The organism is Pseudomonadales bacterium (assembly GCA_041395945.1).
Classification (GTDB): Bacteria; Pseudomonadota; Gammaproteobacteria; order Pseudomonadales; family Azotimanducaceae; genus SZUA-309.
Genome location: JAWKZN010000001.1, coordinates 922,515 through 978,056, shown reverse-complemented (window position 1 = coordinate 978,056; position 55,542 = coordinate 922,515). Strand labels below are relative to the sequence as shown.

At 61.9% G+C, this 55,542-nt stretch carries 62 protein-coding genes and 1 pseudogene (2 of these 63 running past the window's edge); 26 read left to right on the top strand and 37 right to left on the bottom strand.

The window, feature by feature from the left end; all coding sequences use genetic code 11:
* Together R3E82_04640 and R3E82_04635 are read left to right on the top strand one after the other, a co-directional pair.
* Positions 1-170, top strand: the end of a protein-coding gene (locus R3E82_04640) for a histidine phosphatase family protein (GenBank protein ID MEZ5550154.1). Its footprint begins 433 nt before the window's first position; the window shows 170 of its 603 coding nt (coding positions 434-603); its start codon lies off the left edge, out of view; the stop codon is at positions 168-170.
* Between the two features lie 35 nt (positions 171-205).
* Entirely contained in the window at positions 206-976 is a 771-nt protein-coding gene (locus tag R3E82_04635) for an enoyl-CoA hydratase-related protein (protein ID MEZ5550153.1), read from the top strand.
* Between the two features lie 71 nt (positions 977-1,047).
* Here R3E82_04635 and R3E82_04630 read toward each other — a convergent pair whose 3' ends face one another.
* On the bottom strand, positions 1,048-1,248 hold the full coding sequence (locus R3E82_04630; protein MEZ5550152.1) for a hypothetical protein: 201 nt from the start codon (positions 1,246-1,248) through the stop codon (positions 1,048-1,050).
* Between the two features lie 249 nt (positions 1,249-1,497).
* Here R3E82_04630 and R3E82_04625 point away from each other — a divergent pair, with 249 nt between their 5' ends.
* Positions 1,498-1,896: a rhodanese-like domain-containing protein gene (locus R3E82_04625; GenBank protein ID MEZ5550151.1), complete on the top strand. Its 399-nt coding sequence runs from the start codon at positions 1,498-1,500 to the stop codon at positions 1,894-1,896.
* 45 nt (positions 1,897-1,941) lie between these two features.
* On the opposite strand, the gene cysN is transcribed toward R3E82_04625, so the two are convergent.
* Positions 1,942-3,837: a sulfate adenylyltransferase subunit CysN gene (cysN, locus tag R3E82_04620; protein ID MEZ5550150.1), complete on the bottom strand. Its 1,896-nt coding sequence runs from the start codon at positions 3,835-3,837 to the stop codon at positions 1,942-1,944.
* Positions 3,837-4,760 (bottom strand): sulfate adenylyltransferase subunit CysD, encoded by a 924-nt coding sequence (gene cysD, locus R3E82_04615; GenBank protein ID MEZ5550149.1) that lies wholly within the window; start codon positions 4,758-4,760, stop codon positions 3,837-3,839. The genes cysN and cysD overlap by 1 nt, the downstream gene beginning before the upstream one ends.
* Positions 4,761-5,039: 279 nt before the next feature.
* On the opposite strand from cysD, the gene R3E82_04610 reads away from it, so the two are divergent.
* The gene (locus R3E82_04610; GenBank protein MEZ5550148.1) at positions 5,040-5,633 is read left to right on the top strand and encodes a fused MFS/spermidine synthase; all 594 of its coding nucleotides are present in this window, start codon (positions 5,040-5,042) and stop codon (positions 5,631-5,633) included.
* Positions 5,630-6,550, top strand: coding sequence for a fused MFS/spermidine synthase (locus R3E82_04605; GenBank protein ID MEZ5550147.1), 921 nt, complete (start codon positions 5,630-5,632; stop codon positions 6,548-6,550). Before R3E82_04610 ends, R3E82_04605 begins: the two co-directional genes overlap by 4 nt.
* A gap of 78 nt (positions 6,551-6,628) precedes the next feature.
* On the opposite strand, the gene R3E82_04600 is transcribed toward R3E82_04605, so the two are convergent.
* Both R3E82_04600 and msrB read right to left on the bottom strand, forming a co-directional pair.
* Positions 6,629-8,152 (bottom strand): AMP-binding protein, encoded by a 1,524-nt coding sequence (locus R3E82_04600; GenBank protein ID MEZ5550146.1) that lies wholly within the window; start codon positions 8,150-8,152, stop codon positions 6,629-6,631.
* A gap of 68 nt (positions 8,153-8,220) precedes the next feature.
* Positions 8,221-8,628 (bottom strand): peptide-methionine (R)-S-oxide reductase MsrB, encoded by a 408-nt coding sequence (gene msrB / locus R3E82_04595; GenBank protein ID MEZ5550145.1) that lies wholly within the window; start codon positions 8,626-8,628, stop codon positions 8,221-8,223.
* A gap of 162 nt (positions 8,629-8,790) precedes the next feature.
* Here msrB and R3E82_04590 point away from each other — a divergent pair, with 162 nt between their 5' ends.
* Both R3E82_04590 and R3E82_04585 read left to right on the top strand, forming a co-directional pair.
* Positions 8,791-10,113, top strand: coding sequence for a pyridoxal phosphate-dependent aminotransferase (locus tag R3E82_04590; GenBank protein ID MEZ5550144.1), 1,323 nt, complete (start codon positions 8,791-8,793; stop codon positions 10,111-10,113).
* 28 nt (positions 10,114-10,141) lie between these two features.
* The gene (locus R3E82_04585; GenBank protein MEZ5550143.1) at positions 10,142-10,651 is read left to right on the top strand and encodes a hypothetical protein; all 510 of its coding nucleotides are present in this window, start codon (positions 10,142-10,144) and stop codon (positions 10,649-10,651) included.
* 6 nt (positions 10,652-10,657) lie between these two features.
* On the opposite strand, the gene R3E82_04580 is transcribed toward R3E82_04585, so the two are convergent.
* The 6 genes from R3E82_04580 to tusA are packed head-to-tail and all read right to left on the bottom strand — an operon-like array spanning position 10,658 to position 15,007.
* Positions 10,658-11,575 (bottom strand): class I SAM-dependent methyltransferase, encoded by a 918-nt coding sequence (locus tag R3E82_04580; protein MEZ5550142.1) that lies wholly within the window; start codon positions 11,573-11,575, stop codon positions 10,658-10,660.
* Positions 11,568-12,695: an ATP-NAD kinase family protein gene (locus tag R3E82_04575; protein MEZ5550141.1), complete on the bottom strand. Its 1,128-nt coding sequence runs from the start codon at positions 12,693-12,695 to the stop codon at positions 11,568-11,570. Before R3E82_04575 ends, R3E82_04580 begins: the two co-directional genes overlap by 8 nt.
* Positions 12,692-13,783: an NAD(P)/FAD-dependent oxidoreductase gene (locus tag R3E82_04570; protein ID MEZ5550140.1), complete on the bottom strand. Its 1,092-nt coding sequence runs from the start codon at positions 13,781-13,783 to the stop codon at positions 12,692-12,694. Before R3E82_04570 ends, R3E82_04575 begins: the two co-directional genes overlap by 4 nt.
* The gene (locus tag R3E82_04565) at positions 13,780-14,313 is read right to left on the bottom strand and encodes an elongation factor P hydroxylase (protein MEZ5550139.1); all 534 of its coding nucleotides are present in this window, start codon (positions 14,311-14,313) and stop codon (positions 13,780-13,782) included. Before R3E82_04565 ends, R3E82_04570 begins: the two co-directional genes overlap by 4 nt.
* A complete protein-coding gene (locus tag R3E82_04560; protein MEZ5550138.1) occupies positions 14,310-14,774 on the bottom strand; it encodes a gamma-glutamylcyclotransferase family protein in 465 nt (154 codons plus the stop codon). Before R3E82_04560 ends, R3E82_04565 begins: the two co-directional genes overlap by 4 nt.
* Positions 14,775-14,776: 2 nt before the next feature.
* Positions 14,777-15,007, bottom strand: a complete 231-nt coding sequence (gene tusA / locus R3E82_04555; protein MEZ5550137.1) for a sulfurtransferase TusA — start codon at positions 15,005-15,007, stop codon at positions 14,777-14,779.
* A gap of 296 nt (positions 15,008-15,303) precedes the next feature.
* On the opposite strand from tusA, the gene R3E82_04550 reads away from it, so the two are divergent.
* Positions 15,304-16,683, top strand: a complete 1,380-nt coding sequence (locus R3E82_04550) for a hypothetical protein (GenBank protein MEZ5550136.1) — start codon at positions 15,304-15,306, stop codon at positions 16,681-16,683.
* A gap of 16 nt (positions 16,684-16,699) precedes the next feature.
* Here the strand turns inward: R3E82_04550 and R3E82_04545 are convergent, their stop codons facing one another.
* On the bottom strand, positions 16,700-17,080 hold the full coding sequence (locus R3E82_04545; GenBank protein ID MEZ5550135.1) for a hypothetical protein: 381 nt from the start codon (positions 17,078-17,080) through the stop codon (positions 16,700-16,702).
* Between the two features lie 64 nt (positions 17,081-17,144).
* Here R3E82_04545 and R3E82_04540 point away from each other — a divergent pair, with 64 nt between their 5' ends.
* The 11 genes from R3E82_04540 to R3E82_04490 all read left to right on the top strand — a co-directional run bounded on the left by R3E82_04540 (position 17,145) and on the right by R3E82_04490 (position 28,748).
* Positions 17,145-17,747 carry a hypothetical protein gene (locus R3E82_04540; protein MEZ5550134.1) on the top strand — a complete coding sequence of 201 codons (603 nt, stop codon included), beginning with the start codon at positions 17,145-17,147 and terminating at the stop codon, positions 17,745-17,747.
* A 92-nt stretch (positions 17,748-17,839) separates the two neighbouring features.
* A complete protein-coding gene (locus tag R3E82_04535; protein ID MEZ5550133.1) occupies positions 17,840-19,111 on the top strand; it encodes a hypothetical protein in 1,272 nt (423 codons plus the stop codon).
* Positions 19,112-20,641: a hypothetical protein gene (locus R3E82_04530; protein ID MEZ5550132.1), complete on the top strand. Its 1,530-nt coding sequence runs from the start codon at positions 19,112-19,114 to the stop codon at positions 20,639-20,641. It begins immediately after the preceding gene.
* A gap of 2 nt (positions 20,642-20,643) precedes the next feature.
* On the top strand, positions 20,644-22,725 hold the full coding sequence (locus R3E82_04525; GenBank protein ID MEZ5550131.1) for a PEGA domain-containing protein: 2,082 nt from the start codon (positions 20,644-20,646) through the stop codon (positions 22,723-22,725).
* 77 nt (positions 22,726-22,802) lie between these two features.
* Positions 22,803-23,072, top strand: a complete 270-nt coding sequence (locus R3E82_04520; protein MEZ5550130.1) for a hypothetical protein — start codon at positions 22,803-22,805, stop codon at positions 23,070-23,072.
* Positions 23,073-23,138: 66 nt separating this feature from the next.
* Positions 23,139-23,942 (top strand): MotA/TolQ/ExbB proton channel family protein, encoded by an 804-nt coding sequence (locus tag R3E82_04515; GenBank protein ID MEZ5550129.1) that lies wholly within the window; start codon positions 23,139-23,141, stop codon positions 23,940-23,942.
* The gene (locus tag R3E82_04510) at positions 23,939-25,204 is read left to right on the top strand and encodes a hypothetical protein (GenBank protein MEZ5550128.1); all 1,266 of its coding nucleotides are present in this window, start codon (positions 23,939-23,941) and stop codon (positions 25,202-25,204) included. Before R3E82_04515 ends, R3E82_04510 begins: the two co-directional genes overlap by 4 nt.
* 6 nt (positions 25,205-25,210) lie before the next feature.
* Positions 25,211-26,299, top strand: a complete 1,089-nt coding sequence (locus tag R3E82_04505) for a hypothetical protein (protein MEZ5550127.1) — start codon at positions 25,211-25,213, stop codon at positions 26,297-26,299.
* An 80-nt stretch (positions 26,300-26,379) separates the two neighbouring features.
* Positions 26,380-27,366, top strand: a complete 987-nt coding sequence (locus tag R3E82_04500; protein ID MEZ5550126.1) for a hypothetical protein — start codon at positions 26,380-26,382, stop codon at positions 27,364-27,366.
* 93 nt (positions 27,367-27,459) lie between these two features.
* Positions 27,460-28,065: a hypothetical protein gene (locus R3E82_04495; protein ID MEZ5550125.1), complete on the top strand. Its 606-nt coding sequence runs from the start codon at positions 27,460-27,462 to the stop codon at positions 28,063-28,065.
* On the top strand, positions 28,062-28,748 hold the full coding sequence (locus R3E82_04490; protein MEZ5550124.1) for a hypothetical protein: 687 nt from the start codon (positions 28,062-28,064) through the stop codon (positions 28,746-28,748). Before R3E82_04495 ends, R3E82_04490 begins: the two co-directional genes overlap by 4 nt.
* Before the next feature lie 405 nt (positions 28,749-29,153).
* On the opposite strand, the gene R3E82_04485 is transcribed toward R3E82_04490, so the two are convergent.
* Complete coding sequence (locus R3E82_04485; protein MEZ5550123.1) at positions 29,154-29,795, bottom strand: methyltransferase domain-containing protein; 642 nt, start codon at positions 29,793-29,795, stop codon at positions 29,154-29,156.
* 297 nt (positions 29,796-30,092) lie between these two features.
* Between R3E82_04485 and sufB the strand changes: the two genes are divergently transcribed.
* Genes sufB through R3E82_04450 form a run of 7 tightly spaced genes read left to right on the top strand, consistent with a single transcriptional unit; the run spans position 30,093 to position 36,028 of the window.
* Positions 30,093-31,559 carry a Fe-S cluster assembly protein SufB gene (gene sufB, locus R3E82_04480; GenBank protein ID MEZ5550122.1) on the top strand — a complete coding sequence of 489 codons (1,467 nt, stop codon included), beginning with the start codon at positions 30,093-30,095 and terminating at the stop codon, positions 31,557-31,559.
* On the top strand, positions 31,556-32,302 hold the full coding sequence (sufC, locus tag R3E82_04475; protein MEZ5550121.1) for a Fe-S cluster assembly ATPase SufC: 747 nt from the start codon (positions 31,556-31,558) through the stop codon (positions 32,300-32,302). Before sufB ends, sufC begins: the two co-directional genes overlap by 4 nt.
* Positions 32,287-33,438, top strand: a complete 1,152-nt coding sequence (locus R3E82_04470; GenBank protein MEZ5550120.1) for a SufD family Fe-S cluster assembly protein — start codon at positions 32,287-32,289, stop codon at positions 33,436-33,438. The genes sufC and R3E82_04470 overlap by 16 nt, the downstream gene beginning before the upstream one ends.
* Positions 33,435-34,634, top strand: a complete 1,200-nt coding sequence (locus tag R3E82_04465) for a cysteine desulfurase (protein MEZ5550119.1) — start codon at positions 33,435-33,437, stop codon at positions 34,632-34,634. Before R3E82_04470 ends, R3E82_04465 begins: the two co-directional genes overlap by 4 nt.
* A 58-nt stretch (positions 34,635-34,692) precedes the next feature.
* Positions 34,693-35,055, top strand: a complete 363-nt coding sequence (locus tag R3E82_04460; GenBank protein MEZ5550118.1) for an iron-sulfur cluster assembly accessory protein — start codon at positions 34,693-34,695, stop codon at positions 35,053-35,055.
* A gap of 8 nt (positions 35,056-35,063) precedes the next feature.
* Positions 35,064-35,591 carry a putative Fe-S cluster assembly protein SufT gene (gene sufT, locus R3E82_04455; protein MEZ5550117.1) on the top strand — a complete coding sequence of 176 codons (528 nt, stop codon included), beginning with the start codon at positions 35,064-35,066 and terminating at the stop codon, positions 35,589-35,591.
* Positions 35,591-36,028: a SufE family protein gene (locus R3E82_04450; GenBank protein MEZ5550116.1), complete on the top strand. Its 438-nt coding sequence runs from the start codon at positions 35,591-35,593 to the stop codon at positions 36,026-36,028. The genes sufT and R3E82_04450 overlap by 1 nt, the downstream gene beginning before the upstream one ends.
* 65 nt (positions 36,029-36,093) lie before the next feature.
* Here the strand turns inward: R3E82_04450 and R3E82_04445 are convergent, their stop codons facing one another.
* The 24 genes and pseudogenes from R3E82_04445 to fliG all read right to left on the bottom strand — a co-directional run.
* Positions 36,094-36,756 carry a hypothetical protein gene (locus R3E82_04445; protein ID MEZ5550115.1) on the bottom strand — a complete coding sequence of 221 codons (663 nt, stop codon included), beginning with the start codon at positions 36,754-36,756 and terminating at the stop codon, positions 36,094-36,096.
* A complete protein-coding gene (locus R3E82_04440; GenBank protein ID MEZ5550114.1) occupies positions 36,743-36,883 on the bottom strand; it encodes a hypothetical protein in 141 nt (46 codons plus the stop codon). The genes R3E82_04445 and R3E82_04440 overlap by 14 nt, the downstream gene beginning before the upstream one ends.
* Positions 36,884-37,106: 223 nt before the next feature.
* The gene (locus R3E82_04435) at positions 37,107-37,991 is read right to left on the bottom strand and encodes an OmpA family protein (protein MEZ5550113.1); all 885 of its coding nucleotides are present in this window, start codon (positions 37,989-37,991) and stop codon (positions 37,107-37,109) included.
* On the bottom strand, positions 37,988-38,734 hold the full coding sequence (locus R3E82_04430) for a flagellar motor protein (protein MEZ5550112.1): 747 nt from the start codon (positions 38,732-38,734) through the stop codon (positions 37,988-37,990). Before R3E82_04430 ends, R3E82_04435 begins: the two co-directional genes overlap by 4 nt.
* A 1-nt stretch (position 38,735) precedes the next feature.
* Positions 38,736-39,476, bottom strand: coding sequence for an RNA polymerase sigma factor FliA (locus R3E82_04425; GenBank protein MEZ5550111.1), 741 nt, complete (start codon positions 39,474-39,476; stop codon positions 38,736-38,738).
* Positions 39,476-40,306, bottom strand: coding sequence for a MinD/ParA family protein (locus R3E82_04420; GenBank protein MEZ5550110.1), 831 nt, complete (start codon positions 40,304-40,306; stop codon positions 39,476-39,478). The genes R3E82_04425 and R3E82_04420 overlap by 1 nt, the downstream gene beginning before the upstream one ends.
* Before the next feature lie 17 nt (positions 40,307-40,323).
* Positions 40,324-41,229 carry a hypothetical protein gene (locus R3E82_04415; protein ID MEZ5550109.1) on the bottom strand — a complete coding sequence of 302 codons (906 nt, stop codon included), beginning with the start codon at positions 41,227-41,229 and terminating at the stop codon, positions 40,324-40,326.
* Between the two features lie 2 nt (positions 41,230-41,231).
* A complete protein-coding gene (gene flhA / locus R3E82_04410) occupies positions 41,232-43,313 on the bottom strand; it encodes a flagellar biosynthesis protein FlhA (protein MEZ5550108.1) in 2,082 nt (693 codons plus the stop codon).
* Between the two features lie 13 nt (positions 43,314-43,326).
* Positions 43,327-44,457: a flagellar biosynthesis protein FlhB gene (flhB, locus tag R3E82_04405; GenBank protein ID MEZ5550107.1), complete on the bottom strand. Its 1,131-nt coding sequence runs from the start codon at positions 44,455-44,457 to the stop codon at positions 43,327-43,329.
* A gap of 15 nt (positions 44,458-44,472) precedes the next feature.
* Complete coding sequence (gene fliR, locus R3E82_04400; protein MEZ5550106.1) at positions 44,473-45,240, bottom strand: flagellar biosynthetic protein FliR; 768 nt, start codon at positions 45,238-45,240, stop codon at positions 44,473-44,475.
* 3 nt (positions 45,241-45,243) lie between these two features.
* A complete protein-coding gene (gene fliQ / locus R3E82_04395) occupies positions 45,244-45,513 on the bottom strand; it encodes a flagellar biosynthesis protein FliQ (GenBank protein ID MEZ5550105.1) in 270 nt (89 codons plus the stop codon).
* Positions 45,510-46,259, bottom strand: a complete 750-nt coding sequence (gene fliP, locus R3E82_04390) for a flagellar type III secretion system pore protein FliP (GenBank protein ID MEZ5550104.1) — start codon at positions 46,257-46,259, stop codon at positions 45,510-45,512. The genes fliQ and fliP overlap by 4 nt, the downstream gene beginning before the upstream one ends.
* Positions 46,259-46,558, bottom strand: coding sequence for a flagellar biosynthetic protein FliO (gene fliO, locus R3E82_04385; protein ID MEZ5550103.1), 300 nt, complete (start codon positions 46,556-46,558; stop codon positions 46,259-46,261). The genes fliP and fliO overlap by 1 nt, the downstream gene beginning before the upstream one ends.
* 73 nt (positions 46,559-46,631) lie before the next feature.
* Positions 46,632-46,886: pseudogene (fliN, locus tag R3E82_04380) on the bottom strand (flagellar motor switch protein FliN).
* A 92-nt stretch (positions 46,887-46,978) separates the two neighbouring features.
* Positions 46,979-47,947: a flagellar motor switch protein FliM gene (gene fliM, locus R3E82_04375; GenBank protein ID MEZ5550102.1), complete on the bottom strand. Its 969-nt coding sequence runs from the start codon at positions 47,945-47,947 to the stop codon at positions 46,979-46,981.
* Between the two features lie 2 nt (positions 47,948-47,949).
* Complete coding sequence (locus R3E82_04370; protein MEZ5550101.1) at positions 47,950-48,438, bottom strand: flagellar basal body-associated FliL family protein; 489 nt, start codon at positions 48,436-48,438, stop codon at positions 47,950-47,952.
* 196 nt (positions 48,439-48,634) lie between these two features.
* Positions 48,635-50,518 carry a flagellar hook-length control protein FliK gene (locus R3E82_04365; GenBank protein MEZ5550100.1) on the bottom strand — a complete coding sequence of 628 codons (1,884 nt, stop codon included), beginning with the start codon at positions 50,516-50,518 and terminating at the stop codon, positions 48,635-48,637.
* 63 nt (positions 50,519-50,581) lie between these two features.
* On the bottom strand, positions 50,582-50,926 hold the full coding sequence (locus R3E82_04360; protein MEZ5550099.1) for an Hpt domain-containing protein: 345 nt from the start codon (positions 50,924-50,926) through the stop codon (positions 50,582-50,584).
* A complete protein-coding gene (locus R3E82_04355; GenBank protein ID MEZ5550098.1) occupies positions 50,919-52,625 on the bottom strand; it encodes a fused response regulator/phosphatase in 1,707 nt (568 codons plus the stop codon). Before R3E82_04355 ends, R3E82_04360 begins: the two co-directional genes overlap by 8 nt.
* 29 nt (positions 52,626-52,654) lie before the next feature.
* Complete coding sequence (locus R3E82_04350; GenBank protein ID MEZ5550097.1) at positions 52,655-52,957, bottom strand: STAS domain-containing protein; 303 nt, start codon at positions 52,955-52,957, stop codon at positions 52,655-52,657.
* Positions 52,957-53,409 carry a flagellar export protein FliJ gene (locus R3E82_04345; GenBank protein MEZ5550096.1) on the bottom strand — a complete coding sequence of 151 codons (453 nt, stop codon included), beginning with the start codon at positions 53,407-53,409 and terminating at the stop codon, positions 52,957-52,959. The genes R3E82_04350 and R3E82_04345 overlap by 1 nt, the downstream gene beginning before the upstream one ends.
* A complete protein-coding gene (locus tag R3E82_04340) occupies positions 53,399-54,781 on the bottom strand; it encodes a FliI/YscN family ATPase (GenBank protein ID MEZ5550095.1) in 1,383 nt (460 codons plus the stop codon). The genes R3E82_04345 and R3E82_04340 overlap by 11 nt, the downstream gene beginning before the upstream one ends.
* Positions 54,750-55,289: a FliH/SctL family protein gene (locus tag R3E82_04335; GenBank protein MEZ5550094.1), complete on the bottom strand. Its 540-nt coding sequence runs from the start codon at positions 55,287-55,289 to the stop codon at positions 54,750-54,752. Before R3E82_04335 ends, R3E82_04340 begins: the two co-directional genes overlap by 32 nt.
* A protein-coding gene (fliG, locus tag R3E82_04330; protein ID MEZ5550093.1) for a flagellar motor switch protein FliG crosses the window boundary here: on the bottom strand, positions 55,289-55,542 show its 3' end. Its footprint extends 769 nt past the window's final position; the window shows 254 of its 1,023 coding nt (coding positions 770-1,023); its start codon lies beyond the right edge, outside the window; its stop codon occupies positions 55,289-55,291. Before fliG ends, R3E82_04335 begins: the two co-directional genes overlap by 1 nt.

Genomic DNA, 55,542 nt, shown 5'->3' with positions numbered 1-55,542 from the left:
AGGTGCTGGTGGTGGGTCATGGTGCTGCCCTGGCGATTGCACTGAGCAGTCTTATCGATTCGAGTCCCGCGCGCTGGATCGACTACCACTTCGCCAACTGCAGCCTCACCGAACTCGTGCTTTCTCCGTCGCCCTACGTTAACTTCTTCAATTCGACACAACATCTGTAGCCGGTTCTCTGCCGGTACCGCAACGGAGACGAGCCATGCCCGAATACTGTCTGGTCGACAAGCGCGACCACATCATGACCGTGACACTCAACCGGCCCGATCGACTGAACGCCCTGCATCCGCCCGCGAACGCCGAACTGGGTGCTGTTTTCGATGATTTCGCTGCAGACGATGACCTCTGGGTTGCCATCATCACCGGCAGCGGCCGCGCCTTCAGTGCCGGGAATGACCTGCGTTACCAGGCGGAAGGGGGAGAACGCGTGCCCACACCGCGTGGATTCGGCGGTCTGTCCTCACGCTTCGACCTGACCAAACCGGTGATCGCAGCGGTAAACGGGGCGGCCATGGGCGGCGGTTTCGAGATCGCCCTTTCCTGCGATCTGATCATCGCATCGGACAGAGCCACCTTTGCCCTGCCCGAGCCCAAAGTAGGTCTCGCTGCCCTGGCCGGCGGACTGCAGCGACTGCCCCGCCAGATCGGCTCCAAGCGTGCTCTGGGAATGATTCTGACCGGCCGCCATGTGCCCGCTGCGGAGGGATTGAGTCTGGGCTTCGTCAACGAAGTGGTACCCCACGATGAACTGATCGACGCTGCGCGTCGCTGGGCCACGGACATCTGCGCCTGTGCACCCCTGTCTATCCGTGCCAGCAAAGACGTGGTGTACAGATCGCTGAGCATCGCTTCGCTGGAAGAGTCCATGCGCGAGCCCTACGACAGCGTGAAAGCCATGGTCAGGAGCGAGGACTTCGTGGAAGGTCCCCGGGCGTTCGCTGAAAAGCGCGCGCCGAACTGGAAGGGTCGCTAAAGGCGGGATGGAATCCCGAGCGGGATGGAATCCCGAGCGGGATGGGAATCCCGACCCCGGTGCAGCGCCGGCTACTCCGCGGCTGCGAGCATCTGCGCCGTGCCGATCACATCGGCAACCATGGCCACCGCCAGGCAGACATCGTTGAGGGTTTCGTGCTCGCCGCGCACGGTCATCTCAGCGACGATTTCCGCCCGGGGGATGACCACATGGAGAAGATCGGGTGTGGTCGTGAACTGTTCCGGATAGCTCGGGGCTGTGCGGTGGTTCATGTACTGCTCATACTCATGCCAACGTCGCAGGGAACACATCAGATTTCGTGCCAACATTACAGATATGGATTCATCCCATTGTTTTATTTAGCTTTTTTTACCTGTTTTTCGCGGCTCGACCGCGTCTGCCAGATGCCCAGACAGTGTCGAAAGTGACGCCACGGGTAAGCCCTGAGCATAGAACAGCAACCAACCCCGTCCACCGGGAACGGCCCGTTTAAGAGCCGAAGCCAGACCAAGGAGATCAGGATGCCCATCACCACCGGATACCGGAAACTGCTGGAAGCCGCCGAGGCGGAAATAGCAACCGTGACGCCCGATCAGGCTGTGGCGTGGCTCGACGACGATTCCGTGCAGTTCGTCGACATACGGGATCCCCGGGAACTCGAACGGGAAGGCAAAATCCCGGGCGCATTTCATGCGCCACGCGGCATGCTGGAGTTCTGGGTCGACCCGGAGAGCCCTTACTTCAAACCCGTATTCGGGGAGCAGAAGCGCTTCGTCTTCTACTGCCAGAGCGGCTGGCGCTCGGCGCTGACTACCCAGACCCTGCAGCGGATGGGACTGGAAAACGCCTGCCACGTTGGCGGCGGCTTCCGGGCGTGGAAAGAAGCCGGTCATCCCTGCGAAGCGGTACCGGCGCGCTGAAGGGCTGACAGCGGGCACCTGCCGCCGGACGTCTGACGCTGCGCGTCAGAGGCTGAGTACGCCGCGGGCCTCCAGCAGTTCGACAAGCCGATCAACGGAAGCCTCCGGCGTCTCATCTTCGGTGTGGAGGACAAGTTCCGCGGCTTCCGGTGCCTGATATTCCGAGTCGATCCCGGTGAAATTGGCGATCTCACCCGCCCGCGCCTTACGGTAAAGGCCTTTCGGGTCTCTTCGCTCACAGACTTCGAGGGGCGTATCGACGAAGACTTCGAGAAACTCATCCTCTCCAACCAGTTCACGCACCATGCGGCGTTCGCTGCGGAAGGGTGAAATGAAAGACACGATGGTGATCAGACCTGCATCCACCATCAGCTTCGCCGTTTCACCGACCCGGCGGATATTCTCCACCCGGTCTGCTTCGGTGAAACCGAGGTCCCTGTTCAATCCGTGGCGGACGTTGTCACCATCGAGCACGTAGGTGTGACGGTGCGCTTCGTGCAGGCGGGCTTCCAGCAGATTGGCGATCGTCGACTTGCCTGACCCGGACAGACCTGTGAGCCAGATGATGCACGGCTGCTGATGTTTGATCCGGGCGCGATGCGACTTGTCCACACTCAGCGCCTGCCAGTGCACGTTTTCCGCGCGCCGCAACGAAAAATCAAGCAGCCCCGCGCCCACTGTATCGAAACTCTGGCGGTCGATGAGAATGAAACTGCCCAGGGTGCGGTTTTCCGAGTACGGATCGAATGGAATCCGATCACTCAGACTCAGGTTGCCGACACCGATCTCATTCAGTTCGAGGCGCTTAGCCGGCTGGGTCTCCAGCGTGTTGACGTTCACCTTGTGCTTGAGTTCGGTAACCACGCAGGGCACGGTCCTGGCACCGGACTTCAGATAGTACTGCCGACCCGGATACAGGGGCTGTTCCTGCATCCACAGCAGATGCACGGCGAACTGATCCGAGGTCTGACAGGGCGACTGGGCGGCGGCTATGACATCACCCCGGCTCACATCCACTTCGTCTTCAAGCACCACAGTGATCGCCTGACCCGGGATTGCCTGGGCCAGGTCGCCATCCCGGGTCACAAGCCGCGCCACGCTGGTTGCCGTGCCCGCTGGCAGTATGCGCACACTGTCACCGGGTGCCACCCGCCCCGAAGCAACCGTGCCACTGAAGCCACGAAACTCCGAGTTGGGTCGATTGACCCACTGCACCGGCAGGCGGAACGGCTGCTGCTCGATTTCCTGAAAGACATTCACGGTTTCGAGATGCTCGAGCAGCGTCGGTCCCTGATACCAGGCCATGTGCTCGCTGGCTACCGTGACGTTCTCGCCCTTCAGCGCCGAGATGGGAATCGCACAGATGTTGAGCGCGCCGAGTCCCTCGGCGAATGCCCGGTAGTCGGCGACGATCTCATCGAAGCGCGTCTGGTCGTAGTTCACAAGATCCATCTTGTTGACGGCAAGCACCACCTCACGAATACCGAACAGCGAGGCGATATAGCTGTGGCGGCGGGTCTGGGTGAGCACCCCTTTGCGGGCGTCGACCAGAATCACCGCGAGTTCGGCGGAAGAGGCGCCGGTGGCCATGTTGCGCGTGTACTGCTCGTGGCCCGGCGTGTCGGCAACCACGAATTTGCGGCGATCCGTTGCGAAGAACCGGTAGGCGACATCGATGGTGATGCCCTGCTCACGCTCCGCCGCCAGACCATCGACCAGCAGTGCAAAGTCGATTTCGCCAGCCTGGGTACCGATCCGGCGGCTGTCCGCTTCCAGCGTTGCGAGCTGGTCTTCGAATATCTGTTTCGCATCGTAAAGGAGACGACCGATCAGCGTACTCTTGCCGTCGTCGACACTGCCACAGGTGAGAAATCGCAGAGTGGATTTAGCGGCCTGCTCGGTCAGGAAGGTCTCAATGTCTGCAGAGATCCGGGCAGCCATCAGAAGTAGCCCTCCTGCTTTTTCTTCTCCATCGATGCAGCGGTGTCATGGTCAATCGCCCGCCCCTGCCGTTCGGAAGTCCGGGCTACCAGCATTTCCTCGATGATGCCGGTGAGGGTATCCGCGGTGCTTGCCACCGCGCCGGTCAGCGGATAACACCCCAGCGTACGGAAGCGGACCATCCGCATCTCCGGCTGCTCGCCCGGCTGCAGGGGCAGCCGATCATCGTCCGCCATGATCAGCATGCCGTCGCGTGCCACCACCGGTCGCGGCTTTGCGAAATACAGAGGCACGATGGGAATATTTTCCTGATGGATGTACTGCCATATGTCGAGTTCAGTCCAGTTCGACAGGGGAAACACCCGGATCGATTCGCCTTTGCGCACCCGCCCGTTGTAGAGCTGCCACAGTTCCGGCCGCTGATTCTTCGGATCCCAGCGATGCTGCGCGTTGCGGAAGGAGAAAATACGCTCCTTGGCCCGGGACTTCTCCTCGTCTCTGCGGGCACCACCGAAGGCGGCATCGAAACCGTAGCGGTCGAGCGCCTGCTTCAAAGACTGGGTCTTCATCACATCGGTATGCACCGACGCTCCGTGGGTGAAAGGGCCGACACCGGCCGCCACGCCGTCCTGATTGATGTGCACGATCAGATCGAGGCCGAGCTCGGCCGCCAGACGGTCACGGAATTCAATCATTTCCCGGAACTTCCAGGTGGTGTCCACATGCAGCAGCGGGAACGGCGGTCGGGACGGATAAAAGGCCTTCATCGCCAGATGCAGCATCACCGAGGAATCCTTGCCGATGGAGTACAGCATCACCGGATTCTCGCTCTCGGCGAGTACCTCGCGCATGATGTGGATGCTCTCGGCTTCGAGACGCTGGAGGTGGCTCAGCTGGGTGCCGGGGGAGTGATTCTGGGACATGGCTGCGGCGGGGCGCTGTGTATGTGGACCCGAGGCATTAGATCGAAGCAGCAGCGTCAGCTCAACAACCATGTTGTTAAATGCATATAGCCCTTTGTACACTCCGGCGCGCGTTTCCGCAGCGGGTCGCGGGTCGCGGATCGCGGATCGCGAAAAAAGAAAACGTACCCCGACCTGCTCGTCATCGGGTTGATCCGGCAACCTCGGCCTGAGTCCGTGGTCAGATAGTGGTAAGCAGACTCAGTGTTACGATCTAACCCATTGAATTAGTTGAACAATATGCCTCTGATAATCTACTGCCTGGCCTTCACGGGCGGGTTTGTGATCATGTCCCTTGAGCTGCTCGGCGGACGCCTGCTGGCGCCCTATTTCGGCAGCAGCATCTATGTCTGGGGCAGCATCATCACCGTATTCATGCTGTCACTGGCGCTGGGCTATCTGTTTGGCGGTCGCTGGTCGCTCAATCATCCTTCGATGCGACGCTTTTCACTCATCTTTCTCGCCGCCGCCCTGCTCCTCACGCCGCTGGTGTACTTCAGCGAGGAGGTGATGATCCTGATCTTCGAACGGATCGAGGATCCGCGTTATGGCTCATTGCTGGCAGCAAGCGCGCTCTTCATCGTCCCGACCATCATCCTCGGTATGATCTCCCCGTACTCGGTCCGTCTGCTGGTGAGCTCCACCCACACCTCCGGGCAGGTCGCCGGCTTTCTGTATTTCGTGTCCACCATGGGCAGTGCCCTGGGCACTCTGGCCACTTCGTTTTACTTTGTGCTCTGGTGGGAAATGAACACCATCCTTTTCGGACTGGCCGGCACCCTGCTGGCGATGTCGATTCTGGCGCAGATTGCCGGAACGGGGCGCCGCTCATGATCACGGCGGAAAAACCTGTTCTGCGGCGGGGACACAGTCTGCTGCTGATACTGCTTGCCCTTCTGCCTGTGCTGCCCATGCAGGCGGAAGCCCGCATCATTCATCGCGAACGGTCCCTGTACAGCACCATTCTGGTGGATCAGCAGGGTTCGCTGATCTGCCTGCAGTTCTCGGTACGGCAGGATCAGCGCAATCAGTCCTGCCTCGATCGCAGAGATCCGCGCAAACTTGTCTTCGGCTACGCGAAGATGATGCTCTCCGGACTGCTGCTCAACCCGGATCCGCAGCGTATTCTCATCATCGGACTGGGTGGCGGCACTCTCCCTGTCGCACTTGCCGAGCTTTACCCGTCAGCCAGGATCGATGTCGTGGAAATCGACCCGTCGGTTAAAACCGTGGCGGAGACCTACTTCGGTTTCGCGGAGACGGAACACATGCGGGTGCTGCTCCAGGACGGCAGGGTCTTCACCAAGCGCGCAATTACACGGGGCGAACACTACGACCTGATCCTGCTCGATGCCTTCAACGGCGATTACATTCCCGAGCATCTGATGACCCGGGAATACCTGGAAGAAACACGCAACCTGCTCTCACCCGGCGGGGTCGTGGTGGCTAACACCTTCGCCATCAGCGATCTCTATGATCACGAATCGGTGACCTATCAGGCGGTCTTCGGCCCGTTCTTCAACGTCACCGAAAATACCTCCGCCAACCGCATCATCATCGCCACCACGGGCGAACTGCCCGACCGCGCTCTGCTCGATGAGCGTGCGCGCGCACTGTCGGCGAAGCTGCTGCCATACGACATGCGGATCGGCAGCTACCCGCGGCAGTTCAGTACCCGCATCGACTGGAACGAGGATGCCCGGCTGCTGACCGATCAGTACGCACCAGCCAATCTGCTCCGCGAGCAGTAGGTCTGATCGGCATCGGCCACGCTGGGTGAATCCTTCCGGGATTTTTGGCCTGGTATCGCAATTCGTTCCGGGTGGCGGTCAGGCCTTCTGCCAGTACTCGTCCTTGAGCAGTCGCTTGTAGAGCTTGCCCGTCGGGTGACGCGGCAGCTCCGCCCGGAAATCGACCGAGCGCGGACATTTCATGTGGGATAGCTGTTCCCGGCAGTAATCCATCAGTTCGAGTGCGAGTTCCGGGGTCGCCAGAGACATGTCTCTGGGCTGCACCACCGCCTTGACCTCTTCGCCGAACTCTTCGTTCGGCACACCGAACACCGCCACATCGATCACCGCAGGATGGGTGATGAGCACGTTCTCCGCTTCCTGCGGGTATATGTTCACCCCGCCTGAGATGATCATGAAATGTTTGCGGTCGGTCAGGTAGAGATAACCGTCTTCGTCCAGATAGCCCACGTCGCCCAGTGTGCTCCAGCCCTTCGGATGTCGCGATCCCCGGGTCTTCTCATCGTCCTTGTAGTACTCGAACTCTCCGCCACCACCGAAGTAGATGGTCCCGGACTCGCCGATGGGCACTTCGTTGAATTCGTCATCACATACGTGCAGTTCGCAGTTCAGCGGTCGACCCACCGAGCCTTTATGGGCGAGCCATTCTTCGGAGTTCAGCTGCACGAACCCGTTGCCTTCGGTACCGGCATAATATTCGTAGATCACCGGCCCCCACCACTCGATCATCTGCTCCTTTACCGGAATCGGACAGGGTGCCGCGGCGTGTATCGCGCATTTCAGGGAAGAGACATCGTACCTGAGCCGCACCTCATCGGGCAGCTTCAACATGCGCACGAACATGGTTGGTACCCACTGACTGTGGGTGATCCGGTACCGCTCGATACACTGCAGCGCGAACTCCGCCTCGAAATGCGCCATCACCACCACCCGTACTCCGTGCCGCAGCAGACCCATCGTGAAAGCCAGCGGTGCCGCGTGATACAGCGGTGCCGGTGACAGATAGATGGAATTCTCATCGGCTCCATACAGGGCGCTCATCAGGTTAATGTCCAGCCCTTCCCCATAGCCGGTTTCCGGCAGGGGCTTTTTTACGCCCTTCGGATAGCCGGTGGTGCCGGATGAATAGAGCATCGCCATGCCTTCCTGCTGGTCGGCGATCGGCGTCTTCGGCAGCTTCGAGGTGGCCGCTTCCCAGGACTCGAATCCTGCCGCTTCCCCGTCAATCATGTAGCTGCGCATGACATTCGGCATCCTGCCGACCAGGGGTGTAACCACTTCGCGGCGCGCCGCAGAGGTGATGAATACCTTCGCTTCGCAGTTGTTGACGATGTATTCGACTTCCGCCTGCTGGAGACGCCAGCTGATGGTCGTGTAATAGAGACCGGATCGTTGCGCCGCCCAGCACAACTGAAAATAGCGCGGATGATTTTCGAGCAGAATGGCGATGTGGTCGCCGCGCCTGAGTCCCAGCGACCGGAACAGATGCGCGCCCTGGTTCGCGGCTGCTTCGAGTTCGCCGCAGGTCACGTTCACACCGGACTCCGCCATGGTGTAGGCGATCTTGTCCGGTTCCCGTGCGGCAATGATTCCTGGATGCACTGGTGTCTCTCCCGTTGAGTTAAAAAACTGCCGTTCGCGCTGCGACCGGTCTGAAAGTGTCGGTCGTTCTACTCGTCCGCCTTATCTGCCGGATCGAGTCTGAGTGAGGCTGAATTCATACAGAAGCGCAGACCCGTCGGCTTCGGTCCATCCGGAAACACGTGGCCGAGATGGGCGTCGCAGGCGGCACAAAGTACCTCGGTACGCTCCATCATCATGCTGTGATCCGCCTGAGTGGTGACCGCCTGCGGATTCACGGGTGCGTAAAAGCTCGGCCAGCCGCTGCCGGAGTCGTACTTGGTCCCGGAATCGAACAGTGGCTCTCCGCAGCCGCGGCAGCGATACAGTCCCGGCGTCTTGGTGTCCCAGTACTCCCCGGTAAACGCCCGCTCAGTCCCGGCACAGCGCATGACTTCGAATGCCTGGGGATCGAGCTCTTCACGCCACTGGTCGTCACTTTTGGTCACTTTAGCCATGTCATTTCTCTTCGAGTCGAATCTTTCAGTTAGTCTGTCTCCGGCGGTCGCGCTGAACCGCAGCCGGGCCCTGCTTGCGGCCGGTGCCTGACCGGAGTGAGCCTGCTACTATTCATCGTAACGGCCGACCATTCAAGTACGGACAGACGGGCAGAGAAGGAAATGGAATCGAAGAGCGCTGATCAGACAGTTACACCCCTTTCACAGCACGCTCCGCATCCCCCGCGCGCACCGCACGGCCATCGTGAGGCCCGGAAACTGGCCCCGGGCGACCACGTGATCCTGAAGTCCCGCAAGCTCGATGATGTCTGTTACGACATTCGCGGACCCGTGCTGGCCGAAGCGCACAGGCTCGAAGAAGAAGGCCACCGGGTGATGAAGCTCAATATCGGCAACCCGGCCCCGTTCGGCTTCGAGGCACCCGAAGAAATTCTCCGGGATGTGATTCACCATCTTCCCGAATCCCAGGGTTATTCGGACTCCAAGGGTATCTACAGCGCCCGTAAGGCCGTCATGCAGTACTGCCAGCAGATCGGCATCCCCAATGTGGACGTCGACGATGTCTACATCGGCAACGGTGTATCCGAGCTGGTGGTCATGAGCATGCAGGGTCTGCTCGACAATGGTGACGAGGTGCTGATCCCTTCCCCCGACTATCCATTGTGGACAGCAGCTGTGCGACTTGCGGGCGGCACGCCCGTGCACTATCGCTGCGACGAAGGGGCCGGCTGGGCACCCGATATGGCAGACATGCGAGCGAAGATCAGCCCGCGTACCCGGGCCGTGGTGGTGATCAACCCCAACAACCCCACGGGTGCCGTCTATGGTGCCGATGTTCTGCACGACATCGTGGACCTTGCCCGCAGCCAGGATCTGGTGGTCTTCGCAGATGAGATTTACGACAAGATCCTCTATGACGGTGCCCGTCACATTCCGCTCGGCTCCCTCGCGGAAGACCTGCTGGTGATCACGCTCAACGGCCTGTCGAAAACCTACCGGGTCGCAGGCTTCCGGACCGGCTGGATGGTGGTCAGCGGCGCCAAGCATCGCGCGCGCGATTATGTGGAGGGACTGGATATTCTCGCCTCGATGCGGCTGTGTCCGAACGTGCCGACTCAGCATGCAATTCAGACCGCGCTCGGCGGCTATCAGAGTATCGAGGAATATCTGCATCCGGGCGGCCGGCTCTACGATCAGCGTGTGTGGGCCTGGGAGCGGTTGAACGAAATCGACGGCATCAGCTGTGTGAAACCTGCCGGTGCGCTCTATCTGTTTCCCAGAATCGATACGGCCCGCTTCAATATCCGCAACGATCAGCAGTTCGCGCTCGATCTGCTGCGCCAGGAAAAAGTGCTCATCGTGCAGGGAACCGGCTTCAACTGGTCCGAGCCCGATCACTTCCGGATCGTCTTCCTGCCCCGGATCGAAGATCTGGATGAAGCCCTCGGCCGTCTCGAACGCTTCCTGAGAACCTATCGTCAGTAGTTGAACTGCCGCCGGGGCGCCCTCAGCAGTGAGCGATATCAACGTCGATGATTTCTACAAGGACGCAGCCCGGGCACTGGTGACTCTGTACAGCGTCTTCCCGCGGCGTCACACCCTGTTCGTGGAGGACGTCTGTGGTCCCCAGGAGCCGGATGAGTTCGGCGTGCACGGCAACCGGCATCTGGCCTGCTTCCATGCGCTGCTGTGGCTCGCCGAGGAAGGGCTGATCCGCTACGCGGACACCATTCGCCAGGAGGCCCTGGATCAGGTTGTGCTGACCGGGCGGTGCTTCACTCTGCTGTCCGCATCGGCCCCCGAACTTTCAGCGGAATCCGTGAGTGCGCCGGAATCCGGGATCGCGTCTGACGGCGGTGCTGCGGCGCCATCGACAACCACCGATGCACTGCCACCCTCCGTCCGTCTCGAGCGATCGACACGCATCAGCGTTTTGCGCGCTGCCCTGAAAAGCCGTTCCTCCCTGCAGGTCCGGAACGTCATGCTGAACCTGCTCGAGCAGTCGACCCGACCGGGACACTGAATACTTTCAGCGATCGAAGCGGAAATGCCCGATCTTCAATCCCCGCTCAGGCTGCCGGTCCGGAAAATCTTCGCTCACCGGCAGGTACCCCACGAAACGACAGGACGGGCAGCGACGCGCCATCTGGCTCTCCAGAAAATCCGCATCCAGAAAGGGTGAGTTCAGGCAGGCCAGGACATCCGCCCGCCCGTCTGCAAAGCCCGGCAGTCGCTTCAGCACCGCGGCGTAGTCCCGCCGGGCATCGAAGCTGCCTTTCTGGAAGGTCGGGGGATCGATGATGATCAGCCCGTAAGGCCCGAGCTTGCGTACCTTCCACCAGGACTTGAAGAGATTGTACGCCAGCATGCTCACCGTACGGGGATCCTGACCATTGCGCGCATGATTCTCACGGCCCCAGTCCAGCGACGGTTTACTCATGTCGTTGTTGACGACGTGTGTTGCCCCTCCGGCCTGGGCCGCCACGGAAAAAGCACAGGTATAGGCGAACAGATTGAGCACTTTGCGTCCACCCGCATGGGTGCGCACCCAGGCCCGTGTCGGTGCCATATCGAGGAACAGGCCGATGTTCTGATTGCGCAGAGGGCGCACCAGAAATTCAAGACCGGCCTCCCGTATCACCAGGGTGTCCGGAATCTCTCCGTACAGCACTTCGGCGACGGTGGCACGACCGCGGCGCAGCTGCACCGCCGCACCGAGGATGTCGGGGAAGCGTTCGCTGAGCTGCAGGGTCAGCGCTCGAGCCCCTGCCGCGTCCTCGCCGAAGCTGCTGACGAGCAGACGGCCGCCGAGGTAGTCGACGGTCAGATCGTCGAAGCCGGGATAGCTGTGACCCCGACCGTGAAAGAGTCGCACCGCGGCATCCGCAGCCACACCTGCGGCCAGTCGATCAGCGCAGCGGTCGAGGACGACGGAAAAATCACGCATGACCGGCAAGCCGGTAAAAAAGCCGGTCCTCGTACCCTGCGATGATCTCGATGAGCCCGGAAAACTCTGCATCGAGCACGGGATCATTGGTGTCCAGGAGCAGCGGTCTGCCATCCAGGGAGGCGAGTTTCGAGCGGGTACCCACCACGACCAGCGCTTCCCGACCCAGTCGACGCAGAAACTCCGGTGTCAGTTGCTGGTTGCCGCGCCCGATCAGGAAGCCCTGACCCCGGGTGAAACTCAGAATCACCTGGCCCTTCCCGACGTGGTCCATCAGCCAGCCGGCGTTGACATCCCTGGCTTCGACCACACCATCCCGCCAGACATCAAACCCGAGCAGCGTGCCTTGAAAACCCAGTGCCGTCTTGATGGCGGCGAGCGTGCTGCCCGGACCCAGTACAACGGCGTCGGACTGCCCGGTAATCAGTTCGCACAGGTAGGCGGCGATCTCCCCGACAGCGAGTGATTCATTCTCCCGGCCGCGCTCCTTGGTGTGCTGGAGATATCCGCCGGGTTCCGGCACGCGCAGCTCGCCAAAATAGCGCGGTCGCAGTTCCCCGCGGCGTAAGGCCTCCTCATCGAGATCGCGCACTTCGCGGCGCACGGCGCTGACAAGTCCGCCTTCCAGCAGCCGCACCAGCAGTTCGCCGGTGCGCTCCGGCGTGGTCGCAAACACCCCGGAATGCATCTTTACCCCGGCTGGAATGCCGAGCACCGGCATCCGATCCCCAACCGCCTCGAGTAAGTCCCGCGCCGTGCCGTCCCCGCCGCTGAAAACAAGCAGATCGACACCGGCCGCGCACAATGCCTGAGCGCTGACAATGGTGTCCCCGGGCCCGGATACCCCGGGTGTCACCCCCACCCGCTGGTAGCCGACGCCCGCCGCTTCCAGACAGTTCCCGCCCATCGCCCCGGCCGGGCTGTACCAGTCGGCACGGGCCGCTGCTGGGCCCATCGCCGCAAGTGTGCGCAACGTGCGCGCCGCCGAGCGTGGTTCACCACCCATGCCGCGCGCCGCTGTCTGGGTCTGCAAACCATCGCTGCCCTTCAATCCCACCGGACCCCCGATTCCGGCCACCGGATTGACGATGAGTCCGAACCTGAGCCTTCGCCCCGTCATGCCGGCTGCTCGAGCAGGGCACTCACATGGCGGGCGATCGCCAGGGATGCGGTCAGTCCTGGAGATTCGATACCGAGCAGGCTCACCAGCCCGGGCACACCATGCACCATTGGTCCGTCGATGCGGAAGTCGGCAGCCGTCTGCCCCGGGCCACTGATCTTCGGACGTACACCCACATAGTCCGGTTGCAGCCGGTGGGCGTCCAGTCCCGGAAAATAGCGGCGAATGGCTTTCTCGAACCCGGCCCGACGACTGTCGTCGAAGTGGTAGTCGACGTTCTCACACCACTCCACATCGGGACCGAATTTGACCTGCCCGGCCAGATCCAGCGTGACATGCACACCCAGTCCGCCGGGTTCGGCAATGGGATAGACGAGCCGCCTGAAGGGCGGCCGGCCGGCGTAGCTGTAGTAATGACCCCGGGCGAAGTAGGCACGCGGCGTGTCGGGCAAAAGTTGCCGGGTGAGGTCCGGTGCAGACAACCCTGCGCAGATCACCAGGGTGGCTACACCGAGCTCTTCTCCCGCAGCCCGCAGGAGAATCCTGTGATCCTTCAGCGCCAGAGACTCAACCGCAGTACCGAAGGCGATCATGCCCCCGTGCGCCTCGAGCTCTCCCTGCAGGCTCAGCATGTACGCGTGGGAGTCAATGATCCCGGTGGTGGGGGAATAGACCCCGGCGGCGGCTTTGACTTCCGGCTCCATCGCGCGTACCTGGGCGGCATCGAGCCACTCGAGCCGACCCACGCCGTTGACCTCGGCCTGACGCTGATAGGTTTCGAGCGCACCGATCTGGGTTTCATCCGCGGCGACGATGATTTTTCCGCAATTCCGGAACGGCACGGCGTGATTTTCACAGTACTCGTAAAGACGCGCTTTGCCTTCCACACACAGGCGCGCCTTGAGTGAGCCCTCAGGGTAATAAATGCCCGCATGGATGACCTCGGAATTGCGGGAACTGGTTTCCGAACCGGGCAGATTGTGGCGCTCGAGTACCACCACATCCCGCCCCTCCCGGGCGAGGTGTGCTGCGCAGGCAAGCCCGACGACCCCGGCACCGACAACCACGCAATCGAGATTCCCGCTCAACGCTGGAAGCCGGCTGCCGTGGTGCACCGGGGCCCCAGACTTTCTCTGAAGCGTTCGAAGCGTTGCCCGAGCTGTTGCGCACGCCGAGGCAGTCCGCCCGCTTCCAGACATCGTGCTCTTTCGGCCACAGCTTCGGAGAAAGCCGCTTCCTCAGCCGTGGTGATGTCGAAGTCATCGACACTGACCCGGAACGACAGGCCGCAGGCCCGGGCAAAGAGACTTTCCAGAGCCTGCACCGGGACTTCCGCGGCCATGAACTGTGCCTGCTGCACCCGGCTGCGTGGTGGCGGCTGATACCAGTAGCCATAGTCAATCTGGCTGCGGCGTTCGCGACCCGCCAGACACCAGTGTGCGAGTTCGTGCAGGGCACTGCGTGCATAATCCTGTGTGTAGCGGATCAGCGCCGGTGTGGCAGGACCTGCGGGCAGATACAGGGGCTCCGCCGCGCCACCGATCAGTCGGACCCCGTGCACGGGCCCGTCGTGGACATTGAAGCAACCGGCGATCTGGCGATCCGTCAGGCCAGTCACCGGTCCTCCTCACAGGACGTCCCGGCCAGCAGGGCAACATAGGCGGCAGAGAGGTAGGATCGACCGGCGAGCAGATGTTCGAGATAAGTTCGCGGTGGTTTGAGTCCAGCCACGCGCACCGCAGGATTCGCAAAATAAGTCCAGCTCCAGATCACCTGCCCGGAATTTCTCGCAGTGATCGCCACCATTTCCCGACTGTAGTTCACCGGCGTGTTTTCGAAGCGATCCATTTTGATGATCTCTTCGGGTGCCTCCAGCCAGTAGAGCACGCCTTCCACGTGTGAATCGCGGGCCAGTTCGACATTGGCATGCCCGGCACCCGGATGCGCAGTCGAGGTCTTGTCGAACAGCAGCCGGTACCCGGTGAGGATGCCGCCCTCGGCATGGGTGAAGCGGATGCCCCGCTCCCGTACCCGGGCGGGATTCATGTTTGAACCATAGGCGAAGTAACAGCCTGCCACCTTCAGCCTTTGCGGATCCGGTAGGTGTAAACGCCCGCGGCCGCCGATTGCTCGACAAGCTCGTGACCCATGAAGCGGCAGAAGTTGGTGAAGTCACGCCCGGTGCTCGGGTCGGTAGCCACCACTTCGAGGATCTCGCCGCTGTGCATTTCCCGCACCCGGTTGCGCACAAGCATCAGTGGCTCGGGACACACCAGTCCGGTTGTATCGAGTATCTGGGAAGGTTCATTCATGGGCGGGCGCCGATGGTAGCTCAAATCAACCGCGACCGGCACCAGACCTGGCCACAGGGCCGCTCAGGGGCCGGACTCCGGAGGCTCCCTTGACTTGCCAATTACCCGCTCGCAAACTCGAACCGACCTGGCAGTATGCAGTCTAACCAAGCGTTTCCGACCTTCAGACAGCGGCGGATCTACTTGCTGGCGAAGGTGGTGCCCCGTGCCCGGTGTCGGGAGACGTGCACCGGCCGCCAGATCGGGATCGGGCTGGATGCGGGTCAGGTTGTACCTGGTTCAAGCGCTTGAGACGGATGCCCAAAGAAATCAACAGAATCATCGGCAGAGTCGGCAGCACCTTCATGGCGGGGGCTGCCCTGTTGTGGTGCGGGACCACGAGCGGTGCTGAGTCAGCCGCTCTACCAGCTCCGGCAGACGCCGCGGAAGCCTCGATTGCAGACATCCTGGGTGAGACCGATGCTGACCTCGTGCAGATTCAGTCCCAGATCGAAGCCGGTGAATACGATATCCCCAGAGCCTGGCTTAAGCTGAAGATCGATGAGATCGAAAACCAGACCCACCGCTTCGATCCGGCCCTGGTGAGACCGATCACTCTGCTCGGCGATATCCAGGCGCGCGAGGGGGACTATACGGGCGCCCTGGACACCTACGGTCGCGCCGTACACCTCGAGCGGGTAAGCGCCGGGCTGGTGTCCCCGGGCCAGGTGGACATCGTCTACCGGGAAGCGGAGGTGTACCGGGCATTAGGCGACCTCAAGGCCGCCAATGAGCGGGAAGAATATGCCTATCACGTGTTGACTCGAGCCCATGACAGCTACGACGAAGCCCTGCTGCCCGGCATCTACCATCTCGCACAATGGTATACGTCTACTCACAACATCTATGCGGCCCGCGCCCTGTATCAGCAGGCCATCGCCATCCTGGATGCCAATGGTAAAGGCCTCGACCGCGCGGCCATCCGCCCGTTGAGCGGACTTGCGAAGACTTATCAGCTGGAGCGCTTCCCGCCCTTTTACGTGAGCGCCAGCGACGAGAGCGTCTACTCGACCGGCATACCAAGCCGCACCTCGGATCTCCATGCGCCGATCGTGATCAACAACTTTCCCGCGGGCGAAAGTGCCCTGCAGGCGATCGTGCAGATTCACCGGGACCTGGGCGACGAAGTACCCGTCGTAGCCGAGGCCATCATCGACCTTGCGGACTGGTATCTGCTGTTCGACAAGTCGCGTCGGGCCTTTCCTCTGTATCAGCATGCCTATGAACTGCTGGAAAGCCAGGAAGCAGGCTCGGGCGCCGCCTTCTTCGCTGAGCCCCAGCTGCTGTATTTTCCGGACCCTGGAGATCCGAAGCCATCGAACGCACAGGCTACGAACGTCGCACAGGGCCATGTGAGCCTGATGTTCAATCTCACGGACGAAGGAGAAATCCGCGATCTGCGCACTGTGGCTTCGGAACCTGAGGGCATGATGGAATTCCGGGTGCGTAAGAGCATGCGCATTGCGCGGTATCGCCCACCGCTGCTGAACCAGGTGCCCCAGCCGAGCACGGATGTCACGCTCGTCCACAAATTCAGTTACTACCCCCAGCTGGTGGCTGCAGACACTGCCCGTCCGGAAACGGCGGAACCAGCAGCCACAACGGCGGAACAGATCACCCGGGAGCCCGCACCCTGATGCCTTCAGTCCGGGTTCAGTTTGGGACTGCTAAGCTCACGAGGGTGCGGAGGAGGCAAACAAATATGCGGAATTCACTGACAAAGGTTCCGGGTACAACCCGAAAGACGGCAGGTCTGTTAGAGGTCCTGACCCTCGTGTCGCTGGTCGTGCTGGTCACTGCCTGTTCCTCCAGCAGCAGTCCGCCGCCACCGCCACCGAGCAGTCCGAGCACGCCCAGCAGTCCCAGCAGCATGCCGCCCGGTTCACCTGGCTCATCACCTTCCCAGCCGGGCAGCAGCGCACCACCCGGAGCACCGCCTTCCTCGGGTACACCCAGTGGCAGCCAGACACCTTCGGCGCCCGGACAGACGCCGTCAGGCACCCCGCCCGGGGCGCCCGGCAGCACCGCCGGCACACCCTCTCCGGGCGGTCAGACTCCCGGTACGCCACTTCCCGGCGGATCGATTCCCGGTGTTCCGATGCCCGGCGGGACCCTGCCGGGCGCCACGCCCGGGGCTCCCGGCAGCACGGCCGGTACCCCGTCCGGTGCCGAAGACAGCGGCAGCTGGGAGGATGGCCTTCCCGGCAGCGGCAACGACGGCTGGGAAACCAGCAATCAGATTCCCGGGGTGGGTTCAAACCCGATTCCGCCGATGCCCTCGGAACGGGGTCTGCCACCCGGCGGACAGGAGGGTTCCGGAGGTACTGGTGCAGACCAGGAACTGGACAAAGCACTGGAAGATTTTGACGGCGGCATACTGGCCGAGCGGGATATCATCCGGACACGCTCAAATGAAACGGCAGGCACTTCCGGAGTTCCCGCCCGGCTGCCAGCCGGGTCCACTGCAGACAGCCAGGCAGAATCGGGCAGCACCACCAGTGCTCCCAGGGGTGTTCCCTCCCAGCGCTCCGCGCCCCCCGGACCCGTGGCCGGTGCCGGTGGAGCAGTTCCTGAAGACATTCCCGACGCCAAGGACGACGACATCATTGCGCGGCAGTTGCGGGAAGCGGCGATGAATGAAGCGGATCCTGAGCTGCGCGAAAAACTCTGGGAGGAATACCGTCGCTATAAAGGTGCATGATGAGCCTGCGCACTCCGTGGAACCCGTGGTTTAGAGTGTGGTACCCGCGCACGCCACGATTAGAGACACCCCGCGGCGCAAGTACAGACAGTATGAAGTTGTCCAAGATCAGCCTTCCCGGGAAACCTCTGACATTCGGCCAGGTGCTGTGTCACCTGCCTAGGCTGTATGCCGGACTCCTGCTGCTGGCCCTGAGCGGTTGCGTCACCCAGGAAGTACGCATCGTCGACATGACACCGCCGGAGCAGTTCACCGGTGTGCAGTCGGAATCCGAACTCCTCGACATCGGCGTGGCCGTATTCGATCCGAACGTCCCCGAAGACTACGACGAACAGATCGAAGCCCTCATCCAGCCCGATATCCGCCGCGCGGAAGCCAACTACATGGCATTTTTCGCCAAGAACCTGCTGCAGAGCACGGGCAACTGGGGCGCCGTGCGGGTGGTGCCCAGACCCACTCATGCCGTCGATCTCATCGTCTCCGGTAAAATCCTGCATTCCGACGGTGAGAGTATGTCGCTGGAGCTGTCTGCAGCCGATGCAACCGGCAGAGCGTGGTTCACCAGAACCTACGATGCCCTTGCCAGTAAATACGCCTACGCGGAAGGCATTCCTGCAAACATCGATCCCTTCCAGACCATCTACAAGCAGTTCGCCGATGACCTGCTCGCTTATCGCAGTGAGCTGACGGACGAGGACATCCACATCATCCGCTCCACGGCCGAAATGAAGTTCGCTCAGGACTTCGCGCCGGATGCCTTCGCCGACCACATCAGCACTACAGCCGACGGTGAATTCGAACTCAGGCGACTGCCCGCGCAGGATGATCCCATGCTGGAACGGGTGCGCAAGATCCGCGAACGGGAGTACCTGTTCATCGACACACTGGACGAATACTTCGAGAACTTTCATCGGGAGATGTATCCGTCCTATCAGAGCTGGCGGCGTGCCAGCTATGAAGAGGCCATCGCCTACAAGGAACTCAAGGCCCAGGCCCGTTCCCGGACCATCGGCGGGGCGGTGGCCATCGCTGGCGGTATCGCAGCGATGACGGAAAGCAACAACAGCTACGTGGACACCAGCGGTCTGGTCAGTGTGATCAGCGGTGCGATGCTCATGAAGAGTGCAATCGCCAAGCGGGATGAGGCACAGATGCATGCTGAAGTGCTGCAGGAAGTCGGCGTCGCAGCGGAAAGCGAGATCGTTCCCTACACGATCGAACTCGAAAATCAGACCGTCCGACTGCAGGGCTCCGTCGACCAGCAGTACGATGAGCTGCGTGGCATACTGCGTCGTGTCTATTTCGCAGACCTCGGCCTGCCGGTTCCGCCGGAAACCACAGTAGAAACCGGCACCGATCAGTAAATGAGCGAGGAAGAATCCGGTCCGATCCGACCTCGATCGGTACCGCTGCGCCACATCCCGACCGCGCCGGAACCCGTGATCCGGAAACATTCGCGCCCCGCCGCCGGCTGGCTAGTGCTGATCGGTATCCTCATCGTCGCTGTCATCGCCGTATTTGTCATCGTGCCCGATCTCGTCAAACCCGACACCCGGATCCGGACTGTGGATGCCGGCGAACCGGCGGGACAGAGCACCGGCCGGAGCCTCAGCCCGACGGGTGCTGCGGGTACCGATTCACGCCCTCCTCCCTTCGCCGCACTGATGCGCGAGCAGGCCCGCGAAGGTGCGCAGACCGAGCTCGCCAGATTCGTCGAGCTGCAGATCGCCCTTGAACAGGAAATGCAGGTAGGTGCCTGGGGCAAGGCGGAGCTGGATGCGGCCAAGTCCGAGGCGACACGCGGCGACGAGCTGTTTGTCGCCGAACAGTTCGAACGGGCACTGGAAGCCTACGGTTCTGCAGCAGACATGCTGGCCGCTCTGATCGACGAAGGGCGTGAGCGGGTGGAAACCGCACTGGAGCGCGGCGAACGGGCACTGGATGATCGTCGGCAGCAGGATGCCGAAGCCGAATTCAACACGGCACTGAGTATCGATCCGGAAAACACCCGTGCACTGGAAGGGCTGCGGCGGGCCCGGCTGCTGCCCCGGATCGTCGACATGTTGCGGAAAGGCAAAAACCAGGAACTCTCCGGCCAGTGGGAAGATGCTCTGGACAGCTATGCGGCCGTACGCGCGCTGGACCCGGCGACGAAGGGCATCGAAGAGGCCATGGCCGGTGCCCGGGCGGGCGCCTCGGAATCCCAGGTCCGGACTCTCCTGTCCCGGGCTTTCAGTGAGATGGAAGCCGGTCGCTACGAGGCAGCCCGGAGCGCCTTCCGCCAGGCGCTGGTGATCAAGCCCGGCGATCCTGTCGCCCTGGGTGGCCTGGAACAGGTCGCCGAACGTGCCGATCTGACGAAAATCGACCGGATGCAACAGGATGCCCAACGGGCTGAGGCAGCGGAAGACTGGCAGGAAGCCCTGAACCAGTACGATGCGATTCTGGCGCTGGATGCGAACCTGCAGTTCGCCAAAGACGGACGCAACCGGGTGCTGGCCCAGCAGCGTCTGCAACTTGCGCTCGGTAACATCATCGCAAGTCCCGACAAACTGTCCTCGAGCACGCTCTTCACAGATGCACAGAATCTGCTCGCCCGGGCAGAAAGGCTCACTCCCCGGGGGCCGAAGCTGGCTGAACAGATCGACCGGGTGGCGGAACTGATCCGGATCTACGCAACACCGGTGCCCGTGATCGTGCTCTCCGACAATCAGACCCAGGTCACCCTGTCGACCATCGGTTCGATCGGCACCTTCACCCGCAAGGAACTCTCTCTGCGACCTGGCGCCTACACGGTGATTGGCAGTCGCAACGGATACCGTGATGTACGGGCGAGTATTCTGGTGCGCCCGTCGATGCCACCGGTTGACGTACGCTGCAGCGAGGCAATCTGAACTTGGCCGCACCCCGGAACAACGAAGCCGCGGACCCGATCCGCGAAGCCGCGGACGTCATCCGGCCCATTGGCTATCAGCCCCCTGCCGCGGAATCCGGGACTGGCTTCCACCTTTCGCGCTGGCAGATCGGCCTCGGTGTAATTCTCCTGCCCGTGCTCATCAGCGTCTGGTTTCTGTTCACCGCCCAGTCTGTGCGCCTGGAGTTCTCGCCACCCGCAGACGCTGTCGAAATATCCGGCGGGCTGCGCTTCGAACTGGGTGGCATCCATCTGCTGCGGGAAGGTCAGTATCGGGTGCGGGCGAGTGCCGCTGGACACGAACCACTGGACACTGTCGTGGTGGTGGATGAACGGCCCAACCAGGTCCACCGTTTCGCGTTCGTGCGCCTGCCGGGACTGGTGACATTCGAAAGCACGCCCGCAGAGGCGACCGTGCTGGTGGATGGCACCGTCGTCGGCCAGACGCCCACTTCAGCGATCGAGGTGGCGGCCGGCGAGCGCATTATCCGCTTCGAAAAGTCGCGCTATCAGGCCACGGATCTGACCGCGACTGTGACCGGCATGCGTGTCCCGGAAACCGTCAGTACCACCCTGCGCCCCGATTGGGCCGATGTCACCATCAGTTCCCAGCCCGCAGGTGCGGAAATCCTCATCGATGATGTCAGCACGGCAAAGACTACCCCCGCCACGGTGGAGGTCTTAAGCGGAGAGCGGGAAATCCGCCTGAAGCTGCCCGGCCACCGGGGACACCGTCAGCGCATTCTGGTGGCAGCCGAGGAGCAGGTGACGCTGCCCCGGGTGACGCTGCAGCAGGCGGACGGATTACTGAACATCGTGACACAGCCCCGGGGTGCCGGAGTCACACTGAACGGTCAGTTCCAGGGCGAAACACCACTGGAAGTTGCTGTGCGTTCGGGTACCCGCTACCGGATCCAGCTCTTCAAGGCGGGATACGAAGCGGCCGAGCAATCGGTGACCGTGCAATCCGGTCAAGCGGCGGACGTCAATGTCACGCTGCAACGCCAGATGGGCGACATTGTGGTCACTGCCGAGCCTGCCGAGGCCCAGCTGTACGTAAACGGCACCCTGGCCGGAGATGCGAATAGAACCCTGCGCCTGCCGACCACCGCTCAGCGACTGGAGATCCGGCTCGACGGCTACGCCGGCTACAGCACCGAGATCACACCGCGCAACGGGCTCACCCAGGAGGTGCGCGTGCGCCTGCTGACCCTCGCCGAAGCACGACTTGCCGCCCTCAAACCGCGTACCCGCACGGCACAGAATCAGGAACTGGTACTGGTGAAGCCCGGTCCCTTCACCATGGGTGCTTCGCGTCGACAGCCCGGACGGCGTGCCAACGAAACCCTCCGGGAAGTGCAGATGCAGCGTTTCTTCTACATCGGCACCCACGAAGTCACCAACGGCCAGTTCCGGGCTTTCGCCACCGGGCACGACTCCGGAGAATTTCAGGGTCAGGATCTCAATAAAGACGATCTGCCCGTGGTCAATCTGAGCTGGAATGACGCGGCCCTGTACTGCAACTGGCTCTCCGGACAGGAGCAACTGCCGCTGTTCTATCAGACTGAGTTCGGCAAGGTCACCGGAATCAATGCCCAGGCAACCGGCTATCGGCTCCCCACTGAAGCCGAATGGGCCTGGAGTGCCCGCCAGGAAGCCGCGGAGCCGCCACTGGTGTTTGCCTGGGGTGGCAACCTGCCCCCACCCGATCGTTTCGGTAATTTCGCCGACCGCTCGGCCGCGCACCTGGTGGGAAGAATCATCTTCGGGTACAACGACAATCACATCGCCTCCGCACCGCCCGGTACTTTCACGGCGAACAGACTCGGACTCTATGACATGGCCGGCAATGTGGCCGAGTGGACCAATGATTTCTACGAGATTCCCGGCGCCGAGGCGACCGTTGACCCCCTGGGTCCGCCCCAGGGCGAATACCGGGTGATCCGCGGCTCCAGCTGGATGCATGGCACCATCACGGATCTGAGAATTTCCTTCCGTGACTACGGCGCCGATGGCAGGCAGGATCTGGGATTCCGTCTTGCCCGGTTTGCAGAACCCAACTGATGGGGTCCTAAATTGCCGGGAGTCTCCCGACGGAATCCGGTGTCTCAAGGAAGTCGTACAGATGACAGGCTTAAAAAATGGCTCGAATCCTCGGTAAACGAACCCGCTCTCCCGGCAGTCTGCTGTCGGCGGCGGGGCTGATCCTCGCCCTGTGCATGGCCGGATATCCCTCCGCGGGGGCACAGGAGGCGGCTCCGGCAGCGGCTGAGAGCGGGAGTACCCCGCCCCAGGCAGAACCATCGTCGGCGCAAGAAGCCGACAGAAAAACGCCTGCAGGGGGAGAGGTATTCGTGCCCACAGAGGAAATTTCCGAAGACTATGCGGTCTCGTTTCCGGTAGATATCTGACAGTTATGTTTTGAGCCGGACATTTCAGAATCACGCAACGAACACCCGAACAATGATGAGCCAGCCATGAAGCAGCAGCTACCCTTCGAACTCCTCTACCAGGTAGGCGCACTCCTCATTTCGGTGATCCTGGTGCATCTGGTTTACGTCACCGTCATCCGCCCGAACGCGGACGCCATAGTGGCCGCACAGAACGAGCGCGTTGCCCAGGGCGAAGTCTACGTACAGGACCGCAGTCTCTACGTGGTCCTGAAAGACTACGAGCAGGAAGTCTGTTTTGTGCTGATGTTCTGGGCAATGGCCATCATGGGATTCAAAGGGCGTTCGGCCTGGCGCGAGCGCGCTCTGTTGAGTGAGGACATCGTGCGGGTGAGCGAAGGTATGAGCGTGCTGCCGGAAGACACCCGGGAATACACCCGGGCCATCCAGGCGCTGCCCGAGGATCAGCAGGGCTATCTGCTGCCGCGTGCATTGACCGCTGCGCTGCACCGGTTCGCTTCGACCCGCAATGTGCAGGATGTTTCAGAAGCGGTGAAGAGCCTGTGTGACGCCGAGTCTGACCGGCTCGACAGTGAAATGGCCATGGTGCGATACATCGCCTGGGCGATCCCTTCCATCGGCTTCATCGGTACGGTACGCGGCATTGGCGAAGCCCTCGGTCAGGCCTACAAGGCCGTGGAAGGAGATATCGCCGGTGTTACCGCCAGCCTGGGCGTTGCCTTCAACTCCACGTTCACCGCGCTGGTCATCAGCATCATCATCATGTTTCTCCTGCACCAGGTGCAGCTCATCCAGGAACGCCTGGTACTGGATGCCCAGACCTACTGCGACCAGCGCCTGCTCCGGCATCTCCAGGTCCGCACTGCATGACGGCCATTCTGGAAATTAACGACACAGAACTGCTGCTCTATCACCGGGGTCAGCGGCTCTATCGCGCCCCGGCGATCGCCATCGCCCGGGAGGACGGGCTGATCTTCGGCGAAGCCGCCCTGCGCCTCGCTCGTATCCATCCGCGCCAGGCTCACCAGCAGTATCTGTCCCGATTGTCGCCCGACCCGCTGGCGCATCCGACCCGGGATGCAGCCAACCTTGCAGATCTCATCTATCATCAGTTGCGGGAAGTGGCGGCACTGTGTCCCGATGACATGGTGATCGCGGTACCTGGAACCCTCAGCACGGAACAGCTCGGTGTGCTCCTCGGCATCGGTCAGGAAGCCGGCCTCAAAGTCTGTGGATTCGTGGACGCCGCAGTCGCAGCGGTATCCACCAGCCGAGCACCGGAGCAGGTCTGCTATCTCGACATCTATCTGCAGCACATCAACATCACGGAACTCATCGTCAACGACGCGGTGCAACGCACCCGTGCCTACGAGATCCGGGAGTGCGGGCTGAGCAATCTGCTCGATGGCTGGGTCAATCTGATTGCCGACCGCTTTGTGCGCGAGACGAGATTCGATCCCCTGGTAACCGCAGATACCGAGCAGCAGCTCTACAACCAGGTCTATGACTGGGTGATGGACGGCGCCCTGAATGCGGACGTCGCCGTGGAGATCCAGCATGCGGATCTGCGCCGGAAAGTGGAGGTGCCCCGCGCCGCCCTTGAACAGAAAGCGGCGACACGTTACGCGCGCGTCCTCGAAGCCCTGCAGGGCCACCAGGCAGTAAGACTGAGTGCGCGGGCAGCACGAGTGCCGGGGCTCAGTGCGCGATTGCGCGCAGCCGGACTGCTGGTCGAACCCCTGGCCCTGGACGCTGTGGCTGCAGGATGCACCACTCATCTCAGCCGTATTCGCAGCCCCGATGGGGAGCTGCGTCTGGTCACCCGACTGCCCGGGGCAGCAACGCGGCCGTCCCCGGAATCCGCTGCTGCAACGCCGGCACCGGACAGGGCCGTGAATACTCCCGCTGCACCGACACATCTGCTCCTCGGCCACAGTGCACGGCCGATTGCCCTGTTCACCGAAGCGCCACTGGAAGTTGACGCAGGCACCGTCTGGCTGCAGCCGGATCCGGCACTGCCTTCGCTCCTGAAGCTGAATGGAGATACCGTGACCGGACGGGTACGAATCGAGCCGGGTGACCGGATCGAGACGCCTGCAGGCACCTTCCAGGCCATTCGCGTCGAGGGGTGAGCGGAAATGGCCCGGCGCCGGGAAACCAATATTTTCTCCATGGCCTTCCTGGACGTGATGTCCTGTGGCTTCGGGGCGGTCATTCTGATCTTCCTGATCATCAATCACGCCACCGAAAAAGAAGCCCGGGTGGTCAATCAGGACACCCTCGCCGAGATCCGGATGCTCGACTATCAGGTTCGCAATGGCGAAAAGGATCTGGTCGAACTGAAAACCCGCCTGGAAGATCTGCTGCGTGAAGTGTCGGACTCGGACCGACGGCTCAACAGCACAAAAACCCAGATCGATGAAAACGCCGAAGATCTCGCGGACGCGGAGGCGAGCACACTGGCAAGGGTCAAGAGCCTCGAAGAACTGAAATCGGACGTAGACAGCCGGGAAGAGGAACTGCGCCGCCTGCGGGCCATCGAAGAAGCAAACGCAGGCAACAAGGCGCGCACCTTCACCGGCGAGGGTGATCGCCAGTACCTGACCGGGTTGAAGGTCGGCGGCCGCAATATTCTGATTGCACTGGACACCTCCGCAAGCATGCTGGATCAGGACATCGTGAACGTACTGCGTCGCCGTAACATGTCCGACGAGCGCAAACGGCAGGCGCCCAAGTGGCAGAGAGCGGTGCGCACCGTCGAATGGCTGGCTTCCCAGCTGCCCCTGGATGCCAGCTTCCAGCTCTATGGCTTCAATGAAGAAACCCGGGCCATGCTTGAACCAACTTTCGGCAGCTGGATCGAACTCGGAGAAGGCCGGGAACTGGAAAGTGCGCTGCAGGCACTCAAGCAGACGGTTCCCGGGAACGGCACGAGCCTGGAGAAACTGGTCATCGCGATGAACGCGCTCAAGCCACCACCGGATAATGTCTATCTGATCACGGATTCGCTCCCCACCATCGGCACGCGACCACCCCGGGGCGCTAAAATCACCGGCGCGGCACGACTCGATCTGTTCCGGGATGCGGTCAACCGCATGCCCGCCCAGGTGCCGGTCAATGTCATCATGTTTCCCATGGAAGGGGACCCCATGGCCGCCGCCGCGTTCTGGAATCTCGCCAGGACTTCCGGCGGCGCCTTCCTCTCCCCGTCGAGGGACTGGCCGTGAGAGAGTTGAAACGCGGTCGATCAAACACAGAAGAGCGCATGAGGAAGAGACAGTGAGCGTTGGGAGATGAGAGAGGACGTATGAAACGACGCCGCGGCATCGAAGAATTCAGCGTGTCTTTCCTGGACGTGATCTGCTGTGGCTTCGGCGCCATCATCCTGCTGCTGATGATCACCAAAACCGTCGAACCGGTATTGCTCGAAAAGACCCAGATCGATCTCGAAGGTCAGGTCGCCATGCGGGAAAACGCGATATTCGAGATCCGTGGACAGATCCGGGAGCTGACCCGCCAGGTCAACGACGCCGAAGGTCAGCTTGACGACAACCTCCTCGAACTCGCCGCGCTCGAACGGGAACTGTCGAAAATTCTCGGCGAATTCAGGACCACGAAGGAGATGAACGAGGAGAGTCTGGAGCAGACCCAGAAACTCGCCGCAGCCAAACAGTCCTTGAGTGATGAGATGCAGAGACTGCTGGGTGTCGACTTCCGCCGCAGTACCGATCTGGTCGGCGGCATCGCCGTCGACAGCGAATACATCATCTTCGTGATTGACACCTCGGGCAGCATGTTCAATGCCGCCTGGTCCCAGGTGCTGACCAAGGTGGAAGAGACCCTCGCCATCTATCCCCAGGTCAAGGGCATCCAGGTGATGAACGACATGGGGGATTACATGTTCCCCCGCTATGCGGCCCAGTGGATACCGGATTCGCCCAGTCGCCGTCAGGCAATTCTGCAGCGGCTGCAGTCCTGGAACCCATTCAGCAACTCCTCACCGGTGGAAGGTATTCAGATGGCCATCAACACCTTTTATGATCCGGACAAACTGATCAGTATTTATGTATTCGGTGACGACTTCACAGGGGACTCCATAGAATCCGTGGTTGACGAGGTGGACCGGATCAATCTGGTGGGGGAAGATGGCCGTCGCATGGTGCGAATCCATGCCGTTGCCTTTCCGGTATATCTGCAGCGACCATCCGCACGCGTCTACCGGTTCGCAGCGCTGATGCGGGAACTCGCGTTCCGCAACGACGGTACCTTTGTGGCCCTTTCGGAATTCCAGTAGGGTTCGAGCATGCAGTTGTTCCAGTCCGCACCCGCCAGATCCTCCCGTCCCTCAGCTGCAGCCGCACTCGTCCTACTCCTGCTCGGCGGTTGCATGAGCACCTCAGTCGAAATGACCCAGGACACCATCTTTCCGGTACCCCTGGTTGCCAAGGTGCCGCTGACCGTTGGTGTGCACCTGCCGGAAGCGCTGTTGAACTACACCCTGGAGGAAGATCACGGTGACAACGGCAAGTTCAGCATCGCCATCGGCGACGCTCAGCAGCCCATGTTCCTGAATCTCTTTGTTGGAATGTTCGACGATGTGCAACTGGTCGAGGACCCCACACATCCACCGGCCCGGGTGGCGGGTACCCTGGTCCCCACCATAGCGGAGATGCAGTTTTCAACACCGCTGCAGACGCGCACCGATTATTTCGAAGTCTGGATCCGCTATCAGATCCAGCTCTACAGCAGAGACGGTGTGCTGCTCGGTGACTGGCCACTGACCGCATACGGAAAGGCGAACACCCAGAACTATGGTATGAACAGCACCTCCCCCACCCTGCGCGCCGCCGCGCTGCAGGCCTGCCGGGACGCGATGGCCTTTTTTACAGTACAGTTTCCGACGGTTCCCCAGGTTCAGAACTGGCTGGCGGTCGAACTCCCGAGTCCGGCTCTCACAGCACCAGACACCTCACAACCGGCGAAGGGCGGGTGAACATCATCGAACTGACGCTGCACAGAAACCTCTATCGCAGGATCACGGGCATTCTGGTGCTGGTACTTTCCAGTGGCGGTTGCGTGACCGCCACTGTGCAGCAGGTGCGGGAGGCGGCCACCGGACTCGATGCGGGCGAGGCGGTGGTGGTGCTCGGCCGCAAGAGCCGACCGACGACCGACGAGACCGAACTCAATTTTGTGAAGTGTGTGAGTGGCAATATTGCCAGGGGCTCCAACGGCATCCGGGTGATTGATGAGCAGACCTTCCGCGATGCCCTGTTTCCCTGGTTCGAACCGAGAACGGCACCGGTCAATACCTCGGATCTACCCGAGCTCATGGCCACCCCGATGCTGGCCGAGCGGCTCAGAGAACTGGGGCTGCGTTATCTGGTCTGGATCGATGGCTCCACGATCCGTACCGATTCTTCGGGCTCGATGACCTGCAGTGTGACCACCGCCGGCGCCGGCTGTTTCGGCTTCCTGACCTGGGAAAACGACTCCTCCTACGAAGCGTCGATCTGGGATGTGCGCAATGGCAGTGCGGTCGGCAAGGTCAGCTCGGATGCGATCGGCACCAGCTACATTCCCGCCGTCGTGATTCCACTGCCCTTTATTGCCCGGGTCCAGAATTCAGCCTGCTCCAGTCTTTCCGGACAACTGAAGGACTTCATTCGGGGCTGAGGTCAGCGACGGATCCGGCTCAAGTCCAGGCTTTCGAAGAGGAGGACGTGGAGGCGCGGTGATGCACATGCGGGGGTGGGCGGGGGTATGGCGGACCTCGCTCCGGCGCTCCGCGCTACCCGACTCAACCGATCAGCCCCGCAGCGGGTCTGCTTGGCGTCGTCGGCGTCGCTACACGGTCCGCCATACCCCCGCCCACCCCCGCATCCTCAGCGCGCTTCCGGGTCCGCCTTGGAAAATCTGTTTTTCTGTTTCGAGCGGTCCGCAGTCGGTCAGGCAGCGATGTGGTAGGAAAAGGCAGTATGCGCGAGGTCCCGGAGCCTCCCCGCCACCGGCCTGCTTCCAACACTCCAGCCGGATGCACGAGTCCGAGTTCCGGACCGGTGACTCGGCGACAGATGTAACCTAACGCCGCTTCTTCGACGGCCGCACGTCCAGCACTTCCCCGGTCGCGTGATTCGGCTCGGTCGCATACCACTCGTTGAGCTTCACCTTGTGCTTCTTGCGCACGATGTCACACAGCTCATAGAAGGTCGGCCGGCCCGGATCGGTGATCACCACCCGCTCGACGCCGTTTTTGATCGCACGATCGATGAGGCGCGACAGGGGCTTGACCATGCTGTCCCAGAAACACACGTCGGAACCCACGATCACATCGAACTGGGAGAGATCATCGGCCTTCAGACTCTCGAAACGCCGTTTCATCGGCGTGACTTTCACATCGTTGAGTTCGGCGAGCACCTCCAGGAACGGAAACACCGCACTGTCGATGTCGAGGCCGGTGACCTTGGCGCGGAATTCGGACGCACAGAACACGGCACCCGGCCCCCAGCCGCAGCCGACTTCCAGTACCCGGCTTTTCTTCGGCAGGGGCTGGTGCTGGAGGTAGTCCATCAGCAGAAAGCTCGCATTCCAGGTTTTGTGTCCGTGTACCGAGGGCTGGTAGGCCTTTTTCAGACGCCGGATCAGCCGATGCTTCGATTCGAGGAGGTAGATGCCATAGGCCTGATACATGTGGTCTTCGGGCATGGTTTCGAGCTTTGGCATAGGTCAGATTCCGTGGTTGAGAGGGCCGGGGAGTCTCTCATCAGGCTTCCACGCGTCAGCGGGTACCTGATCAGACGCTCCCTGGGCAAAGCCGCGCAGTTTAAGGGTTGTACGCACATCGGACCAGCGCTGCAGGACCCTGATCGCAGGACCGCTGGGAGCGCCCTGAGCCGCGGAAGCGCTGGCTTTGCGGTGGCCGCAGAGTAAATACCCGAGTATTTCAGTCTGGTATTCCCACCGGGTGGGACGGTACAATACCGACCTCGTTATCAACCCGTTCCCTGGAGGGTGTGCCGCTTGTCGACTCAGGAGTCCGTCGAAGATCTTGTCTCACGGGAATACAGCGCCGGTTTCACGACCGACATCGAGTCCGAAACTCTTCCCCCCGGACTATCCGAGGCTGTGGTGCGGGAAATTTCCGCGAAGAAGGGTGAGCCCGCCTGGCTGACCGAGTGGCGCCTGAAAGCCTACGCACACTGGCGGACGCTGAAATCCCCGGAATGGGCCCATGTCCAGTTTCCACCCATCGATTTCGAGAGCATCTCCTACTACTCAGCGCCGAAGCGGCGCGATCAGGGCCCCGCCTCTCTCGATGAGGTCGACCCGGAGATTCTGCGCACCTACGAAAAACTCGGTATCCCTCTGCACGAGCAGGAGATGCTCGCCGGGGTGGTGAAGGCGCGTCCGGATGTGGCCGTGGATGCGGTATTCGACAGCGTCTCCATCACCACCACCTTCAAGGACAAGCTCGCGGAAGCCGGCGTCATCTTCTGCCCGATCTCCGAAGCCGTGCACAGTCATCCGGAACTGGTGCAGAAGTATCTCGGCAGTGTCGTCCCCCAGCGGGACAATTTCTATGCGGCACTCAATTCCGCCGTCTTCAGCGACGGTTCCTTCGTCTATATCCCGGCCGGCGTGCGCTGCCCGATGGAGCTTTCCACCTACTTCCGCATCAACGCCCAGAACACGGGGCAGTTCGAGCGTACGCTGATCATCGCCGAAGCCGGCGCCTATGTCTCCTATCTCGAGGGCTGCACCGCACCGATGCGGGACGAAAACCAGCTTCACGCCGCGGTAGTGGAACTGGTGGCGCTGGAAGATGCCCAGATCAAATACTCCACCGTGCAGAACTGGTATCCGGGCGATAAGGACGGCAAAGGCGGCATCTACAATTTCGTCACCAAGCGCGGTGCCTGTATCGGCGCACGTTCGCGGATCTCCTGGACTCAGGTGGAGACCGGCTCGGCCATCACCTGGAAGTATCCGAGTGTGGTCCTGCGCGGCGAATCGAGCGTCGGCGAATTCTACAGCGTGGCCCTGACCAACAATTTTCAGCAGGCGGACACCGGCACCAAGATGATTCACTTAGGCGCCAACACCCGCTCCACCATCGTTTCCAAGGGCATCAGTGCCGGTCGCAGCCAGAACAGCTATCGCGGGCTGGTGCGCATGGGCCCCACCGCCACCGGTGCGCGCAACTACACCCAGTGTGACTCTCTGCTGATCGGCGATCAGTGCGGCGCCCACACCTTCCCCTACATCGAAAACCGCAATCCGGGTACCACCATCGAACACGAAGCAACCACTTCCAAGGTCAGCGACGATCAGCTGTTTCTCTGCCAGCAGCGCGGCATTGATGCCGAAAAGGCGGTGAGCATGATCGTGAACGGCTTCTGTAAGGACGTATTCCGCGAACTGCCGATGGAGTTTGCGGTGGAGGCCGGCAAGCTGCTCGAGGTGAGTCTGGAGGGTGCGGTCGGATGAAGCGCCTTGAAGTCACAGACCTGCACGTCACTGTGGGGGGTAAGAAAATTCTCAACGGGCTGAGCCTGTCGATCGAGCCCGGCAGCATCCACGCCATCATGGGTCCCAACGGTTCCGGCAAGAGTACGCTCGCGGCTGTGCTGGCAGGCAAGCCAGGCTATCAGATCGAATCCGGCACCCTGCTCGTCGATGGCCAGCCGATTAACGACATGGCCGCGGAAGATCGCGCACACCTGGGTGTGTTCCTCGCCTTCCAGTACCCGGTGGAGATTCCCGGGGTGAGCAACATGGAATTTCTCAAAGCCGCGCTGGACAGCCTCCACGCTGCGCGGAAGCTGGAACCCCTGAGTGCAATGGACTTCATGAAACGCGTCCGCGCCATCGCCGCGACGCTGAAGCTTGATCCGGAGTTCCTGAAACGCGGGGTAAACGAAGGCTTCTCGGGTGGTGAGAAGAAGCGCAACGAGATTCTCCAGCTGCTCCTTCTGCAGCCGCGACTGGCGGTGCTCGATGAAACAGACTCCGGTCTCGACATCGATGCGCTGCAGGTTGTCGCACGTGGCGTGAACGAGTATCACAATGCAGACAACGCAGTACTCATGATCACCCACTACCAGCGGCTGCTCGACTTCATAGTGCCCGATCAGGTGCACGTGCTTTCCGCAGGCACCATCGTGCGTTCCGGAGACAAGAGTCTCGCCCTCGAGCTCGAGGAGAAGGGCTATTCATGGCTGACCGCCTGACCCCCGCCGAGCTGATCGACGCCCTGCCGGTGGCGCCTGATGCCGGTCCGGCGGCCGCTGCCTGGAAGTCCCGGACACTGGCTGCGGTGGCTCAGCCGGCCTGTCGCGAGCACTGGAAATACTCACCCTTAGCCGAATTCATTCATCCGCTGTCTGCACAGAGCGTCGCCCGCCCCGTGCTGCGCGGTCTGAATCAGCCCGGTCTGCGACTGGACGTCCGCGCAGCAGGGAGAGATCCGTCCGCCGGCGAAGATCCCGCCGATGCGGCAAGTACGGCGCGATTTCCCCTCGCCGATCTCGGCCGCGCGCTCACCGGCGAGCTGCAGGTGCTGCATATCGAGGGCTCTCCCGCCAGCCCGGTGGAAGTCGATCTCGGCGACGGTATTGGTGTCCCGCTGCTGATCGAAGTCGCCGGCGGCGCCCGGGTGACCCTGCTCGAGCGCAACACGGCAGAGCATTTCGGACACCACAGCGTCTATCTGCACCTGCATCCCGGCAGCCGGGTCACCCATGCCCGCACCGCCCTGCACGAGCACGCCTGCGACTGGTCGCTGAATCAGGTGGTACTGTCTGCGGACAGTCACTACGAGCTCCAGCAGTACACGAGCGGCGGGAAGAAGCGACGCACGGAAACCCACGTCATTCTCCAGGGTGCGGCTGCCCAGGCCCATCTGATCGGCGCCTATGTGGTAGGCAGTGGCGCCCATCTGGATCAGCAGTTCATCCTCGAACATCGCGCCCGGGACACGCTCAGCAGGCAGCGTTTCCACGGTATCGGTGCCGGCAAAGGTACTGCGGTGTTCAATGGTCGGATCCACATTCACCCTGACTCACCCCGCTGCGATGCGACCCTGAGCAATCGCAATCTGGCCCTGCACCCGGACGCCCAGATCAACACCAAACCGGAACTCGAAATCTATACCGACGATGTGAAGTGCGCACACGGCGCGACCGTCGGCCGGATCTCCGGGGACAGTCTCTTCTATCTGCAATCCCGGGGTTTGCGTGAAAGCGAGGCGCGACGCATGCTGTGCCGGGCATTCATCCGGGAGTGTGTGACCGGTCCCCTTGCCGAAGAGGCTGCCGCCCGACTCCTCACCGACTGGTGGACGGACAGCCACCAGGTGATGTCATGAGCCGCAGTCATTTTCCCCTGCTGGCGGACAGTGGCGATGAATCCACCGGCATCGTCTACCTCGACAACGCGGCGACCACCCAGAAGCCGGGGGTCGTCATCGATGCCATCAGCAACTACTACCGCACGATGAATGCGAACGTGCATCGCGCGGCCCACGGACTTGCCGAAAAGGCGACTTCCGCCTTCGAAGCCTCCCGGGAAACGTGCCGCGCCTTCATCAACGCCGCAGGCACGGAGGAAGTGATTTTCACTTCCGGAACAACAGCATCGATCAATCTCGTAGCCGCCATATTAAGGAGCCGACTGCAAGCGGATCAGGAAATCCTCATCTCGCGAATGGAGCATCACTCCAATATCGTGCCCTGGCAGATGCTGGCAGCCGCCACCGGCGCGCGGCTCATCGCCTGCGATGTCACGCCCGCCGGCGAACTCGATCTCGATGACTTCCGCACGCGCCTGAGCACTCGAACTGCTGTGGTGGCGATCGGCCACGTCTCCAACGCACTCGGCACCATCAATCCGGTCGAGGAAATCGTCCGCCTGGCCCATGCGCAGGGTGCACTGGTTCTCCTCGACGGCGCTCAGGCGACCGCCCATCTGCCGGTGGATGTGCAGGCGCTCGACTGTGACTTCTATGCTTTCTCCGGTCACAAAATGTACGGGCCCACCGGCATCGGCATACTTTATGGCCGCCGGTCTCTGCTGGATGCGCTCCCGCCCTGGCAGGGCGGCGGTGAGATGATCGAACAGGTGTCGATCGAAACCACCACCTACAACCGCCTTCCCTACAAGTACGAAGCAGGCACACCGAACATCGCGGACGCCATCGGTCTCGGTGCCGCCATCGACTATCTCGCCCGGACCGACTGGCCATCGCGCATCGAGCACGAGCAGAGCCTGCTCACTCTGACCTTGAGTGAATTGCGCCAGATGCCGGAAATCCGCCTGATTGGTGAGCCAGCCCGACGTGCCGGTGTCGTGTCTTTCCTGGTGGAGGGCAGCCACCCCCACGATATCGGCACCCTGCTCGATCAGCAGGGTATCGCGGTACGCACGGGCCATCACTGCGCCATGCCGCTGATGGCCCATCTGGGCATTCCAGGAACCGTACGGGCTTCCTTCGGTCTGTACAATGGCGAGCGGGATGTGGAACGCTTCATCCGCGCTTTGCGTAAGACGTTATCGTTTCTGTGAGTACGACATCTGTCCTTCATTCACTGGTAGATCTGATAAATACAGGTTGGAAAAAATCATGAGCGTGACCGCCTTCGACCCGAAGCAGATCAGCGTGACCGACAGCGCCAGACGCCACATTACCGATCAGATCGAGCGGTCCGGACATCGCTCACTGCGTCTGGGCGTGAAAGAAAGCGGCTGCAATGGCTTCATGTACACCCTCGACTACATCGACACGCCGGAACCGGGCGATCACCGCTTTCATGTCGATGGCCTCGAAATTTTCGTGCGGAAAGACGAACTCAAGCTGGTCGTCGGCACCCAGGTTGATCTGGTGGTGGAGGGTCTCAACGCCGTTCTCCAGTTCAAGAACCCCAACGCACAGAGTTACTGCGGTTGCGGTGAAAGTTTTTCCATGCGTGCCGGCAGCAGTCAGTAAGCCCGGCCGTGGAACGCCGACTCATCCCCACCAGTCGCGCCTGCGAGGCCCGACTTGTCCCCACCGGAGATCCGATCAGGATTCCGGCCGGCACCTTTGTCACACTCACCCAGAGTCTGGGCGGCACTTATACCGTGATCGTGAACGGCAACATGGCGCGCATCGACGGCCGGGACGCCGACGCGCTGGGATTCGAACCCAAGGTGTTGAAATTCGACCCGCCCGCGGACGGCAAGGTCGATGAGGCCCAGGTGCGTGAAGCCCTGGCTTCGGTCTTTGATCCCGAGATCCCGGTAAACATCGTCGAACTCGGACTCATTTACGGGGTGTCGATCGCGGCGGACGGCGGTGTGTCGATAGACATGACCCTCACCGCGCCCGGTTGCGGCATGGGCCCCGTGCTGGTGCGCGATGTGGAGTCTCGAGTGGCCATGGTGCCCTTCGTCAGCGCAGTGAAGGTCAACCTGGTATTCGATCCACCCTGGTCCCGGGATCGGATGTCGGAGGAGGCTCAGCTCGAACTCGGACTGTTCTAATGGGCTGCAACCCGCACCGCCCGCTACCGGACCTGGGCGAAATCAGGGAAACCTTCGCCTTCTTCGACGACTGGGAAGACAAGTACCGCTTCGTCATCGATCTCGGCAAATCCCTGCCCGAGCTGCCCCAAGCCGATCGCAGCGAAGCCAACCTGGTGCGCGGCTGTCAGAGTCAGGTGTGGATGGTCGCCAGTCAGGATCCGGCAACGAACGCCCTGCACTTTCGCATCGACAGCGACGCCCACATCGTGCGGGGACTGATCGCCATCGTGCTGGCGGTGTATGATGGCCAATCGCCTGAGTCTGTACTGAAGTTTGATATCGAGGCGCTGTTCGACGAACTCAAACTGCTCCCGCATCTCAGCGTCACAAGAGGCAATGGACTGCGCGCGATGATCCGGAAAATCCAGGCGTTCGCCCGGGAGAGGCTCGCATAACCCGGATTTTCGCCGGGTGGTCGACGCCGCTGACCGCGGACGGCTACGGAGATTGTGTCCGGCAGTCAACCGGCGTCCTGCTTCCACTGCCGTGGGTCTGTCGAGACCGCCGCGTCCGGTGGCGATCCACCCTCCGGCAGCTCTACACTGACCGGACGCACGAAACCTTCTCTGCATTCACGTACCGGCTGGGGTTGCTGCGTTTCTGCAGACTCCGGTTCCAGACGCAATCGATTCGCGTGCTCCAGCAATCGCACCTCATCGTGACTGAGTCCGAGTCCGCGCGCGATGCCCTGGGGGCTCTCGCCGCGATGAAAACGCTCCCGGGCCTGGATGAGCAGATAGCGACGCGAAGTCTGCACGGACTGGCTGGTCCGGGTCCGACCGAGCAGGACGGCTTCGAGCGTCTGGGCGACCCGAGTGGAAGCTTCCGTATACACGGTGAGTTCGGACTCGAGTCGGGCCAGGCGGGTCCCGAGTCGGCGGTTGTGGTGGATGACCACCAGTATCGTCACCAGTGCGCCGAGCAGCAGAATCGCGCCAAGCGCCAGACCGATCAGCCACGCGCTGTCGATCACCGGAGCCACCACAGCGAAGCCTTCAGTAACCTCCAGTGGCAGTCCGCCGGGCGCTTCCACCGCTGTCAGCACCGGTAACGCGGCTGCAGTTTCGGGAGCCGCCGCGGGAAACTCTTTGGCCAGGTCCTGTATCTGTTCAAGCCAGTTCATCGATTCGTCCTTCAGGCTTCCGGGGTTCCGACTTCTTCTCCGGGGGCTTCTTCTGCCTGCGTTTACGCTTTTCCTGTCCGCGCACGGGCACGGGTCGTATGGGGCCGGAAACCGTATCGATCGCCATGATCCTCTCCTCCTGGACACGAAGTCCGTCTCGGGCACGGCCGTCCGTCCCGGACACGGCCGTCCGTCCGGACACGGCGTTCGACCTCAGTCGTGCGGACGGACCCCGGTTTGGAAAGATCCAGGTGAAGAATAGTCAGGATTTCAGAAAGCGCCAGGAATCCGGCGCAGAATCAGTTAAAGGGTGCAGCTGCTCTGTCGCCACGAACGACACCGCGCTCCGTTCAGCCGCCCTCCGGAGAATCGCTGGTGAACAGCAGCCCACCCGATTCGGTGCGGATCTGACGGATCGATTCATCGAGTCCGGCGGGTTCACCCTGACGCACAAAGGCAAACGCACTGGCACCACCGGCATTGAGGTTACGCGGCTGATTACCCTGCCGGGCAACCACGATTACCACCCGCCGGTTGCTGGCCCTGCCCGCGGGGGTGGCATTGGTCTGCAGGGCATGGTTCTCGCCGTAGCCCACCGCCGCCAGGCGCTTACGATCCACACCCGCCGCGGCAAGGAAGTCTGCGACTATGGCTGCCCTGGCGGCGGACAGCGCCCAGTTGGAAGGATAGCGGGCGCTGTGCACCGGGACATTGTCCGTGTAGCCCTCCACCGTGACCGGATTGTCGAAATCCTTGAGATAGGAAGCGGTGCGCGCAAGCAGGGCTCTGGCCGCCGGCGCCAGTCCCGCGCTGCCGGCATCAAACATGAGATTCGCATCCAGGCTGATTTCCAGCCAGTCGTTGTCTTCCTGCACCACCACACCGTCGTCAGCGGTGAAGCCGGCCAGCCGGTCGGCCACGTCCTGTTTGCTGGGCGCAACATGAGTGTTGCCCTCCTCTTCATCCCGATAACCCGTCTGCTCCGGTATGTCGACGATGTGCGGCGACGCTGCGAGCAGCGGGTCCCCCACCTGAATGGGTTCGAGAGCACGGGATTCCTTGTGAAAGGCCTGATCGAGTGTGCTGCTGAGGATGCGGTATTTGCCTTCATTCACGGAGGAGATGGCATACATGACCACGAAGAAACCGAACAGCAGCGTGATGAAGTCCGAATAGGAAATCAGCCAGCGTTCGTGGTTGTCTTCGTCTTCGAGGTAGTCGCGCCGGGGTTTCACGCCGCTTCCAGATAACCGCCCAGCCGGGAAGCGATGAGATTCGGATGCTCGCCTTCTGCCACGGCCAGCAGACCTTCGATGATCAGCGCACGGGCGTCCGCCTGTTTCAGTACCAGAGAGCGCAGTCGATCTGCGACCGGCAGAAACAGCAGGTTGGCCAGCCCGACCCCATAGATGGTCGCTACAAACGCGGTGGCGATACCGGCGCCAAGCTGGGCCGGATCCGCCAGATTGCCCATCACCTGTATCAGTCCGAGCACCGCGCCGATGATGCCGATGGTGGGCGAATACCCCCCCATGCTCCTGTACACGGCCGCAGCCGCCAGATCGGAGTCCGTGCGTGTCGACAGCTCTGTTTCCAGTACCCGCCGGATGGTGTGCGGTTCACTGCCGTCGATGACCATTTCCAGCCCTTTGCGGGTGAAGGGATCACGTTCCCCATCCAGTGCGTTTTCCAGTCCGAGCAGGCCCTGCTTGCGGGAGGTCCGGCTCCACTCGGTCATGCGCGCAATACTCGCTTCGAGGCCCAGCCGGGGCGGCAAGGCTACCCAGCGCAGCAGCTGCAGCGCCCGCTGCAATCGTGCGTAGGGCGTCTGCAGCATCACCGCACCCAGCGTACCGCCGATGACGATGATGGCGGCAGGGGTATTCATCAGTGCGGAGAGCTGACCGCCTTCGAGAAAATTACCGCCGATCACCGCACCGAATGCGATCACGACACCTAACAATGCCAGTATGTCCATATCAGTCCTCTGCCCCGAGCCAGTCGTTCAGCCGGGCGCGCAACCGCAGCGTGGTCTGACTCAGGATCTGGCTGACCCGGGATTCACTGACCCCGATCACCGCGCCGATTTCCTTGAGGTTGAGTTCCTCATCGTAGTACAGCGACAGGATGAGCTTTTCACGTTCCGGCAGACCGGCAATCGCCTCCGCGAGTCCGCCACGGAAGGCTTCTCCTTCGAAGACTTCCGCGGCGGAAACCTCCGCCACGGTTTCCGGGGCTTCACTGTTTTCTGAAAGTTCGTCGTAGCTGAACAGGCGGCAGCCGGCAGCGTCCTGGAGGATCCGGTAGTACTCCTCCATGGACAGACCCAGTACCGCGGCGACGTCCTTGTCCTGGGCTTCGCGTCCGGTACGGGACTCCACGCCGCGGATGGCTTCCGCCACCTTGCGCGCCTTGCGATGGACGGAACGGGGCGCCCAGTCTCCCCGGCGGATCTCGTCGAGCATGGCACCGCGGATGCGGATACCGGCATAGGTTTCAAAGCTCGCACCCTTAGCGCCATCGTATTTCGCACCTGCCTCCAGCAGTCCGAGCATGCCGGCCTGCACCAGGTCTTCGACCTGCACACTGCTCGGCAGACGCGCCGCCAGGTGATGAGCAATACGGCGCACGAGCTGCGCATGCTGCTCGATCAGGTGACCGAGTCGCTGGTGGTCCTTGCTGCCCGCGGCAGCGTATGCGGCAACGCCCTGTTCGCCCATTACTGCATTCTGGGTTCCGCAACCAGACGTTCCACGAAGAACTCGAGGTGTCCGGTAGCGAGGGAAGGAATGGGCCAGGCGTCGATGGCGGCAGCGAGACGGGTGAAGTCCTGACTGGCCTGACAGGTGGGATAGGCTTCCACCACGGATTTCTGCTTCTGCACCGCACGCCGCAGATGATCATCGTAGGCGATGCTGCCCGCGTGCTGCAGGGTGATATCGAGAAAGCGGTCAGTGACGTTTTTCAGCTTGTTGAAAACCGCTGCGCCGTCTTCGTCGGAGCGCACCATGTTGACCACGACCCGGGCGCGGTGGATACCGTAGCGCTGATTCATCACCTTGATGAGTGCATAGGCGTCGGTGATCGATGTGGGTTCGTTGCACACCACCACCACGATCTCCTGAGCGGCGCACAGAAAACTGACTACTTCGTCGGAGATGCCTGCGGCGGTATCGATGATGAGGACATCCATCCGATGGGCGATTTCACTGAATGCATGGATCAGACCGGCGTGCTGCATGGGTCCGAGCCGCACCATTTCCTGCAGTCCCGAAGCAGACGGCACGATCTGAATTCCGGCGGGCCCTTCCACCAGCACATCACGCAACCCGCAGCGGCCGTCGAGCACATCCTTGAGGGTGTGCGTCGGTTTCAGACCCAGCAGCACGTCCACATTGGCAAGGCCGAGGTCCGCATCGAGCAGCGTCACCCGACGGCCAAGCCGGGACAGAGCGACACCCACATTTACCGAGACATTGGTCTTTCCGACACCCCCTTTGCCTCCGGTAAATGCGACAACCTGTATGGGATTCTTACTGTTCTGGCTCATGCGCGAACTTCCTGCTCTCAAGCAAACATAGTGCTCATTTCGGATCGGTCAATTCCCTGGAGGACAATCTCGGCAAGCGCTTTGCCGGTTGCCACTTCGAGGTCGTCATAGAGCTCCGGTCCCCGGGACAGCCAGCGCAGGGGCAACTGCCAGTCGCTGACCACGCTCAGCACAGCGCCCAGGGTTTCTGCCTGATCGATCTGGGAGATCGCCACACCGGCCAGACGCTGCTTATCCAGCTGCAGCCAGTTGCGCCGCAGCGCACCCGGCTGCCAGGTGGCGGCTATCACCAGAACATCGTCGCACCCGGCGACCGGCAGCTGGGGCTGCCCGAAACTGACTCCCGCCGTATCGATGAGCACAAGTTTTCCCTCCGCCTCGGTGGCCAGCCGCTCCTGGAGATCTTCTGGAGGCGACTCGATGAAGCGCACACCGAGCAGTTCCGCGGCCAGCGCCAGCTGCTCGCAGCCGGCAAGACGGTGGGTGTCGGTACTGATCAGCGTGCCGCTGGCCGGTCCGTGGCGCAGAACCTGTTCGGCCATGAGTTTGATGATCATGGTGGTCTTGCCCACACCAGGGGCACCGACCAGACGGATGCGGCCGGACGCGGTCGCCCGGGTGTCGGTCAGAGCGATCCGGTTCAGAACCACATTGCTCAACTGCTGCCAGTTCTGAACTCCCCCCGGCAGCTCGCGGATGAAGCGCTCCTCAAAGCCGAGCTGTTTGAGGCGCTGGGTATAGGCGCCCGGTGTGACACCGGTGGCGGCGCCGGTCGTCGCTTCGGGATAGTCCCGACTGGCGGTCACCCGGATCAGACCCTGTTCCCGGATCTGCTCGAGGATCACAGCATCCTTGCCCAGCGCCTTGCGCACCTTGGCAAATACCTCACTCGGACTGCGTCCGACGAATGTCTGCCGTTCCATGTTCAGCTCCCTCTACCAATGGTTGCGATGACGGTAATCTGCCGGTTCTCAGGAATTTCCTCATAAGCCAGCACATGCACCACCTGCCTTGAAAAGCGTACGAACCGTGCGAGCAGCCGGCGCACGCCACCACCGGTCAGCAGCACGGCCGGTTTACCGTTGATCTCCTGGCGTTGTGCCGCATCGACGATCGAGCGCTGCAGGCGTTCGGCCAGCCCGGGTTCGATCACGGGGGCATCCGCGCCACCCTGATTGCGGGCCTGCACGAGCAGCGCCTCCAGATCCGGGTCGAGGGTGATCACTTCAAGGGTCTCACTGGCGCCGAACACGTTCTGCACGATGAGACGCGCCAGGGCCACGCGCACCACGGCGGTCAGTGCTTCGCTGTCCGATACTGCTGGAGCGGCCTCTGCGATGGCTTCCGCAATGGTGCGGATGTCGCGGATGGGAATTTTTTCGTTCAGCAGGTTCTGCAGCACCCGCAGCAGACCGGACAGGCTGATGGCGCCCGGCACCAGCTGCTCGGCAAGCTTCGGGGAATTCTCGGCGAGAATTTCCAGCAGATGCTGCACTTCATCGTGGCCGAGCAGTTCCGCCGCATGGTCCTGCATCACCTGGTTCAGGTGGGTGGCGATGACCGTGCTGGCATCGACCACCGTATAACCCAGGGTCTGGGCGTTGTCCCGATCGCCCTCCTCGATCCACACCGCGTCGAGTCCAAACGCCGGATCCCGGGTGGCAATACCGTCGATGCGGCCGAACACTTCGCCTGGATCGATAGCGAGAAACCTGCCCGGGTAAATCTCTGCTTCCACCACACTCACACCCATGAGCGAGAGGCGATAACTGTTCGGCAGCAGATCGAGGTTGTCGCGAATGTGCACGGAAGGCACCAGAAAGCCGAGTTCCTGGGAGAGCTTTTTGCGCACGCCGCGAATCCGCCCCAGCAGTTCGCCGCCCTGCTGCTTGTCCACCAGCGGAATGAGGCGGTAGCCGACCTCGAGTCCCAGCACATCTACCGGTGAAACATCGTCCCAGCCGACCTCAATGGCAGGGCTCGGAGCCTCGATTTCCTCCAGGTCCCGGGCGGGTTCAACCGCACGGCGATTGCGCCGCTCGATGCGCCAGGCGGCAAACCCGGCACCGCTGGCCAGCAGCAGAAAGACGAAATGGGGCATACCCGGAATCACCCCGAGTATGAACAGCACACCGGCGGCGACACCCAGCGCCCGGGGATCGGTGAAGAGCTGACTCATCACCTGCTGACCGACATCCGATTCGCCGCTGACCCGGGTGACCATGATGGCCGCAGCGGTAGACAGCAGCAGCGAAGGAATCTGGGCGACCAGGCCATCCCCGATCGTGAGCAGGGTGTAGACCTTCATGGCTTCGCTGAAATTGAGATCGTGCTGACTCATACCGATGACAAGCCCGCCGATGATGTTGATCAGCAGGATGAGGATTCCCGCCACCGCATCGCCGCGCACGAACTTGCTCGCACCATCCATCGAACCGTAGAAATCCGCCTCCTGACCGATCTCCTCGCGACGGGAACGCGCCTGCTCCTGATCGATGATGCCGGCATTGAGATCGGCATCGATGGCCATCTGCTTGCCCGGCATCGCATCCAGGGTGAAACGCGCGCTGACCTCTGAGATCCGGCCGGCGCCCTTGGTGACCACCACGAAATTGATGATCACCAGAATCACGAAAACCACCAGACCGACCACATAGTTGCCGCCGACCACCACCTCACCGAAGGATTCGATCACCCGACCCGCAGCGTCCCCGCCGGCATGGCCTTCCAGCAGCACCACCCGGGTCGAGGCGACGTTGAGTGCCAGACGCAGCAGTGTGGCAATCAGCAGGATGGTGGGAAAGGTCGCGAAGTCCAGGGGACGCAGTGCATAGACACTGACCAGCAGCACCACGATCGCCAGAGCGATGTTGAAGGTGAAGGCGACATCGAGGATCAGCGGTGAAACCTGCAGCGTCATCAGACCCAGCAGCAGCAGCAGCAGCAGGGGTATGCCGAGATTGGCTGAAATCACTGTGGGGCCCATGCGCGGCGCCAGACTACTCATCCGGAATTACTCCTCATTCTTCTGCGGTCCGGAAGGCTTCCGGAATGTCGATGGCACCCAGGGGTTTCGGCGCAGCCCCGACACCCTGTTTGAACTGGCGCAACTGATAGATGTAGGCCAGCACGCGTGCTACCGCCACGTACAGACCCGACGGAATCTCCTCACCGATCTCCGTGTTGAAGTAGACGGCCCGCGCCAGCATCGGCAGCTGCAGCACCGCAACGCCGTGATTCTCGGCAATCTCCCGGATACGGAAGGCCATGAGATCGGCACCCCTGGCCACCACCACCGGCACCTGCATCTCGCCGCTGTCGTATCTGATCGCCACGGCATAGTGGGTCGGGTTGGTGATGACCACGTCCGCATCGGGAATGTCGGCGAGCATGCGCCGCCGCGCGATCTCCTGCTGCAGCTGGCGGATACGGGAACGGACTTCGGGCTTGCCCTCGGAGTCCTTCATCTCGTCCTTGATTTCCTGCTTGGTCATCTTCAGCTGCTTGCTGTGCTCGTGCATCTGAAACGGCACATCGATCAGCGCCACCACCACGAGAGACGAACCGATCAGCAGCAGGCCCAGACCGACGAATTCCAGCCCTTTACCGACCGCCGCCTCCAGTGGCAGCGCGCCGATCCACAGCAGATCTTCCAGCAGCACGCTCAGGGTCAGCGTCGCCACACCGGCGATCAGTACGAACTTGGCGATCGATTTCCCCAGTTCCACCAGAGACTTGGCGGAAAACATCCGCTTGAGTCCCTTCAGCGGGCTCATACGGCTGCCCTTGAAAGCCATCGCCTTGGTCGAGAACACCAGTCCGCCCATGGCAACCGATGAGAGCACGCCCGCCAGTGACACCATGAGCAGCAGGGGGGCAAGTGTCAGCATGGTTTCCACAGCGGCCGTCGCCAGGGTATCCAGCAGCACGGCATCCGGTGCCGCAGCTTCGGTGAAGATCGATTCGGTCAGACGCATGATCCTGGAACCACCCCAGGGCACGAAGGTGAGCAGACCGAAAGCACCCAGCATCACCAGGGCCACGGTATTCAGCTCACGGGAACGGGCGACCTGCCCGTCTTCACGGGCCTTGGAGAGCTTCCGACTGGTCGGTTCCTCTGTACGTTCCTGTGATTGCTGTTCTTCAGCCATGCCTGCGCATCCCTCTCAGATCAGCCAGGCGGCGACGATGTCGAGGAATTCTCCGGAAAAGCGATCGAACTGGGGCATCCAGCCCTGCAGCGAAAACCAGACGATGATCAGGCCGAACACCAGGGAAAAGGGAAAGCCCAGAGAAAACACGTTGAGCTGCGGCGCACTGCGGCTCATCACACCGAACGCGAGATTCACGATGAGCAGAGAGATCACCGCCGGCAGCGCGATCAGCACACCGCCGATGAGCATCCAGCCACCCAGACGGACGATGGCGATGGCTATCTCTTCGAAACCCAGCCCTGTGCCCACCGGGAACAGTTTGAATCCGGTGATCAGCACTTCGAGCAGTACCAGATGTCCGCCTGTGGCCAGAAAGGTCAGGGTCACCATCATCAGAAAGAACTGGGACAGCACAGTGACCTGCACACCGTTGCCGGGATCCACCATGGCAGCAAAGCCGAGACCCATCTGCATGGCGATGAACTGCCCGGCAACCACGAAGGTCTGGAAGAAAACCATGGTGGCGAAACCAAGCCCTATGCCGACAAACAGCTGCAGTACCACATCGGCCAGTGTGCTGAAGGCCACGGTGACCGTCGGCATGGGGGTGAGCAGTTGACTCACACAGATCGCAATGGCCAGTGCCATGGCGACCCGCACCCGGGGGGGCACCAGCTGATTGCCGAAAATGGGCACCACCATGAGAAAAGCGCCGATGCGCAGAAAACTCCAGAAAACCTGGGAGAAGCCTTCGATGTAGGTGTCCATCGGCAGGTACATGAATCACCCAAGCAGTCCCGGAATGGACACAAACAGTCTTTCAAACAGATCCGTGAGCTGGCCGAGCAGCCAGGGCCCCGCCACCATGATGGTGATCAGGGTGGCCAGCAGCCTCGGCAGGAAGCTCAGCGTCTGCTCATTGATCTGGGTAGCCGCCTGAAAGACAGACACGGCCAGGCCGACAAGCAGGCTCGGGACCACGATCACCGCGACCATGATCACGACCAGATAGAGAGCATCGCCAAACAGATGGAGGACATCACCCGGTGTCACAGGATGCCCCCGAAACTGCTGGCCAGTGTGCCCATGATCATCACCCAGCCATCCACCAGCACGAACAGCATGATCTTGAAAGGCAGTGAGACGATCAGCGGAGACAGCATCATCATACCCATGGACATCAGCACGCTCGCCACAACCATGTCGATGACCAGAAACGGAATGAAGAGCATGAAGCCGATCTGAAACGCCGTTTTCAGCTCACTGGTCATGAACGCAGGCACCAGCACGAAGAAATCCACGGCTTCGGGATCATCCACGGGTTCGTGTTCCGAGATCCGCACAAACATGTCCAGATCCGCTTCCCGGGTCTGGGCCAGCATGAAGCGCTTGAATGGCTCCGCAGCCTCCAGCATGGCATCAAAGGGGGCAACCTCTTCCGTAAGATAGGGCTGCACGGCGACTTCGTTGACTTCCTTCAGCACGGGCATCATCACGAATATGGTCAGAAACAGCGCCAGGCCGACCAGGATCTGATTCGAAGGCGTGGTCTGCATGCCGATGGCCTGTCGCAGAATGGCGAAGACGATGATGATCCGGGTGAAGGCGGTAAGCATGATCACGAAGGACGGCAGCAGCGTGAGCATGGTCATGAGCGCGAGGATCTGCAGGCTCACCCCATAGGCTTCTGTGCCATCGCTGTTCGCCGTCACCGTCAGCGCCGGGATGTCCACAGCGGCCAGTGCGTCAGGTGCACTCAGCATCAGCAGAAGGCACACCAGTCCCAGTGAGAACCGCATCATCGAGACGCCTCCTGCAGTACCGCAGCAAACCCCTTGCCGTCGTCGTTCCTGTCGGGAAATTCTCCGAGCGCCGTCATGGTCTGGGCGCTGATACCGACCAGCACCCGACGATCCTGGACTTTGAGCAGCACAATCCGCTCCTTGGGACCGAGAAATGTCGAGGCAACCACCTCGATGTCTCCACCCGCCCGCAGGCGCGCCCCGTTGATCCGGCGCATTGCAAAGCCCAGGCCGATCACCAGCACCACGATGAAGGCGAGTGCCAGAGCCACCTGTGCGAGATTGCCGACGTCCATCAGCACACACCCGTCCGGCTCAACTGAGCCTTCGCAGCACTGCTGTCACTACGGCTCTGGCAGCTGATCCCCATCAGTTGATGCTCGCGATACGCTGTTCCGGACTGATTACATCGACCAGCCGGATACCAAGTTTGTCGTTGACCACCACCACTTCACCATGGGCGATCAGTGTGCCGTTGACGAGAACGTCCAGCGGTTCTCCAGCGAGTCTTGACAGTTCCACTACCGCGCCTTTGTTCAGTTGCAGCAGCTTGCGGATGCTGATCCGGGTGCTGCCTACTTCCATGGACAACCGCACCGGTATGTCGAGCACGACATCCAGGTTCTGGCTTCGCCCGGCGGGCGCAGCGATACGATTTTCCGTTTCCTGGGATTCCATTTTCTGATCCTTGACCTGATCGTTCATAAACGCATCCTCTAGAGCGACAGTTCGCGACTCACATACTCCAGCGCGAGATATCCTTTCGACTCACCCAGCTTTGCTGCGAAACTCGGCACTTCACCGGCATACACCTGGTGTACTTCCGGCATTTCCACACTGATGAAATCTCCGACCTTGAGACTGAGAAGTTCCTTGAGCAGCAGCGATCGACTGGCGATCTCACAGCGCAGCGGCACCTCACAGCACAGCAGGCGGGCCTGGAGCGCCGGCCGCCAGGCTTCATCCTTTGCTTTCACCTCCGCTTTTACAGAGGTATCCAGGACGCTCTTGTGCGGTTCCAGTGCGGCGTAAGGAAGTGCGATGTGGATCTCACCGCCTCCGCTCTCCAGTTCGATGTGATAGCTGTTCACCATCATCACTTCGTCTTCGGAAAACAGATTCACCAGCGCAGGATTACTCTCGGAACCCACGGTGGTGAGTGTCACCGGCAGCGCTTCAGACCAGGCATCCGCGAGATCCCGGAAGACGAGTTCGAGAATTTTTTCGATCACCCGCTTCTCGGTTGGTGTGAAATCACGGCCTTCGACCGTAATGTTTTTACCGTCACCACCGAAGTACTGATCCACCATCCTCGACACCAGCTTGGCATCGATTACCACCAGGCCGTGTCCGTTCAGAGGGCTGAACTGCACCACGCTGATACTGGTCGGCACATAGAGTGTCGATGCGTATTCGCCATACTTCTGAATCTGCACACCACCGGCACCGACCGAGACCTGGTAACGCAGCAGCTGCTGCATGTCGATCCGCAACTGGCGGGCGAACTTCTCACCGAGCAGCTCCAGAGTCGGCAGCCTGCCTCCCACCACATGATCCTGACTGGCGAGGTCGTAGCTGCGAACTTCCGCAACCGGTTCCGCCGCATCTGCTGAAGAGGCGACCTGGTCCACACCGGAGAGCAGTGCTTCGATCTCCTCCCGCGAGAGTATTTCCCGATCTGCCATGATTACTGCAGCACGAAGTTGGTGAGGAGGACGCTTTCCACACCCTGAATCTGCTCTTCCCGCAGAAGCAGTTCATCTACCAGCGCACGGATACCTTCGCGCAGGGATTCTTTCCCGGCCTGGGTCTGGAGTTCGAAGAAGTCCTGATCGGTGAGATAGGTGACGATACTGCTGCGGACCAGTGGCATGTGATCGATCATGGCCTCGATGACGGCGGGGTTCCGCGCCATGACCGTGAGCTCAGCCTGGAGAAAGCGCGGCTTCGAGCCGGTCACATAGTTGATGATGAAGGCGGGACGCAGGCTGTGATAGATCGCCTTGTCGGGCGTAGGCGCCACCGCCGCCTCGGGCGCTGTTTCATCGCCAACGCCCAGAAACATGATGGTGCCCCCTACGCTGGCGCCAATCGCCACGAGCAACGCCACCCCGAAGAGGATGAGCGTTTTCTTTGATCCTTTGCTTTCGGTCTGGGTTTCGGCCGCTTCTGCCATGTCAGTATCCCGTCGCTTCGGTTTCTCTGAGGCGTCGACAAATTGGCGCCATACACACAAGCGTAGAACGGTTTTGAAATTTGTCGATTCGGGTCAGAAAACCGGCACGGAGCGCGCAAAGCAGAGGCGCAGCGAGACCGAGCCATGCACGGTTCCAGGCGGCCGGAGGACGGAAGTTCGGAAGCCCGGGTGCGGGCTATACGAAGGCGTCTATGGTTCTGCCCGAGGGGCCCTCGGTGGCGAGTCCACGGGGGATGGCATCCACCGCTGCCTCCGCTGTCCCGGGTCGGCCGCGACGCTGCGCTGCGCCAGCCCCTGCGAGGACACCCCGTTCACCCGGCGCTCCGCCCTCAGGGCCACCCTGAGAACTGTGCCGGACATCCACATCACCCAGCGACAGTCCGCCATTTTCGAGTGCCGTACGCAGGCTCGAAAGATGGGTTTCGATCAGATCCCGGGTTGCGCTCTGATGCGTTGTGATCGCCACATGAACCCGGTCGCCGTCCATCCGCAGCTGCACGTCGACCTGACCCAGTTCCGAAGGATTGAGTTTGATGTGCAGATTGCTGCTGCCCATGCCCTGCTGAATCTGCCGGGCAATCTGAGCGGCCACCTGGGCACCGAGAACCGGATCCTGACGCGCGAATTCCGCGCGCAGCCCACCCTCTGCCGTTCGCAACGTGGATGCGGTCGAACTCAGACCGTTTTCTGCTGCAGTGTCCGCGGCGGATGCTTCCGCTGCGGCGGACAACGTATCGGGCCCGGAATCCGCACCGGCCGCCGTTGAACTGCCTGGCCGGGGTGCCGCCGGTCGCACCAGTGCCGTGGCAAATGCCGCCTGCAGGGGTGCCAGAGCGCGGTCGTTCAGACTGCCGTCCAGCACTGACCCGCTGCGGAGCGCCGTGCCGATGCCCAGCGCCGCAGCGGACGACGAACCGGAACCCGCGGGTGCACGGCTCAGTCTGCGCGTCGCACCCGGGCCATTGTCCCAGGCGCCGGTACCCAATCCGGCGTTCGCCCGTCCCGCCCGCGCGTAGGCGTCTAAAGGATCAGGTGAGCCCCGGCCGCCCGGGGACCTGGTGTCAGCGGGTGATTCCATGACCCCCCGACCCGGGGCGGATGAGAGTTCGCCCGACAGTGTCGGGCTGCTCGAAACGGTGCTGCCGGCAGCAGATTGCTGCGGCGGTGGCTGCGCAGCCCGCGCACCCTCCGCAGCCGGCTCGACAGCGCTCGGTCGGGTTGCGGTTGCGACGGCGGCCGGCGCCGACTCTGTCCCTTCCGCCTTCACCGCAGCTGCGGACGTTGCCCCGGTGCTTACCGGCCGGGCGGATTCCCGGGCCGCGGCAGCCGCCAGTCCTGCCGCTTCGGCTGCCGCTTTCGCGAGCCCCGTACTCTGCGCACTCAGCGGGATGCCGTCTGGTCCCGGGAGTGATCCTGCCACGGGAGCAAAGCCCGGCGCAGTCGAAGCTGCCAGCGGCACACCCGCAGCCTGTATTGCCGTTGACGACGCCGGCACCGGCGGGTGTGCCTCGAGCGCCGCCACAGCAGGCGGCGACTCGGCTGCGGGCGCGATCACCATCGCAGCTGCCGGTTGCACCACCGGCGCTCCCATGCCGGCTGGCGGCAGCCGGTGACCGGTAACCGGCACGGAGTTGCCGCAGGACAGGCTGCTGCCAGCGGAGGCAGGCAGATTCGGGTAGACGAGTGACAGCTCCGCGGTGATGCCGAGCTCTCCCAGCTCGATGTCCTGCTCAGCACCGGGCGGCGCGAAAGTCGCGTCGGTGAGCGCCGACTGGTCCGGACCATCCTCCAGTGTCAGAGGTGCCGGAGGTTCGGAGCCTGATGCATCCAGGCCCTCGATTCCCGCGAAGCCGGCAGCCATAGCGTCCTTTGAGGGGAGAACTGCGCCCGCCTGCGGCGCGGATCCGCCATCGGACGCCGGTTCCTGCCCCTGGCCGAGGGCTCGCGCCGCATCGAACAGGCCGCCGAACAGACTGCTGGACCCGTTTGCACCGGATTGGGTACGGCCGGATCCCACAGCTACGGGCAGATCTCCGAGGGAGACCGGGGTATTGGTCATGGTGAAGAAATCCAGCATCAAACCAGGTTAAGCAATATGCGGGCCAGCTTGGGGTTGTGTTGTTCAGGCGGCTGTCAGGCGGGTTCTGATCTCGGCGCACACCGCCTCGAGTTCCCTGGACAGAAGACGGATACAGGCTTCCGTCGACCCGGTCTCCCGCGCGTGCGCCTGTGCTTCTAGGGTTGAGCACAATTCAGCCAGCGCACCGGCGCCGATATTCGCCGAACTGCCCTTGAGGCTGTGTGCGCTGCGACGCAGTCCGTCGAGATCGTCGTTCCGCCAGGTCGAGCCGATCTGCTGATAGTGTTTCTGCGCATCTGCCAGAAAGGTTTCGAGCAGTGTCGGAAATTCCTCTTCCATGATCACTTCGAGTTCTGCCAGCAGTTCCGGATCCAGGTGCTCACCCATCGGCCTGACTCCATTCGAAAACCACTTCCACTTCGTTGCCCCTGCCTCTGTACTCGATCTGCTGACACAGTTGCTCAAGCAGGCGTATGCCGCGACCGAAATAAGCGGTACCCGCCGAGTCTGTACCACCCACCCGGCTGCAGTAGTCGAACCCGGCACCGCTGTCCTCCACCTGGATCGCCAGTCGGCCGCGGCTGCCTTCGATCCGGCAGGAAAAATCGAAACGCACGTAACCCTCGAGATTCCGCAGTCCGTCTGCACGGGCGCGGTAGTAGTCGGCAAAGCCTTCCGGCGAAGACTTCAGTCGGGAGTCCAGACCCATGACACCATGCTCCAGAGCATTCGAATACAGCTCGGCCAGCACGGTGTAGATCTCACCCGCGTGGGGCCGAAGCTGCGGCACTTCCATCAGTACATGCTGGAGTAATGGCAGCGGGCTGGCACTGCGCAGCGAGCGCGGACCAAGTTCGTAGCTGAGTCTCCAGTCTTCTGATCCTGAAGGTATCGCTGCGACTTTCTCGGCAGCATCAACAGTACTGCAGGCCGGGCTGACCATGGTGAACTCCGCCAGTGTGATGTCATCCTGCTTCCCCGTGCTGCCCATGTGCCGGTAGACGGCATCCTTGAGCTCATCGAACACGCTCTCGCCGATGGGTGTGCCGCGCACGATCTCATCGAAGCGCTCAAAACCGAACTGCTCTCCCGCAGCATTGCCCGCTTCGATCACGCCGTCGGTGCACAACAGCAGCCGGTCAGCTACCCGCATCTCCAGCACCCTCGTCGCTGCATCGAAACGCTCTTCTGCCAGTATGCCCAGAGGCAGATGACTCGATTCCAGATGCACAACACCGCCAGTGGATGCCCGCAGCAGGCAGGCCGCAGGCAGACCGCCATTCCAGTACTCCACTGTTTCCTTGCGGAAATTGCAGTTCACCATCAGGGCACAGCAGAAGTAGCCCTGGGGCAGAATGCCGTAGAGTTTCCGATTCGCCTCCCGCAGGATTTCCTGAGGGGAAAAGCCTTTCTGGGTCATGCCGTAGAAAATTTCTGCAAGCGGCATCGCGCCGATCGCCGCAGTGAGGCCGTGACCGGTGAAATCTCCGAGCAGCAGGTAGAGGTCGCCGGACGGGTTGCGCGCGGCAAGCAGCACGTCACCGTTGAAGACCGCCAGCGGCGAGATCAGATGTTTGATGTAGGGCGCATCCAGACTGCCGGTATGCGCAACGTTGTCGAAAACGGCCTTGGCCGCCTCCTGTTCCTGCACCAGATAGGCGTGATGTCGGGTGATCTCGTCCCGCTGCTGCTGCATGGTGGCATGCATCGAACGCATCCGCTCGAGCGCATCCAGCTTGGCTTTGAGAATCACTTTGTTGTACGGCTTCGAGAGAAAGTCGTCGCCGCCAGCTTCCACGCAGCGCGCCAGTTCATCGGCTTCGGTCAGCGAAGTGAGAAAGATGATCGGTACGAAATCATCACCCCCCCGGGTCCTGATCTCCCGGGCAACCTCAAATCCATCCAGACCCGGCATCAGGGCGTCGAGCAGCACCAGTTGCGGCCGGCAGGCATCGAATTTCTTCAGGGCATCCAGCCCATCGACTGCCGAGTCGACCTGATAGCCGGCTTTCCGCACGATCTGAGACAACAGCATGCGATCCATGTCGTTGTCGTCGGCGACCAGTACTCGCAGTGCTTCACCCATGGTGAGGTCCGTGTGGATTCAGGCCGAGGTCAGTGGATGGTGAACAGCTGCTCGAAGTTGGAGATGCTCAGGATCTTGCGCACGTCCCCGCTGCAGTTGACGATCTGCACCCTGGCCCGATCACCACCCGCGTAGTCCCGCAGCAGCAGCAGCATGCCGAGTGCGGAGCTGTCGAGATAGGTGGCTTCCCGCATATCCACCGTATAGGTCTCGGGACTGCCGTCGATCTGTTCGTAGGCATCGCGAAAGGCCTGGTGGGAACTGAAGTCGAAACGCCCGGCCACCCGGATGGTCAGTGCACCCTGGTCACCCAGTTCAGAAGAAATCGCCATTAGCTTCCCTCGTTGTCATTGCTGAGATTAAGCATAGTCCAGTCACGCGGTTTGCCAGCGCCGGGACGACGCCCCTTGCGACGCGCCAGTACCTTCAGTTCCTGGGCGCGCTTCTCCAGCAGCCGATCGATCGCCCGTTCGTCCACCCTGGCGTCGTGCCAGCGCGCGCGCGCTCTGGCTTCCCGCTCGTCGAGTTTGTTCACCTGGCGGCTGTGCAGCACCAGGGTTTCACTGACCTGCTGATAAAAGCGGTGCAGCATGGCAAGCCGCCGGGGGTTGACCTCGCCGGAATCCGGCTGATCATTGCGGTACTGCACCAGCATGCCTTCGAGCGCTTCGGCCTGTGCCACCTGCCTGTCCCGGGCTGCGCGGGCGGCTGCCAGTGCCGCGGCCAGCCTGCGCTCCCGGGCGGAATAGACCTTCTTGACCGCCAACAGCTTGTCATGCGCCATTGCCACCTCTCACCAGTCGGGATTTTTCGGGCAGATTTCCTCCCGGTGCGCCAGTCTGGGCAGCCGTTTTCCACAGCGCCTCGAGTTGCGCCCGGGATCCGGCCAGATCGACCCGCTGGTCCGGTGGCTGCTGCAGAAAATGCGACAGCGCCGGACGCATCCGGATCGCCGCATCCGTCTCCGGATCAGCGCCCGCCTGATAGGCGCCCACACTGATCAGGTCTTCCTGCTCGGCATAGCGACTCCACAGCCCGCGGAACCGCTGCACCGACTCGCGCTGGGCCGGGTCAATGAGTTTCTGCATGAGCCGGCTGATCGAGGATTCGATGTCGATGGCCGGATAGTGACCCCGGTCTGCCAGGCGCCGGCTCAGCACGATGTGACCGTCGAGAATCGCCCGGGCGGCATCCACGACCGGATCCTGAAGATCATCTTCCTCCATGAGCACCGTAAAGAACGCAGTGATGGATCCGCTGTCGGTGATCGTCTGACCCGCGCGCTCGATCAACTGCGGCAGCGCGGCAAAAACCGAAGGGGGATAACCTTTGGCGGTCGGCGGCTCGCCCATCGACAGACCGATTTCCCGCTGTGCCTGTGCAACCCGGGTAAGAGAATCCATGAGCAGCAGCACCCGCTTGCCTTCACGGCGCAGCGACTCGGCAAACTCCATGGCCAGGGCCGCACCCTGTAGTCGCAGAGCCGGAGACGCATCCGCCGGAGCCGCGACGACGATGGATTTACGCAGACCTTCAGCAAGGTCTTCCTGCACAAACTCCTGAACCTCCCTGCCCCGTTCACCGATGAGGCCTACCACCACGGCATCCGCACGGGTGAAACGGGCCAGCATGCCGAGGAGCACGCTCTTGCCGACACCACTGCCCGCAAAAATGCCCAGACGCTGCCCCACGCCCACAGTCAGCAGACTGTTGATACTGCGCACGCCGACATCGAGCGCTTCCACGATCGGCCGTCGCTCAAGTGGATTGAGCGGATCCCGTGCCCGCCGCGGCATGCGTTCGCCCTGGAAGGGGCGACCATCCAGCGGGCAGCCCAGTGCATCGACAACCCGGCCGAGCAGTGCAGACGCCCTCGGCAGGGTGCGATCCGTATCCGGCACGATGCGGGTACCGGGACGTATGCCGTGCAGGGGTGCCAGGGGCATCAGAAAACTGCGCTGTCCGGAAAATCCGACAACCTGGGCAGGTACAGCGCCCTCCGTCAGTTCCAGCAGACATCTGTCGCCGACGGATGCCCGGATACCGGAGGCTTCCAGCAGCAGCCCGGCCGCCTTCTCTACCCGGCCGTGCTGGATATAGACGGGTGTCTCTTCGAGTTTGCGATCAAGCGTCGAACGCAGTTGGCTCAGATTCACTCAGGCTCTCCTGCAGTTTCGCAAGTCTCGTCAGCGGATCGAATTCCAGTTCCAGATCACTGCCGATCACAGTGATCGCACCGGCACGTCTGCCGGCCTCGATTTCCAGGGTGAATCCCTCTGTGGCCTGCAGCCACCCGGCATCTTCTTCACTCACCCGCACTGTCAGTACAGCACGGCTGTCACCGAGAGCGCTGAGCGCTTCGCTGACCAGCTGCGCCACCACCGCCGGATTCGTGCGCAGCTCCACACCGAGCAGGGCCCGGGTCAGATGCAGCACGAGATCGGTAACATCCCGCGACTGCTGTACACCCAGCGCCTCACCCACGGCGGGCAGGGCGCGTAGTGAGGCTTCCAGTGACTGCTTCAGTGCCGCGACTTCATCTGCTGCACGCTGGCGTCCTTCGGCGAGACCCGCCGCATAGCCTTCGCTGCGGGCCTGTTCCCGGGACCGGGCCAGACTGGCCGAACCACCGGCGAGCAGCGGCCAGGCAAAGGCTTCACTCATCAGACCATTTCCTCCGCCCCGGCACCGCCCAGCACGATCTCGCCGGAATCCGCCAGCTTGCGCGCGATGACCAGTATTTCCTTCTGTGCGGCTTCGACTTCACTGATCCGCACCGGACCTTTGGCTTCGATATCGTCCTGCAGCAGCTCCGCCGCACGCTTCGACATGTTGCCGAAGATCTTTGCCCGCAGCGGCTCATCGGCACCTTTGAGCGCCAGCACCAGATTGTCCGAGGAAACCTCCCGCAACAGTG

What these genes read in the sequence shown, in the direction of transcription:
- cysN (MEZ5550150.1), bottom strand. Translation starts at nt 3,837, where the DNA reads ATGGCTGCCCGGATCTCTGCAGACATTGAGACCTTCCTGACCGAGCAG.
- sufC (MEZ5550121.1), top strand. Translation starts at nt 31,556, where the DNA reads ATGAAGCGCCTTGAAGTCACAGACCTGCACGTCACTGTGGGGGGTAAG.
- R3E82_04530 (MEZ5550132.1), top strand. Translation starts at nt 19,112, where the DNA reads ATGAGCGAGGAAGAATCCGGTCCGATCCGACCTCGATCGGTACCGCTG.
- R3E82_04450 (MEZ5550116.1), top strand. Translation starts at nt 35,591, where the DNA reads ATGGGCTGCAACCCGCACCGCCCGCTACCGGACCTGGGCGAAATCAGG.
- R3E82_04465 (MEZ5550119.1), top strand. Translation starts at nt 33,435, where the DNA reads ATGAGCCGCAGTCATTTTCCCCTGCTGGCGGACAGTGGCGATGAATCC.
- R3E82_04420 (MEZ5550110.1), bottom strand. Translation starts at nt 40,306, where the DNA reads ATGAGCCAGAACAGTAAGAATCCCATACAGGTTGTCGCATTTACCGGA.
- R3E82_04415 (MEZ5550109.1), bottom strand. Translation starts at nt 41,229, where the DNA reads ATGGAACGGCAGACATTCGTCGGACGCAGTCCGAGTGAGGTATTTGCC.
- R3E82_04590 (MEZ5550144.1), top strand. Translation starts at nt 8,791, where the DNA reads ATGGAATCGAAGAGCGCTGATCAGACAGTTACACCCCTTTCACAGCAC.
- R3E82_04520 (MEZ5550130.1), top strand. Translation starts at nt 22,803, where the DNA reads ATGGCTCGAATCCTCGGTAAACGAACCCGCTCTCCCGGCAGTCTGCTG.
- R3E82_04495 (MEZ5550125.1), top strand. Translation starts at nt 27,460, where the DNA reads ATGAGCACCTCAGTCGAAATGACCCAGGACACCATCTTTCCGGTACCC.
- R3E82_04550 (MEZ5550136.1), top strand. Translation starts at nt 15,304, where the DNA reads ATGCCCAAAGAAATCAACAGAATCATCGGCAGAGTCGGCAGCACCTTC.
- R3E82_04445 (MEZ5550115.1), bottom strand. Translation starts at nt 36,756, where the DNA reads ATGAACTGGCTTGAACAGATACAGGACCTGGCCAAAGAGTTTCCCGCG.
- R3E82_04630 (MEZ5550152.1), bottom strand. Translation starts at nt 1,248, where the DNA reads ATGAACCACCGCACAGCCCCGAGCTATCCGGAACAGTTCACGACCACA.
- fliP (MEZ5550104.1), bottom strand. Translation starts at nt 46,259, where the DNA reads ATGCGGTTCTCACTGGGACTGGTGTGCCTTCTGCTGATGCTGAGTGCA.
- R3E82_04430 (MEZ5550112.1), bottom strand. Translation starts at nt 38,734, where the DNA reads ATGGACATACTGGCATTGTTAGGTGTCGTGATCGCATTCGGTGCGGTG.
- R3E82_04505 (MEZ5550127.1), top strand. Translation starts at nt 25,211, where the DNA reads ATGGCCCGGCGCCGGGAAACCAATATTTTCTCCATGGCCTTCCTGGAC.
- R3E82_04510 (MEZ5550128.1), top strand. Translation starts at nt 23,939, where the DNA reads ATGACGGCCATTCTGGAAATTAACGACACAGAACTGCTGCTCTATCAC.
- msrB (MEZ5550145.1), bottom strand. Translation starts at nt 8,628, where the DNA reads ATGGCTAAAGTGACCAAAAGTGACGACCAGTGGCGTGAAGAGCTCGAT.
- R3E82_04425 (MEZ5550111.1), bottom strand. Translation starts at nt 39,476, where the DNA reads ATGGGCGAACAGGGCGTTGCCGCATACGCTGCCGCGGGCAGCAAGGAC.
- R3E82_04440 (MEZ5550114.1), bottom strand. Translation starts at nt 36,883, where the DNA reads ATGGCGATCGATACGGTTTCCGGCCCCATACGACCCGTGCCCGTGCGC.
- R3E82_04610 (MEZ5550148.1), top strand. Translation starts at nt 5,040, where the DNA reads ATGCCTCTGATAATCTACTGCCTGGCCTTCACGGGCGGGTTTGTGATC.
- R3E82_04535 (MEZ5550133.1), top strand. Translation starts at nt 17,840, where the DNA reads ATGAAGTTGTCCAAGATCAGCCTTCCCGGGAAACCTCTGACATTCGGC.
- R3E82_04515 (MEZ5550129.1), top strand. Translation starts at nt 23,139, where the DNA reads ATGAAGCAGCAGCTACCCTTCGAACTCCTCTACCAGGTAGGCGCACTC.
- R3E82_04500 (MEZ5550126.1), top strand. Translation starts at nt 26,380, where the DNA reads ATGAAACGACGCCGCGGCATCGAAGAATTCAGCGTGTCTTTCCTGGAC.
- R3E82_04575 (MEZ5550141.1), bottom strand. Translation starts at nt 12,695, where the DNA reads ATGACGGGGCGAAGGCTCAGGTTCGGACTCATCGTCAATCCGGTGGCC.
- R3E82_04635 (MEZ5550153.1), top strand. Translation starts at nt 206, where the DNA reads ATGCCCGAATACTGTCTGGTCGACAAGCGCGACCACATCATGACCGTG.
- flhA (MEZ5550108.1), bottom strand. Translation starts at nt 43,313, where the DNA reads ATGAGTAGTCTGGCGCCGCGCATGGGCCCCACAGTGATTTCAGCCAAT.
- R3E82_04360 (MEZ5550099.1), bottom strand. Translation starts at nt 50,926, where the DNA reads ATGGGTGAGCACCTGGATCCGGAACTGCTGGCAGAACTCGAAGTGATC.
- R3E82_04345 (MEZ5550096.1), bottom strand. Translation starts at nt 53,409, where the DNA reads ATGGCGCATGACAAGCTGTTGGCGGTCAAGAAGGTCTATTCCGCCCGG.
- R3E82_04460 (MEZ5550118.1), top strand. Translation starts at nt 34,693, where the DNA reads ATGAGCGTGACCGCCTTCGACCCGAAGCAGATCAGCGTGACCGACAGC.
- R3E82_04365 (MEZ5550100.1), bottom strand. Translation starts at nt 50,518, where the DNA reads ATGACCAATACCCCGGTCTCCCTCGGAGATCTGCCCGTAGCTGTGGGA.
- R3E82_04605 (MEZ5550147.1), top strand. Translation starts at nt 5,630, where the DNA reads ATGATCACGGCGGAAAAACCTGTTCTGCGGCGGGGACACAGTCTGCTG.
- R3E82_04625 (MEZ5550151.1), top strand. Translation starts at nt 1,498, where the DNA reads ATGCCCATCACCACCGGATACCGGAAACTGCTGGAAGCCGCCGAGGCG.
- R3E82_04370 (MEZ5550101.1), bottom strand. Translation starts at nt 48,438, where the DNA reads ATGGCAGAAGCGGCCGAAACCCAGACCGAAAGCAAAGGATCAAAGAAA.
- R3E82_04355 (MEZ5550098.1), bottom strand. Translation starts at nt 52,625, where the DNA reads ATGGGTGAAGCACTGCGAGTACTGGTCGCCGACGACAACGACATGGAT.
- R3E82_04540 (MEZ5550134.1), top strand. Translation starts at nt 17,145, where the DNA reads ATGCCCGGCGGGACCCTGCCGGGCGCCACGCCCGGGGCTCCCGGCAGC.
- tusA (MEZ5550137.1), bottom strand. Translation starts at nt 15,007, where the DNA reads ATGAATGAACCTTCCCAGATACTCGATACAACCGGACTGGTGTGTCCC.
- R3E82_04350 (MEZ5550097.1), bottom strand. Translation starts at nt 52,957, where the DNA reads ATGGCGATTTCTTCTGAACTGGGTGACCAGGGTGCACTGACCATCCGG.
- cysD (MEZ5550149.1), bottom strand. Translation starts at nt 4,760, where the DNA reads ATGTCCCAGAATCACTCCCCCGGCACCCAGCTGAGCCACCTCCAGCGT.
- fliR (MEZ5550106.1), bottom strand. Translation starts at nt 45,240, where the DNA reads ATGTACCTGCCGATGGACACCTACATCGAAGGCTTCTCCCAGGTTTTC.
- R3E82_04335 (MEZ5550094.1), bottom strand. Translation starts at nt 55,289, where the DNA reads ATGAGTGAAGCCTTTGCCTGGCCGCTGCTCGCCGGTGGTTCGGCCAGT.
- fliM (MEZ5550102.1), bottom strand. Translation starts at nt 47,947, where the DNA reads ATGGCAGATCGGGAAATACTCTCGCGGGAGGAGATCGAAGCACTGCTC.
- fliO (MEZ5550103.1), bottom strand. Translation starts at nt 46,558, where the DNA reads ATGGACGTCGGCAATCTCGCACAGGTGGCTCTGGCACTCGCCTTCATC.
- R3E82_04485 (MEZ5550123.1), bottom strand. Translation starts at nt 29,795, where the DNA reads ATGCCAAAGCTCGAAACCATGCCCGAAGACCACATGTATCAGGCCTAT.
- R3E82_04470 (MEZ5550120.1), top strand. Translation starts at nt 32,287, where the DNA reads ATGGCTGACCGCCTGACCCCCGCCGAGCTGATCGACGCCCTGCCGGTG.
- R3E82_04580 (MEZ5550142.1), bottom strand. Translation starts at nt 11,575, where the DNA reads ATGCGTGATTTTTCCGTCGTCCTCGACCGCTGCGCTGATCGACTGGCC.
- flhB (MEZ5550107.1), bottom strand. Translation starts at nt 44,457, where the DNA reads ATGGCTGAAGAACAGCAATCACAGGAACGTACAGAGGAACCGACCAGT.